Here is a 43,277-nt window from a genome sequence, read left to right on the forward strand (position 1 = left end):
CAGTCTCAATCGGACTACTACTGCTATTCTTCATACCGGTCACCGTCATGCTGAAAATAACAGAGGGGATCGCAACCAGTTCAGTTGTGCTCCTTCATGTCTATTCCGTAGAAAAATACTCATTAGGGCTTGTTGCCAATGAACTAAGCATCATTTCGATTGGGATAGGGGTTGCTCTTTTCATGAACACTTACATGCCAAGCGTGGAGAAGGAGCTTACCAGATTTCAACTGAAAATTGAAGAGAATTTCTACAAAGTCTTTTCCGAGCTTGCCTATTATTTAAAGCATGGAGATAACGGGTGGGATGGGAAGGAAATACCGGAGACTGCACATCTCCTGCGGGAAGCAAAAAGCTTGGCGTTCCGTGATGTCGAGAACCACTTCAAGCGGGAAGAAAACCATTTCTATTACTACTTCAAAATGCGTGAAAAGCAATTGGATGTGATGGAGCGCATGCTACCGATCGTCTCTACCATTGAATACGATGTAGAGCAGGCCAAGATGATTGCCGAGTTTATCGAAGACTTGGCAGATTCGATCCACTCCGGCAATACCGCTTACCGGTTTCTGCAGCGCCTGAGAGAAATGCATGAAGAGTTCCAAGCGATGCCCTTGCCGGAGACAAGAGAAGAGTTTGAAACGAGGGCCTCATTGGTCCACCTGACAAAAGAGTTGGAGCAATACCTCATATTAAAAAGTGATTTTGTCGGATTGAAGGCCTCTTCATGAATGGAATGAACACCTTTCAACCACACTACTATTAAAAAGGTAGGTGGATGAAAGGTGTTTATTTTTACGCTCATTTTCGCACTCGTCACTTCTCCCATATGGCCACTCGGACCAAATCCGCTGCCAGGCGACCCGTATATCATTGTAAACAAAAAGACCAACGAACTTGCCTATTTCCATGAGGAACAGCTAAAAGAGGTCCACTCCGTTGCCACAGGGAAATCCATCGAGCTTACACCTGAGGGAGAGTTCACCATCATCGTAAAAGCCAAAAATCCATACTATCGAAAAAAGGACATCCCAGGTGGGGACCCGCAGAATCCATTAGGAACCAGATGGATCGGTTTCGACGCAGAGGACTCCGACGGCCGGACATACGGTGTACATGGCACCAACAACCCCGATTCCATTGGCGGCTATGTTACCCAAGGATGTATAAGACTGCCGAACGAAATGGTGGAAGAATTGTTTGACCTTATCCCAATCGGGACGAAGATATGGATCGTTCATTCGGATAAAACGTTTGAGGAGTTGGGGAGGGAGAAGGGTGCATTAAGGTAAAGCACAGAGGTGTAAATTGTAATAAATAAACTTAGCAGGCGAATTCCCAATGGAATTCGCCTTGATGTTTTTGTCGAGAGGATATTAGGTTTTTTATATACATATTTGCTGAGTAATTCTACTTATATAATCTTTTTTCTAACGGATTTTTGTAACGAAATCTCTTTTGAAGAGTCTATTTTATTAAGGGGGAATTTTATTAAGTGGTTATATGCAATACTATCCATTATTCTGATCGTTCTAAGTTCCTGCTCCAACAACATATCCCAGAGTACTGAGATAAATAATAAAAAAGAAGTAAGAAATGCAGCCTGGGAGTTCCTCATAGAAAATGGGTGGGAGTACATGGTGAATGAAGAAGGCGATCTTGCAGAAATAAAAGAAACTGTAGGGGATCAATCCTATGAGCTATTGGACAAAAAGTATGATGGGAATAAGGTATTGTCTGTACAGTTTGAAGAAAGAGAAAATGCAACAATCAGTCCACCTATCATTATGGTAGATCCTGTTACAATTGAAGTAATAGGCTTCATACCAAGCGAATAATTAGAGAAGGAGTTGCCCGTGAAAAAAGTATTTTTGTTAATTAGTTTAGTGACTTTGTTTCTGATCGGCTGCACAGATCAGGTATCCGATAAAAAAGATTTGCAAATGCTTTCGAGAGTGGATGCTTTCCCCATCGTGGAAGGTACTAAAAGGGAAGAGTTCATAATCGTGGATGAGAAACAGCTGTCTTCCATCCGGGAAGTCTTTAGACAAGTCCAATGGTCGCCAGATGTCGAAGCAGAAATGGAGAGAATGGAAGACTTTCAGTTAACCCTCTTTTATAGGTATGATGAAAATATGCCGGAGAGACTGTTTGAATATAAAATCTGGTTCAATGAAGACGGAACTGCAACGATAATCAGTGATGTAGCTAGAGAGAATTTCGGAGGGCTTGCTAAGGATGGTGCGGGGGAATTTAAAGAGATATTATCTGTTGATTAGATGAGTTGGAGTCCACAAGACATAAATTCTAAAAATTATGTTACTTCTCTTTCTTTCTTAATATATACTAGGTAAACATACTACATAGAAAAACTAGATGGAGAGGGAAAACGAATGAAAGAGCATGTATACCTTTTAAAGCCGACCATAGAATCCGAAGCTGAGTACTTGTCCTATTACAAGGAATGGATGGAAAGCGAGGAAGAAGTCATTCCGTGGGTGGTCAGTAAAGACCCAACTGATTTTAAGCGTATGGTCCAAGATTTATTGGATGCCGAACAAGGAAAAAATCTCCCACAAGGATGGGTCCCGGATTCGACATATTGGCTAGTCAGAGAAGAAGACAATAAAATACTGGGTGTCACCAACATCCGTCATAGTCTTACGGAACACTTGATGAATGCTGGTGGCCATATCGGGTATGGCATTCGTCCTTCTGAGAGAAGAAAAGGGTATGCCAAAAAGATTTTGGAGCTTTCCTTGAAAAAGACAGATGAACTTGGAATAGATAAAGTACTGGTCGTTTGTGATGCCACAAATGAAGGGTCATCAAAAACGATCCTGCATAACGGCGGAGTGGAAGATGAACAATTCGTGGAAGAGTCAGGGAATGTGGTAAGGCGTTTCTGGATCGACAGAAGGGCTTTTCGAAAAGTGGAAGAATGATAGAAAACAAGAAAACCGAGCCGTCCTAAGGGAGGCTCGGTTTAATCATATCTATTAGAAGAACATGGATGCTCCGGCTAAAAGGGTCGTAATCAGCATAACACCAATCATTAAATAGACGACTACTTTCTGCATTTTGCGGCTCATTGAGTTTTCACTCCTCATTCATTTGTGCTTCTTCTATTGTACATGGAAACTTGTCTCTTCTCAAGATACGATAATTGAAGGATTTTTGCAGAAAAAGTCGAAATGATATAGAGTCATAGTTAGGACACACAACAAGGGGGATTGTGCATGATAAAGGATGTTAATCATATTGGGATTGCTGTTGCGTCCATCGAGACAGCGCTTCCATTTTATACAGAAACTTTGGGGCTCACATTTGAAGCGGTGGAGCATGTGGCAAGTCAGCGGGTTCGGGTGGCATTCATCAAAGCAGGTAATTGTAAAATAGAACTTTTGGAGCCAACCTCACCTGATAGCCCGGTAGCTAAATTTATCGAGAAACGTGGGGAAGGGATCCACCATGTGGCACTGAGTGTCGACAATATAGAAGAGCGAATCCAGGAAATGATCGAAAAAGGTATTCCGATGATCGATTCAACTTCCCGTAAAGGTGCAGGGGGAGCAAACATCGCTTTCATGCATCCAAAGGCAAGCAATGGGGTACTGGTGGAATTTTGTGAAAAGGCGGCGAAACAGCATGACAATTGATATTTATGAAAAGATAAATGAACTATACGACAAACGTCGCGAGGTGGAGCTTGGCGGTGGCGATGATCGAATCGATAAGCAGCATGAAAAAGGAAAGCTTACTGCAAGGGAGCGGATTGAGCTGTTGGTTGATGAAGGCTCCTTTGTTGAACTGAATCCATTCATTGAACACCGCTGCAATGATTTCGGCCTCCAAGGGAAAAAAGGTCCCGGAGATGGAGTCGTTACTGGATACGGAAAGGTGAATGGGAAGCCGATCTATCTATTCTCCCAGGACTTTACGGTATTCGGTGGGGCATTAGGGGAAATGCATGCTAAAAAAATTGCCAACGTCATGGACATGGCTGCAAAAAATGGCGCACCGATCGTCGGGTTAAATGATTCGGGTGGTGCAAGAATCCAGGAGGGCGTACTTTCCTTGGACGGCTATGGTCATATCTTTTATCGCAACTCCATCTATTCAGGAGTCATCCCGCAGATCTCGGTTATCATGGGACCATGTGCAGGTGGAGCGGTGTACTCGCCAGCAATAACGGATTTCGTATTCATGGTGGAAAAGACGAGCCAGATGTTCATTACGGGTCCAAAAGTAATTGAAACGGTGACAGGGGAGAAAATCAGCTCTGAAGGTCTAGGCGGAGCGAAAGTACATAATGCGATTAGCGGGAACGCCCATTTCTCCAGTTCTTCCGAAGAGGAAGTTTTGGCCCAGGTTCGAAAACTGCTCAGCTATCTTCCACAGAATAATGAAACAAAGCCGGAGCGTATCTCCTGTGAAGAAGGAGACGATTATCGTGCGGAGCTTGCGGATGCGATTCCGTTTGATGCGATCCGTCCTTATGATGTAAGAATCGTCATCAACCAAGTGGTGGATGAAGGCTCCTTTATGGAAGTGCATAAGGATTTTGCCAAAAATATTGTGGTCGGTTTGGCAAGGCTGAAGGGCGAAGTCGTTGGTCTTGTTTGCAACCAGCCGAAAGTGATGGCCGGAGGATTGGATATTGACTCCTCTGATAAAGCTGCTCGTTTTATCCGTTTCTGCGACAGCTTCAATATTCCGCTTATCACCTTTGAAGATGTAACAGGGTTCTTCCCGGGAGTGAAGCAGGAGCATGGTGGAATCATCCGTCACGGAGCGAAAATTCTTTATGCATACTCTGAAGCTACGGTACCGAAGCTTACAGTCATTTTACGGAAAGCATATGGTGGTGCTTACGTGGCATTGAACAGTAAATCAATCGGTGCAGACCTTGTCTTTGCCTGGCCGAATGCCGAGATTGCTGTAATGGGACCTCAAGGAGCGGCCAATATCATCTTCGCCCGAGAAATAAACGAAAGTGATAATCCGGAAGAGACAAGAGCACAGAAGATAGAAGAATACCGTGAAAAGTTTGCCAATCCTTATGTGGCAGCAAGCCAGGGGATGGTTGATGATGTCATTGACCCGAGGGAAACGAGAATCAAGCTTGTTCAATCACTGGAGATGCTGCGAAACAAAAAAGAATCCAGACCATATAAGAAACACGGAAATATTCCGCTATAAAAAGCTAGAGGAGATAGTAGGCCGTTCCTGCTATCTTCTTTCATGAGAAGAGGAAACCTATGATCGACCTGATAAAAGTGAAGAATGTAGAAGAAGCAATCCTACATAACTTGATGCAGTTTTATATTTATGAGTTTACACAGTATCAGAAAGCAATCACACTGGAAAATGACGGCCGCTACAAGCCTTTTGACCTTGAAAAATATTGGGATACTGACAGTCCATATCATGCTTTTTTCATCAAATATAAAGAAGAGTATGTAGGCTTTGCCCTGATTGAAGAAGGTCAGGATGGGAAACCAAGTTATATCGAGGAATTCTTTGTCGTGCGTAAATACCACGGGAAAGGTTTTGGGAGAATTGCCGCACAACGATTGTTTTCCATTTTTGAAGGGAAATGGAAAGTGGTGCAGATCCAGAACAACTACCCTGCCCAGGCCTTCTGGAGAAAAACGATTCAAGAGTTTACAAGCAATTCCTATGTGGAAAGCTATGATGATCATCGCCGCTCGGTCCAGGAGTTTGATACAAGGCAATTGACCTAGTCTGACCTGTTCCACGGGAAAAATATTTTCAAATAGGTTATAATAGGGATGGATTTAATAAGCAGTAGGAGGAACATACATATGATTAACAGAGATAGACTTGTGGAAGAATTCCTGGAGCTAGTTCAGGTTGATTCCGAGACGAAATTCGAAGCAGAAATCTGCAAAGTCCTTAAAGAAAAGTTTTCCGCGCTTGGCGTACATGTGGTGGAAGATGACACAATGAACGAAACTGGCCATGGTGCAGGTAACCTTATCTGTACGTTAGAAGGAACAAAAGAAGGAGTGGACACGATCTACTTCACTTCGCACATGGATACAGTGGTTCCTGGTAAAGGAATCAAGCCTTCCATTGAAGACAACTATATCGTAACAGATGGAACAACCATTCTTGGTGCAGACGATAAAGCAGGTCTAGCTGCAATGCTTGAAGCAATCAAAGTCCTGAAAGAAAACAATATCGAACATGGTAAAATCGAGTTCATCATTACAGCGGGCGAAGAATCAGGTCTTGTTGGGGCAAAAGCGCTTGATCCGAGCATGGTTACCGCTAAATTTGGTTTTGCATTGGACAGTGACGGAACAGTAGGAAACATTATTGTTGCAGCTCCAACCCAAGCAAAAGTTAAGGCGACAATTTACGGAAAAACTGCACATGCTGGTGTTGCTCCTGAAAAAGGCATATCCGCCATTACGATTGCTGCAAAATCGATTGCCAAGATGCCTCTTGGTCGTATTGACGAGGAAACGACTGCTAATATTGGACGCTTTGAAGGGGGCGGTCCAACAAATATCGTATGTGACCGTGTAAATATCTTAGCCGAAGCTCGTTCTCTTGTACCTGAAAAAATGGAAGCGCAAGTTGCAAAGATGAAAGAAGCATTCGAATCTGTGGCAGCTGACATGGGCGGCCGAGCTGAAGTGACGATTGAAGTAATGTATCCAGGCTTCAAATTTGCTGATGGAGATCATGTAGTGGAGGTGGCGAAACGTGCAGTTTCCGCTATCGGAAGAACTCCTGAATTACAAACTAGCGGCGGCGGAAGTGATGCAAATGTAATCGCTGGATTCGGTGTTCCGACAGTAAACTTGGCCATCGGTTATGAAGAAATTCACACTACCAATGAAAGAATGCCGATTGAAGAATTAGTGAAGACAACAGAACTTGTGGTAAGCATTATGAAGGAAGTTGCAAAATAATAGCCTTTTGGGAAAGCTTGGTGAAATTGCCAAGCTTTTTTTTCATGCTTCCATTATAATGAAAGAAAAGCCTATTAGGAGAAAAGTCATGGAATCTAAAAAACTGGTAATCTTTCAAGCTAATCAAGAAGAGTATGGTGTGTCAGTAGAATACGTGGTCTCGATTGAAAAATTGGATAAGTTTACTCCAATCCCTCAAATGCCCGCCTATATGAAAGGGTTAATGAAGGTTAGAGACGAACTGATCCCAGTATTGGATACAAGGCAGATTCTGTTTCGTGATCAAACGGAATTGACGGATAAGTCCAGAGTAATTGTTGTTCAAACTACGGATCTTTCTGTAGCCCTACTGGTGGAGGATGCAAAGGAAATACTCGATGTACAAAAGGAAACAATAAAACCTTTAAGTCTCATAGCAGCAAACGGATCTAATTATATAAGCGGGATGGTCAATTTGGATAAACGCTTAATTGCGGTGATTGAACCTGGAAAATTAGTAGACGGACTTCGTGAAATGGATGAAATCAAGGAAGAAATGGAAAAGCATCTGGCAGCTCAAGAGTAAGTAGCTTTTGCTTGAAGGAGATCTTACGTAAGTGAAGGTCTCTTTCTTTGTTTATCGATGGATATTTCTTATAATAAGAGTAACAAAAAATTAGGATGGTTTGGATGAAAAGAAGCGGTCGGATTATTTTTCATGTAGATATGAACAGCTTTTATGCTTCAGTAGAGATGGCATATGATCCTACTCTCAGGGGCAAACCTTTGGCAATTGCCGGAAATGTGGAGGAGCGAAAAGGCATAGTTGTCACCTGCAGCTATGAGGCAAGAGCATTTGGTGTGAAAACAACGATGCCACTTTGGGAAGCAAAACAAAAGTGTCCACAGTTAATTGTACGGAAGCCTAATTTTGAACGTTACCGGAAAAGCTCACAGGCGATGTTTGCACTTTTAAGAACCTATACGGATCTTGTTGAACCTGTTTCCATTGATGAGGGGTATATGGATGTGACGGACTGCACGCTATCCTTGACTCCCATTCAAATTGCTGAAGAAATTCAGCAAAGATTGAAGAAGGAGCTTTTATTGCCTTGCAGTATCGGAATAGCCCCAAATAAATTTTTGGCCAAAATGGCTTCTGATATGAAAAAGCCGATGGGAATAACAGTTTTGCGGAAAAGAGAGCTTTCCACAAAATTATGGCCTATGCCGGTAGGTGAGATGCATGGTGTTGGCGCAAAAACAGCTGAAAAGCTAAAGACCATTCAAATAACAACGATTGGTGAACTTACAGAGGGAAATGACTATCAGTTAAAGCACCTGCTTGGCATCAACGGTGAAAGATTGAAGAAACGGGCCAATGGGGAAGACAATCGACCCGTCGACCCAGATTCTGTTTCAGAGTTCAAAAGTATTGGTAACTCCACGACGTTACCTGCAGATACGGATGATGAACAAGTGATTGAGAAGGTGTTGGAGAATCTGGCTAATTCGGTTAGTGCTCGTATGAAGAGGAAGTCAGTGCTCAGTCATAATGTACAGCTGGTTATCAGATATGGGATAAATCATACGGTGACGAGAAGCAGGAAGCTGGCTAATCCCATTGAATCGGTGGAGCATATTATGGAAGCCGCACGATTTCTGCTGAAAAAACACTGGAACGGCGATCCTGTTCGATTGCTGGGAATTACGGCACAAGACATGGTGGAGAAGGACCAATCGGTGAAACAATTGGATTTGTTCACTTTTCAAGAGGATGCCAAGCATGAGCCTCTTCACAAAACTTTGCAAGAGTTGGAAGATAAATTCGGAAAAGGTATTATCAAAAGAGGAATTAAAAATAAAAATACGGTACAGTCAAGTTCAACAGCAAAACTTACTACGAGCTTCCAGAAAGATTTCCTTGAATAAATTTGTCCTGTATACCCTCATCAGGGTGTATAGGACTTTTTTAATTATCTTTGGGTTGTCCCATGAAAAATAGCTAATAATCTGTCCTACTCCTATATATATATTAGGGAAGGAGGATTTTTGCCATGAGAAAAATGCGTCGGACTTCACTTATTAAAAGAGGACCTCTGCCTTTACGATATGTGTTTCTTATCACTTTTGTTTTTTTTATCTTTCTGACCGTCTTCAGTATGATCATCATTAATAACAATCTGGAGCCGAATTTACAAAGTATCGCACATACAAAAGCAAGACAGATAGCTTCACAGGCAATAAATGATGCTATTTCAAAGAAAATAACGGACGGAATAGATATGGATCAGCTTATTATCGTGAAAGAATACTCGGAAGGTCAGCTGACATTCAGTTTTAATTCTCAAATCTCCAATCGTGTTACTTCGGAAGCAACTATGCGGGTGCAAAGGTATCTTGATTTGGTCGAAGAAGGGAACCTGGAGGATCTGGAATCATTTAAAAATGATATAAATATCAATTATGAAGAGTCAAAAAAACAGCATGGCATAGTATATGATGTTCCGCTCGGAATGGCGACGGGAGCAACTCTATTCTCGAACCTTGGACCGAAAATTCCTGTGAAATTTGAAATCATGGGAGATGTGATATCTGACGTGGAAACAAGGGTCATTGAAACTGGAATAAATAATACCCATTTGGAACTTTTTGTGAGAGTGAACGTGAAAATGAACGTAATCATTCCATTGATTGAACCTCCGATTGAGATAAGCAACGTAGTAAAAATAGGAGATATTTTTGTTACAGGAAAAGTTCCGCAATACTATCATCATGGTGGAGGAAACAGCAATGGTTCTTCCAATGGTGGCATGGTCCCTATTTTTGTCCCGACAGAAGAAGAGGATGCGGAAGGGCTGGAAGATACAGAGAACACGGAGGACAAAGAAGATACAAATGAATAACTACTGAAGAAATTTCAACCCACCTGAATGCCACAATCAAGCAACGTAAAGCGTTTGCTAAAGGTGGGTATGGTCATTTTTATGTTTTTCTCAATCAAGCTGAACCATTATGGTTTGGCTTTTTTAAATAGGAGATAACATCCTCTTTGCATACATTGACGATGGAGGAGATAATATCCAGGTCGTTGGTGACCTTCTGATCGATCATTTTTCTTGCGATTTCCAATGATAAATAGTAGGAAATGGTATCGGCTTTCTTATGATTCATGACTGGTTTCCTCATTTTCGTTCAGTACATTCTTCATCCCGGGAATCGCAATCAGACAGAGGGAGGTAAGAAGGCTAAGCATCAGCATTGGTGCATTGCTTGTCTTGTCTGTAATTACAAAATAGAAGAGGATGCCAAAGCCGGCAACTGCCAATAATTTTAGGAATAGGTAGAAGGAATTTTGGATGGTTTTCATTTTTATCACCTCATAAGTTATTAGAACGTTTGTTCTGTTTTTAATTATAAGGAACATTTGTTCGTATTGCAAGTATTTTTGCAAAAAAAATAACACCGTTAATTTACGGTGTTATTCAGCAGTAGTTCTTCAAGCTTAACCGATAATTCTGTCAGGTTGTGAACAGTCAGGTCAGCCACGCTATTTTCTTGTATATCGTATGGATCGATGCAAATGGTGGAGCATCCTAAAAGAGATGCAGGAAGTATTTCATTGACGTAGTTGTCACCGATGCTCAGCATTCTGTCGAATGGTACGTCCCATTTCTCGGAAATGCGTGTCAATGTTTCAGCTGTATGTATAGGCTTGTTTGCCTCAAAGATTTTATCATGGAAAAAAGAAGTGAAGCCTAATTTTTTGATAATGATGTCACTATCCGTCTGTGGGCTGTTGGTCATAAGAATCAGGGTATATTTTTCATGAAGCTTTTCCAATACGTCTGCAAATTCCTTCAAAGGCATCAGTTCAAAGTCATCAGTCATCATATGCTCACGGGTTTGAAGGAAGGCCTTATATGCATCTTCGCTTGATAAGCCATGGTGCTTTGCGATGGCAACCGGTACCCACCACAGATCGCCGATACTTAGCATGTCCAATAGATCGAATTGCAGCGGATCAGGGTAAAGTTCCTTTATCTCGTGAGAGGGTACAATCTCTCCGTCCCATTTCCAGCCTTGATTTACTTCACCATGGTGATGAGCAAGGACGAGGTCTTTTTTTGCATCATATACCCTGCCGATTTTCAGCGTGTGTTCTCCTTTGCCAACTGCCGTATAGTCTTTTTCAAACTGTTCCTGTGTTTCTAAAGGCAGCCTGTTTTTCAATAGCTCGGCATAATAACCAAAATGATGTGTGTCTTCGTATAAAGTTCCGTCTAGATCAAAAACAATGGTTGTAATTTGTTCCAAGTGATTCGCTCCTTTATCCGTTCTATTTTCATTGTACTACAAAGAGCGCCCGCTTCCATCCCCTTATGCTTTTTTTACAATTTGAGTATAATGGAGGAAGAAGGAGAGGTTGAAGGTGAAAATTACTTTTTTAGGAACCGGGTCTGGAGTTCCGGCCAAGCACCGTAACGTGTCATCCATGGCCCTACATATAGATGATAAGGAAAGTTCGCTCTGGCTGTTTGATTGCGGGGAAGCCACGCAGCATCAAATTTTACATACATCGTTAAAACCAAGAAAGATATCGAAAATTTTTATTACCCATTTGCATGGCGATCACATTTTTGGCTTGCCCGGTTTACTTAGCAGCAGATCATTCCAAGGTGGTGATACACCATTAACGCTTTACGGACCAAAGGGGATAAAGAATTATATAGATATTTCCTTGTCCGTAAGTATGACCCATGTGAAATATCCATTGAATGTTGTTGAGTTTGATGAGGAAGGGCTGATCCTCGAGGAAGAGGAGTACAAGGTTATTGGGAAGAAGTTGGTCCATGGCATTCCTTCGTATGGGTTCCGCATTGAGCAGAAGGAGCTGTCTGGGGCGTTATTGATGGATAAAGTAAAAGAGTCAGGAATACCTGCGGGACCGCATTATCAGCAGTTGAAAGAAGGAAAATCCATCGAATTAGCAGATGGCCGCGTCTTTCATGGGCCAGATTTTATCGGTCCACCTAAAAAAGGAAAAGTTGTCACGATTCTTGGAGACACTAGGTACAATGAAGTGTCGGTTGAGTTGGCAGTGGAAGCGGATGTGCTTGTTCATGAGGCGACTTTTGCCGCTGGCGATGAACAGTTGGCGCACGAATATTTCCATTCCACGACTGTCCAAGCGGCGAAAGTGGCACAGGATGCCGGAGTCGGGCAGCTTTTGCTGACTCATATCAGTGCAAGGTATCAGAAGGATGAAGTGCTGATGCTGGAAAAAGAGGCTCGTGATATCTTTCCTAGGGTGAAAGTTGTCGGGGATTTTGATGTGGTTGAAATAAAATAATGGTGAGAATGGGTGTCCTGGGTGATGGGACACCTATTTTTTGTGTGGACAGCTACTTTTTGGCGGAGAGCGGAGGCGGAAATAGGTTGGCAAAGCGGATATCAACGGAAATTTTCTTATATCAACTAGAAAATCGATATATCGACGAAAATGAACAGGATAAAGAATAAACGACACCAACCGACTTTTTCCCCACAACACCACCCGTTGCCAATTCCGCAACAAAAAATCAAAAAAAACCCTGACCGCACAATCCTACCGCGCAGCCAGAGCTCCAAACTTTAACACTTTAAAGTAGCGGGGGTCAGGCCCCCGCCAAAATCTTACCAACCACGATCATACTGCTTCGGTGCTTCAATCTCCACACCAAGCTCTTTCGCAGCAGTTCTTGGCCAATATGGGTCACGCAGGAGTTCGCGCGCCACGAAAATCAGATTGGCACGGCCGTTTCGCAGGATTTCCTCCGCTTGCAGGCCGCTTGTGATCAGGCCGACTGCACCAGTATCAATGCCGGCACCAGACTTGATTGTTTCGGCGAATCCTACCTGATAGCCAGGGTAAACATCAATCGGAGCAGGTACAACAGCACCGGAGCTCACATCCACTAAGTCGACGCCCTGCTCTTTCATCCAGGATGCATACATGACATAGTCTTCCGCTGTCAGGCCATCAGGATGATAGTCATTTGCACTGACTCTCACAAATAATGGGCCATTCCAAACTGTATTGACTGCCTCAATAATTTCACGAAGGAAACGATAGCGGTTTTCTGTACTCCCGCCATAAGCGTCTTCACGTTTATTGGTCAGAGGGGATAAAAATTCATTGATCAAATATCCATGAGCACCATGAAGCTCGATGATATCAAAGCCGGCTTCCTTCGCACGTGTTGCACCTGCCACAAATGCCTCCACTGTTTCTTTAATATCCTCCTGCGTCATTTCTACAGGTGTTTTCATTTTGTCGTTAAATGCCAAAGCGGATGGAGCGTAGATATCGCCTTCCACCATTGCTTTGCGGCCAGCATGTGCAAGCTGGATGGCAGTGGCAGAGCCGTGCGCTTTCAATTGTCTATTCAATTCTTTGAATCTAGCGACGTGATTGTCACTCCAGATTCCAAGATCCTGTGCGGAGATGCGTCCTTGCGGTTGTACCGCTGTGGCCTCGACCATGATGAGACCAACCTGGCCGACTGCACGTGACACATAATGCGTCATATGCCAGTCTTCCACTTGCCCATCCTCGTTGTGACTGGAATACATGCACATAGGGGACATCACAATGCGATTTTTTAAGGTGATGCCTTTTACTGTATATGGTGAAAAAAGAGCTGATTTCATGTGTCATTCCTCCTATTTATTTCGAGTACCTAAAATATTATATCAAATGTTTTTTCGACCTCCAAAAGATAGGTGTTCAATTGCAGGAATTAATAGTATGATAGGAGCAAAATACTACAAACTAGAGGAGGATGGGAGATGCGCTGGCAGTCGAAAGAGCAGTTGACAGATCTTTTGGTATCCCTTGTCCAACACGGAAGTGTGACGTTATCAGGTGAAGAGAAAAGGCTTGCTTCTTTTATTTATTATCAGTTGAACCATCTGGATTATTTTCAAGCGCAGCCTGGCAATCTGGAGCTGCATCGCATGGAGGACGGACGATCTTTTGTTACCGCTCTCGTAAAGGGTTCCTCTAAAAAGGATACCATCGTCCTGGTCAGCCATTTCGACGTAGTCGGGGTAGAGGACTATGGCGTGCTGAAGGAATTGGCATTCCAGCCGGTGGAGTTGACCAGGGAATTGGAGAATTATACGGAGGTACTTCCTATTGAAGCAAGAGAGCACTTGCAATCAGGTGATTGGCTCTTCGGACGCGGTGTGATGGATATGAAGGCGGGACTTGCCCTGCAGATGTCATTGCTCGAAAAGGCGGTTGCAGAAAAATGGGATGTCAATCTGCTGCTTTTGGCAGTGCCGGATGAAGAGGTCAACTCCCAGGGGATGCTGCAAGCGCTTCCTGCTCTAAGTGAGATTGCTCGGAAGAATGACATTACTTTCAAAGCATGTGTTAATTCCGAACCGATGTTTCAACAATATCCTGGTGATGACAATCTTTATCTATATTCCGGATCGATAGGAAAGCTCTTGCCAGGTTTCTTCTGCTATGGCAAGGAAACGCATGTCGGAGAGCCGCTCTCAGGACTGAATGCCAATCTGATGGTTTCTGAAATCAGTAGATTGATGGAGTGGAACGCAGACCTGTGCGAGCAGGTAGGCTCGGAAGTGACACCGCCACCGACAAGCCTGATTCAAAAAGATCTTAAAAATGAGTATTCTGTTCAAATCCCGCATACAGCGGTTACCTTATACAATGTACTTTTTATGAAGAAGTCATTGGAGGAGTGGGAGGATGACCTGCTGTCCATCGCCAAGCAGGCTGCGGCAAATATTGAACAATTTTCCCTCGATAAAGTGGAACTGTACAAGCAGTTTACTTCATTTAAGGAACTTTCCGTCAAAGTTGCCGTTTATACTTATCAGGAGCTGCTGCGAAATGCGAAAGAAATTCATGGGGATCACGAAGTTGACTTGAGAATTTCGTCGGTCATCACAGCTTGCTCCCATCTCGATGAGCGTGAACAGTCAATCAAAGTGGTGGAAGAGGTTGCTTCCCTATGCAAAGAGCTTGGGCCGATGATTGTCCTATTCTTTGCACCTCCATATTACCCAGCGGTTGTAACCGAGGATGACGAGATGATGGGAAATGCACGTGCTTTTATCTCAAAATGGAAAAAAGGTGCGAATATTGAATTCGTGGAACAGCGCTATTTCTCGGGATTGTGTGATTTGAGTTTCATCGGAAAAGGGGATTACACAGCGAAAAATCGTCTGCCGCATAACATACCGGTCTATGGTGCCACCTATACGCTGCCGTTCCAAGAGATGGAAGAGTTGCAGATGCCGGTTTTCAATTTGGGACCAGTCGGAAAAGATCCACATCAGTGGACAGAAAGACTGAACATCAAGTTTTCATTTGACGAGTTTCCGCCAATTTTGGCTGATTTTGTGAGAAGTTTATAATTGATGAAAAAGAATGAAATCACTCAGGTTTCATTCTTTTTCATGTACAAATTGGTTAATTATGTTAAAATAGTTCATAATATTCAATTTATTCGTATGCAGTCTGGGAGGACAATTCAATGGGGAAGACAATGGATTATCAAATTAGAAATTATCTAGAAAAGGATGCGGAAAAAATAGGTTCCATCAACTTCTTATCCATGCTCTATTATCGATTCAACAAAGACTTTAAACCGGAAAATATTTATTGTGCTGTAAATTCTGAAGGGGAAATCTATGCTTTTGGCCATGTGGTTCCAGATCAAACATGGTGCAAGATTGAAGATAGCGACAATGATCCCGATTTCATACATAAAATAAATCTGGAGCTCGAGATAAACGAGCATTTTGCAGGGGTAGAAGCCTGCCTAGAGGAACTATTGCAGCATCTGTTGAACAAAGCACAAGAAATGAGAGATTTATATCCTCATAAAAAAGTAGTAGTAAGCCACAATATCGACTCCGACGATTTTGAGGAAATGGATTTCTATCTCTCAAACGGGTTCGTCGTTTCTAGAAATCATATCATCATGAAAAGAGATTTGACTGAACCGATTCCTGATGCGCCACTTCCTGAAAATATCAGAATAAAAAACTGGAAAATGAAGACGGAGGCAGAAGAACAACAGTATCTAAAAGCGGAAGGGGACGGGGATGAAAATGGCGTTTCCTGGAGCCTCAATCATCTCAGATGGACGAAATCAGGATCCGAATGGGATACGTTTACCGCTTTTGAGGGAGACCAGGTTGTCGGCAGTTGCATGACTTGGGGATTGGGTGAAAATCGCGGGGCAACAGAGAACATTTTTGTTTTGCCAGATTGGCGAAGAAAAGGCGTAGCGAAGGCAGTCATAACAGAAGCTCTTAAGTTCCTTAAGGACAAAGGGAAAACGGAAGCGACTCTTGGTGTCTTTGGTGAAAATGAGAAGGCAATTCCGTTGTACCGATCATTGGGGTATAAAGTAATTGATGTAAAGATTGAATTAGGCTTAAGTATATAAAGAAAAGTAGCTCATCTAACTTTCCGGTCTATTTAATTGAGGTGCTATTAGTGACAATATTTGTCCCAGAATGGATAAAAACCGTATTTGATTTCGGATTATTGTTTTTAGTTATTTCTTCTTTCATTTTTATTGGTATTAAAATAGAGAATACTTTTAAAATCCCTTATAGTAGATGGTTAATCCCAATAGGAATTTTCATTGCGAGTTTTTTATCTTTGAATACCATTCATCAAACCTATAAATCTGTCGGACTAATGGAGAACGATATTATAATTAGCGGAGAGGGAGAAATTATCGAGATAGAAAATAGGAATGACTTGCTGATTACCATGGATGAGGAGCTATTTGTATTTAATGATAGTCCGTTAAATGAAACCATCCTGTATGAGTTTAGGACGCTGGGAAATGACTTAATAAAAGTGGAACTTAGTTATACTTCGAATGAAATTGATACAGATACACTTCAGAGGATGTTCAACAGGTTTGCAGGAATAGTGGATTACGATACTAACATACCTCCATTCCTCTCTTATTCCAGTTATTTTGATGAAGTTTGGAAAGAACAATGGGAAGAGGGATTAACAGCTTCATTTATGCAACTTAATAAAGAAGAATTGTCTGATGAGAACATCAAAGAATTGATACTGGAAAATGAAGAACTCGTGTTAAATGAAATCGAACGGAATGCATTTAAGATTCATTTAGTGGAGTGGGAGTAATATTTATTTAAAAAGCAGTGAATTCCTTTATGAATTCACTGCTTTCTTTTCCAAGCTCAATTCGATGTACTTTCCCTCAACTTCTCCGCAATCTCCTCTCCCATTTCCCTGGAGCGCTTGGTCGCCCCGTCGATGCAGGTTTCAAAAGCTTCGGATACTTTCAGGTCATTCAATAGGGAGATTCCGTGTTGCGTGGTGCCGCCAGGACTGGTCACCTCAGCACGCAGAACATCGGCATCCTTATTGGTCTCCTGCAGCATGTGGGCGGCACCGATCAGCGTCTGGCTTACGAGTTTCTTTGCGACATCTGTATCCAGTCCTTGTGCCAATGCTGCTTTTTCCATCGCCTCTGCAATATAATAGATGTAGGCTGGACCGCTTCCTGAAACGCCCGTGACTGCATGAAGCTGTTCTTCTTCTACAATCGTACATAATCCGATAGCTGAAAAGATGGAATGCACAAGTTCCAGATCCTCGTTTGTGGCGAATTTTCCTTTTGCAATGGCTGTGGCAGATAAACCGATTGCTGCGGATGTATTCGGCATGGAACGGATCACCCTCAAGTCCTGTTTGAAAAGCTGCTCGATCACTTCACTGGATATCCCGGCGAGAACGGAAACAATTAGCTGGTTGCTACTAACAAACGGCTGGATTGAAAGTATTCCATCCCGGGCATCCTTTGGTTTCATCGCTAGAAAGATGACATCCGCATCCTGTACAGCCAATTTTTTGTCCTCAGTCGTTTTTACTCCATATTTTGATGAGAGCAGTTCCAGACGGTTTTTATCCTGCTTGTTGGTCACCACTATATTTTTCCTATCACAAATTTCCTGTTTCACAAGTCCTGCAACAATGGCCTCAGCCATGGATCCGGCACCGATAAAAGCAATTTTCATTTCCTCCACGCTCCTTTTTAAATAGAAAAAGACCCATCTGTCCTAGTAAATAAGGACGGATAGGTCTTATCCGCGGTACCACCTTGATTGGTTGGTTAAACCCAGCTTTCATTCCCGTATCGTGGGGGACGATTAGGTTTGCCTAATTGTTCCTGGGTAGGTTCAAAAGAACAGGGGATGAGGAGGTCTTTCAGCCGGTGAACCTCCATCTCTTGCATCCTTCTTCTTTCTACTAGTCCCATTCGTCACGTTATCTTTTATAATTTTTTACATTATGCAACGGGATGGAAGGAAAGTCAAGGGGATATTTGTCACGATTCAAGAAAAAAAGAATGTTGCTATTTAAGAATAATTGAAGTGGAATATTTTTAAAATTTATGAAGATTAACCCTTTCTTTTTTTGCCGAAATAGTGCATTCTTTAAGTGAATAGGTATTCAGTGGTGGTTGTGTTCAATTATTTTGTTATAATTTTACCAAACCATCCTTACATAAAACGGACAAAACAAAAAGGGGATTTCTATGAATCAGCTTTCTTGTAAGCAAGAAATAAAACAGATTACCATACCGACTCCTTTTGCTGTTGGAGATGTACATACTTACATTATTATTACAGATAAAGTGACCCTGGTGGATGCTGGAGTAAGAACGATGGAAGCATGGGAGGTCTTTCAAAATGAGCTTAAAAAGCATGGCCTCAAGGTGTTGGACATCGATCAGGTACTGATTACACACCATCACCCAGATCATGTCGGCCTTCTTGATTATCTTCCTGCCAATATTCCCGTTTATGGACATGAAAGAGCTCATCCATGGATGACGCAGGATCAACGCTATTTCACTACACATGATGCATTTTATAGAGAGATGTTCGCCCAAATGGGAGTGGAGGAGCGTTTTTATTCCCTTCTCGGGGCCATGGATAAGCCACTTCGTTTTTCTTGTCAAAGGGGATTGACTTCCTTTGTCAAAGAAGGGGATAGGTTGGAGGGCCTTGCTGACTGGCGTATTTGCGAGACTCCCGGTCACGCGAGCAGTCATTTGGTTCTCTATGACGAAAAGAGCGGTACCATGATTGGTGGAGACCTGATTCTTGCACATATCTCCCCAAATCCTTTGGTCGAGCCGCCATACTTGGGAGAGAAGGACCGGAGAAAGTCGATGATCGATTACATATCGTCCATTAAAAAAATGTTAAAATTGCCGATAAAACGTGTGCTTCCTGGCCACGGGGAAACAGTACAAGACGTGCAGCAGCTTTTGGAGGAACGATTGCATCAGCAGGAAAAGCGCGCAGCCAAGGTAGAGGCTTTTGTAAAAGGAAATCCTGCAACCGCCTATGAGATCTGCCAGCACCTTTTCCCGAAAGTGTTTGAAAAACAGCTATTACTGACGTTGTCTGAAACGCTGGGGCAAGTGGATTATCTGATGGAGATGGAACGGATAGAGGTGGATGCCGCTTCCCTTCCGTATCGATATAAAGCGAAGGAAGGGGTGTCTTGATGGCGGAATGGAAGGGGAAATATATTGTTATTACCGGAGCGTCTGGTGGTATCGGTAAAGCCCTTGCCCTCGAGGTTGCCAAACGTGGAGCCACCCCGGTGCTTCTGGCGCGTTCGTTGAATAAGCTGGAGCAGGCTGCGAATGAAATTAAAATGAATACCGGAATTTCGGCGCCCTACTTCCGACTGGATGTACGGAGCAGGGAGGATGTGGAAACTGTTTTTGAAAAAATGCTTGAGCAAATCCCTGCCATCGATGTGTTGGTTAACAATGCAGGCTTTGGTATCTTTGATGAGGTGCATGCATTGTCACTCGACGATATGAGTGAAATGTTTGAAGTGAACGTATTCGGTTTGATTGCTTGCACGAAAAAGGTATTACCTAAGATGCTGAATCAAAACAGAGGCCATATCATTAACATTGCATCCCAGGCAGGGAAATTGGCCACACCAAAATCCAGTGTATACTCTGCAACCAAGCATGCAGTTCTTGGCTTCACTAACAGTTTGAGGATGGAACTCCATGATACTGGTATTCATGTCACAGCGGTCAATCCAGGTCCAATCCGCACCAACTTCTTTGACATTGCCGATACATCGGGGCACTACAAGAAGAAGGTCGATAAGTGGATGCTCGATCCTGACATGGTTGCAAAAAAGATTGCGGATGCCATGTTCACCAACAAGCGGGAAATCAATCTTCCTGGCTGGATGAGCATAGGGAGCAAGCTTTATCAACTGTTTCCTGGGCTTGTTGAGAAATTTGCCGGGAAGGCATTTCGCCAAAAATAGTCTTGTAACCTTTTTTCGGACAATTCGTCAAATAGGAAAAAGAGGTGAAAAAGATGAAGTTGAAATTTTTTGCAATGTTGAGTTGCTTCCTTCTATTGTTCGGATGCGGAACGGCTAATGACAATAACGGCAATCAAAACGGTTCAGGGTCAGACACTGCACCTCCAACAGATAACATGGAAGATGAAGAGGCAGTGGAGGATCTGACTGGCCATATCATTTCCATTTCAGATGAAGGCAACATCCGTATCCTGGTGACCGGTTCCCACGCGAACAGCTCAGGTGTGTCCGCAACGATGTACACCCTGGAAGAGAGTACAAAGGTCGAGGACACAGAGGGCAAGGGGTTGAAGGCTGCCGATTTGAAGGTGGGAATGAAGGTTACCGTCTGGAATACCGGAATTGTAGCGGAATCCTTCCCGGCCCAGTCCGGTGCTTTGAAAGTGGTAGTGGATGCAGGTCAGGATGGGAACGAGCAGGCGGCCATTGAAAAAGCGTTAGGGGAAGTCAAATCCGGTGATCCATGGCATGTGGAAGCGGTTGAAGAGATGGACGACAGCCAGTATAAGGTTACACTAAAAAATCTTTTTGAGGACAGTGAACCAGTCGAAGTGGAAGTTCAACTCTAAGAAATATAAAGCAGCTCGCATTTTTGTTTAATGCGAGCTGTTTTTCATGCTCTTTTCCCATAATGATTGAAAGCCGTACATGAGGACTGCTTTTATCAAGAATAGAAGGTATAGTTGGGAATTTTTCATTTTCTTCAGGGCAAAGATACCAATATTTTTGAACCAGAAATAAAATGGATAGACAAACAATGCATCCACTACTGCATTCAATAGGAAGAACAGTCCGAACCTTCCATAGGTCAAACGTAAGATCCACAACGACCCTGCGAAAAAAGGCCCTACGATAAAAGCAAATTCATTAATGAAATACGGCGGTATTTTCTTATAGATCTCCCACCATTTAAGCTTTTCCGCTAGGATACTCTCCAAGGAAATCACAATAGACATAAAAATGGTTGCTGGCAAAAATCGCTTAAAGTGCTTCCACCCAAGAAAAGGAAGTGTGAGCAAAGAAATAATCACCATGACCCATAGCAATAGAACAGGACGCTTCTTCAACTGTCATCCTCCTTTTCAAGATTGGTTGCATATTAGGATGTGTGATTTAAAGGAAATTATGACCTATAGGTTTTTCAACTGTAATCTTTTTCAGGATTTGAAGGATGGTATGTAAAGGTAAAGGGGGATGAAGTTTGCGTAATAGAAGTGCTGTAGTATTATTTTAAAATTGAAAGAGAATAACCTTTTGGTCGCAATTTTAGTGTTATGCGGGTATTTCGTTAATTGAAATCTTTATCACTCGTTCCGTATCATTTGCAAACTCAATATCGACTTTTACACCAAATTCTTTTTGATCTTCTTTTAACCAGAGACGGAAAGTTTCAACTGAGGTCTGCTCCCCTTTCTTTCTGCCCACATGAAGGTAGTCAATGATATCTGCATTTGGATACTTCTCCTTAGTTTTTTGCATGGCAATTTTCCCCCACTTAGCGTAAGGGGGAACTTCTAATTTGGTATTGGCATAAGCGATCTCTTCCGTATAAATTGATGGACCAATTCCTGCACAAATAAAGAAAATCATCAGAAATGCTATAAGCGCTCTCAAATTATTCTCTCCTCCTTTTCTATTTGATTTCACGAACAAAATAAGGAATGCTCCTCATTTTATGGTTTCTTTGTCTGAACATGGAGCGTGTGGGGGCGGTGAGTACTTTTCATATATAACCTGAAATCCATACATCGAAATTGACTTAACCAAAAATAGGAGAGATAACTGAAACTTGGAGAATCTCACAAGAGTTACATATCCAATCTTTTTGAACCAATCGAGCATAAAGTAGGTGAAAATAGCATCTATCACAATATTCACCTTCGTATATAGCTTGAAATTTCCAAAGGTGTATTTCAATATCCAGAGTGATCCAACAAAGAAAGGACCTAAAATCAGCGGCATTTCCCCCAAGACATTCGGTCTTATTGCAAAAGGGAACCACCACCATTTTTTCCTTTCGGCTACAATCCCCTCTGCAGTTAGATATAAACACATGAATATGGTTCCCGGAAGAAACCGTTTAAATGATGACTTTCCGATAAACGGGGCAGTGAGCCAAGGTAAAATGGTCAGTAATAGTATTAAAAATTTTGAATTCCTCATCTGGAAACACCCTTTATGATTCATGATACGTATATTTTTCCTAATCTTTAGCAAGTTATGTGCAGGTATTTTTATTAAAATACGATAAATCATTTCTACTACCCAAATTCCTGTCGTACATATAAAGTATAGGAAATGGAGGGGGAGGAGATTTTGCAAAACTATACGATTTCGGTATGGGAAGAGCATTTTTTTTGGTTGGGAATCTTACAAGACCATGCTTATTTTATTAGGGACCATCTTTCACCCACAGAAGTGGAATATGTGAAAACAGCTCAGCAGTATATCAATTGGTTCGGTGAGCTCAATAATATGTTGGGGAATATTCCTAAGTCCGCTAACCACTCAGATGAGAACATGGTTTACTTCTCTCAGAGGGTCTGGCCGGTAGCGAAGGGTTATTTTGATTTTGAGGGAAAGTTGCAAGCTCTTAGAATAGATAACCAAGTGAATCTTAATTTATCTCCTACCTATTTAAATGGTACGTTGGCAGAGAACCAAGAGTATCTACGGATCTTAAGCCATTTGGTTCAGGGAAAAGAGCCCGAGCCTCTTCCATTGGTAAATCTGATGGATTTGTGGCTCGAAGATCAATTGGGTCATGCATTGCTTTTCGAGGATTTGCTTGACCCTATCGAAATTGCTACTAGACGGCAAACAGAGGCCTATATTGGAATTTATCAGGGCTTTATGGTACAAAATCGAATTTTAAAAGGATATCTGCGGTTCAAAGAGCCCGGTTTTGCAAGGCAGAGGGAATTCGCCAACGAGGTCGGACAGACGACCCTTGAAATGAGCCGGTATATTTCCACCATGGTGCATAAATTCAAAGGAAATAAGCTGCTTAACGATTCCACACTAAGATTTCTGGAGCATCATTTTCCAGAAACCTGTTATTTTATCAAAAAGCTCAGCTATTTTGCGCCAGAATTACAGGATGAAGCGGGTAAATGCTCATTGAAAAGGATTTCCTATTAAAAATTGCTATGAAATGGCGCTTCCGCTATAGGAAGTGCTTTTTTATTTTTTGATTGTAGCTGAGTTCGTGCGAAACTACGGGGAGTTGATGCCAAACAGCTGAAAGTTCGTGCCAAAGTCATCAGAGTTCGTGCCAAATAAGGCAAAGTTGATGCCGAACTATTTTGCACGACACCGTTTCACTCAATTGCCACCAGAAAATAGCCACAAATAAAAAGGGATTTTTTCCTTGTTTAAGGAATATAGTCTGTAAGCATTATTTGGGAGGGATAAGCATGGAGATGTTGTTCAAGTACAACTGGATGGTTCGGGAAGAGTGGTACCGCTGGTGTGAAGAAGTGGAGGAAGCTGAGCTGTTGAAGGAGCGGACTGGTGGAGTGGGTAGTATTCTGCATACCCTTTTTCATATTGCTGATGTGGAATGGAGTTGGATCAGGATCTTACAGGGGAAACCCGACTTTATCGAAAAGTTTGAGAGCTACAACAGTTTGCAGCAGGTACTTGAATTGGATGCTTCCTTTCGCCAGGAAGTGCAGCAGTTTGTGGAGAAATGGGACAACAATATGGAACACAAGCTATTACACCTTCCTGAGCGGGATGGCAGAGTGGCTGAATATACTTGGGGAGAAGTGATGCGCCATACCTTGGCACATGAAATACATCACATCGGCCAGCTTTCTGTATGGTCAAGGGTCAAGGGAATTGGGCCGCAAACCGGTTTCTGCAAACGTTATTGGGAGAGGTCTTTTTATTCACCATTGAAGAGAGGTGTTCAACATGCAAAAATGGTACGGTTCAGCAGGTGTCTGCATCAATGAACATAAGGAGATTCTGATGGTCCTGCAGGGAAAGCCTGACGAAGAGAAGGTATGGACGGTGCCATCTGGCGGATTGGAGAAACAGGAAAGCTTTGAAGAATGCTGTGTGAGAGAGATCCGGGAAGAAACGGGGTATGAAGTGGAAGTGGTGACCCCATTAAAAGTGAAGCAAGGAACTACATACGGTATCGACGTGGAGGTCCAATATTTTGAAGTGAGAGTGGTCGGAGGAACGCAGCAGATTCAGGACCCAGACAATCTTATCCATGAAATTGCCTGGAAAAGTGCAGAGGAATTGACGGGATTGAAGCTTTCTTTTCCGGAGGATAGGGATTATTTGCTTGATTTAATGGGATGCATGAAACTTAGTAATGTCTGAAAAATTCTATATAAAAAGGTGAAGACATGAACGAATTGAAGATAAGAAGTATGATGAAACGCCTTAAGAGCGAGGATCCCGGAAAGCGTTTTGAAGCACTTGGCACTTTGTATGAATGTAAGGTGGAAAAGGATCTGGAAATCAGGGTCGACCTGTTAAAGGAATTGGTGGTACTGGCTGCCGGCACTTTTCCTGAGTCTGTTGATGGGTGGGACAATCCTTCCTATTATCTGATTGATTTCGTGTGCGATTATCCCATGCCTGAGGTGATGGAACAATTATTGAAGTACTTTGACCGTCTGCCCTCGGATGCAAAAGTGAGGGTGATGGAATTATTTTTAGCGACCGAGGATGAGGAACTATTTTATGAAATGGAAGAAAAGCTTGTTGCATTGATAAAAAACGAGGATGTCCAGCTTCCTGTTGATCAGCTCACCCGATATCCAGTCTTTGTGCGGGATGTAGTGGAGCGCACTTTTGAAAAGATTCATTCTCCTCATTATAAATTTTCGATGTATGAATTTATCTCTGCCATCAATGAATCCGATCTGGAATGGGGCTACAGGAAAGAAGAAGTGCTTCCATTGCTTCATGCAGACTATGAAAAACTGAGGGATGAGTACCTTTCCTACGACAAGGATTATCATGCCAAATTTGTTTACACCACTTGGAAGGAAAGCTATTTTACCTTCCGTTACCATATGAGCATGCTGATCGGTCTGATGAATTATTATTACTCTAAAGAAGCGGAAGTGTATTTAAAGGAAGCGCTGGATTACAAGGACCCTGTCATCCGCGCAAGGGTGCTTCATGTATGTATCGAAAAGAATATGGAAGTCGAAAAGGACCTTTTGGATGAACTTGCGAGCAATCTTGAAAGTGCGGAAGGCCTTTATTGGGATCTGAAATCAAGCAACAAGGAACACCTTTATCCGATCAAGGAAAAGAAGCAGCCCCTATTGGCAAAAGCGAAACTCTTCACTTATCTTGTCTATCTGAGGGATGAAGAAGGTAGGTTGATGAACAAATTTCCGGAAGAGATTCAAATGCAGGATACGATAGAAACTGAAAATCAATACAAACAGCCGGTGCGATATTATCTGATGAGCTTCAAGGAGTCCGGCGCCGACTATGTGGCTTGGGTCGGCGGCTATTCTCTAGAGGACGGGGATGATACTGCGCATGTCTGGGAAGGGACATATACGGATTTCGTGGAGCTCGATTCCAAATCCCTGGAGGGGCATAAGCAGGATTTCTTTTCAAGACGGGAAGAGATGAGTCAGAAATACCATGAAGAAATCCATTATGAAAGTGCCCCGAAATTGTCAAAAGGCTTGTGGTTCTTCTACGCCATTCTCATTTCGCATTGGGTGAGAGTGTTGTTAAATGGGGTAGATGATGAGGTGTACATTTCTATCGGATTTACTGGGCTTGGCCTGCTTCTGACAGCCTATGAAATGTGGAAAATCAAGCGCAGCAAGATTTCCATCGTGGGACAGGAGCTGATTGTGAATAAAGGAAAAGACTCGAAAGTGATCCGCATTCAGGATATAAAAAAGGTGAAATACAACAAGAAGCAAATCGAGATCTTCAATAAAGAAAATGCGCTGCAGCTTCAAGTTCCATTGAAGTGGGTTAACTATGACCACTTTTCCTATGTATTGAGAGAGCAGACGCAACATTTGCGTGAGAGGCCTTTTATAGAAGAGTAAAAGAAAAACTACCATTTTTGCATCAGAAAACGCAGGGTTTTTTAAAACCCTGCGTTTACATTATTTGTTCAATAACAAGTAATAGTATTTGGGAATAGGCTATGTAAATCCAACTTCCATTATTTTTTATCCCTTTGACTTTCCAAGCAAATTTAACCCTACTGCACCCATTACAAGAGTAGAGACAATTATTGTCACCACAAATGTAAGGTGAGCCGTGTCGTTTGTTCCGATAGATACACTATGTAACCACCATAGCTCGATTATGACTATCAGTGCCCATAACATATACACTGCTGCTAATCTTTCTCTCTCCAAAATTCTCTCCCCTTTATGTAATATTCTCTCGGTCACATTTCTGAGATTATCAACCGAATTCCATCTATTTAAATAATACCATAATTATTCCATTTTATTGTCTGAATATCTTGACTATTTCGTTCGGAAATACAATTTATGCTGGAATAGTAAGCCGTTTTTAAGGTGGTTCTCTTTATCCTTAATGTTAAATCCAATTTTCCTTATTTTTTTCCCTAACTCTTCAAAAAATGTTATAATTTTCATAATTATTCCATTAAAGAAAGGGTGGGCAAATGGGCTCTCGAATCATGCACCTCATCATTGCCAATAGAATCGCTGAAAATTTCCCCGCTCTGAACAGGCCTGGTTTCCTTTTAGGGGGAATTGCAGCGGATGCCGTCTCTCCCAAGGACCTTTCCCACTTCTACGGCGGAGATGTTCAGGACTATTCCAGGATGATCGATTACAACGGATTTCTGGATAAATATCGTACGTTGCCGCAAAAGGATTATATTCTTGGCTACTATACGCATCTGATCGCGGATGACCTATGGCTGAAGGGATTTTATCTGCCATGGCTGAAAAACAGGATGGAACATGATCCGGATATCCTCAGGCTTTATCATGAGGACTTTCGCCTGCTGAATGCGAAGCTGTTGGATTATTACGGACTGGATGTTGAAGTGTTGAAGGAAATGGAACAACACTGTGCCGCAATGGTTGATTTAGAGGAAGTGACCATTAAAGACGTGCTCGATTTCCTCCCTTATGTAAAAAGGGATATGCACTATCCATCCGTTGACCTTCAAGCAACATTGAAGGTTTTCACCCTTGAGCAGATAGTCGGGTATGTGGAAACGTCGGTGGATAAAGGAATCATACATATTAACAAGGCATTCGGGAGTGTGGGGAACAATGAACAATCCTTGGAACAAAGTAATATATAAAATCTGGGCGCCTGTGTATGATAAGCTCTTCAACTCGGGCTCTTTCCTGCAGGCACGCAGGGAAATCTTTCAGGAGCTGCCTTTTGAAAAGTGTCAAAAGATTTTGTTTGTTGGTGTGGGTACCGGAGCGGATCTGGAACTGATTCCCCATGCAAGTCTGGATATCACGGCTATTGACTTTTCTCCAGATATGTTAGAGAAGGCGAAATCTAAGTTCAAAAATTCCCGCATCGAATTTTTGGAGATGGATGCGCAGAACATGACATTTCCCGGTCATTCCTTTGATTATGTTGTTGCGAGCCTCATTCTCTCTGTTGTTCCTGATGCGGAAAAATGCTTTCAAGAGATGGAGCGGGTTTTAAAGCAGAACGGCAGCCTGATTGTGTTTGACAAGTTTGCCCCCAAACATAGAAAGCTCGCTTTTGGCAAACGAGTCATCAGGCCGTTCGTTCAACTGCTTGGAACGGATATCGGGTTGAATTTTGAAAAATTGTATGAAAAGTTTAACAGGAGCTTGAAGATTGTAGATGACAAACCTGTGATGATGAACGGGATGTACCGGAAAATACTGATGAAAAAAGAGGTTTGAAGGGAGGGTTTCGCATGTTTCATGTGAATGTGGAAGGCGCGGTATTCCGGGGTGGCAAGTGGCTGGTGATAGAGCGGAGTAAAAAAGAGGGCCACGCAGGAGGATTGTTATCACTTGTCGGCGGTACGGTCGATCCGGAAGGCTTCTCTGCCAATATTCTGGAGAGAACCGTCCAAAGGGAAATGTTTGAAGAGGTTGGGGTAAAGGTGAAGGACGAGATGATCTATGTGAGAAACACTTCCTTCATACTGGACGATGGCAGCGAGGTAATCGATATCGTGTATCTTTGCGAGCTGTTGGAGGGGGAAGAGGCATTTGTCAAAAGTCCGGATGAGGTGGAGGCGGTATACTGGCTCACCTCAGAGGAAATCATCGGGCACCCAGATGCCCCTGTCTGGTTGATCGATAGCATAAAGGCAGCTGAGGCTGTCATAAAAGTCAAAGCTTGAGAGTCCGGTCTCAAGCTTTTTTCATTGGCTCAAATATTCATACACCACATCATTGACGACTTCAAACACATCAGAAGAAGCGTCATCCATCCGTAAAATCTCCGTAATTTCAGTTGTCATCCTTATATAATCCTCTTCACTCAGGGGCACCGATTCTAGGTCATGCTGGTACTGAATGAAACAATTTCTGATCATCTTGCGCAATAATTTATTTTCCACGTTTTCACCCCGTTATTCCTTTAGTATAAAGGATTTGTGCTTAAAATAAGAGCCTGTCGTCGAAAAATGTCGGAAAAGTACTGGAATTTACCATTGAAACCGAACGTATATTCGCTTATTATTGGGTATATACTACTAATACGAACGTATATTCTGTTTTAGAGAGGTGTGACCCTAAAATGGATTACAGCCAGATGCCAAACAACAAGATTCTTTGCGTAGATATGAAGAGCTTCTATGCCAGCTGCTCGGCTGTCATGATGGGGCTCGATCCGCTCTCCTGCTATTTGGCGGTAGTCGGAGATACAGAGAGACAGGGGAGTGTCGTCCTGGCCGCTTCCCCGATGCTGAAAAAGGAATTCGGAATCAAAACAGGCTCACGAAGATTCGAGATACCCAATGATCCACGTATTCATGTGGTCAATCCTCAGATGGCGACTTATCTTCGCATCTCCACCGAAATAACCCGTCTTTTCAACCGCTATGCACCAAAGGATGCGATCCACACGTACAGTGTCGATGAGAGCTTTCTGCAGGTGGACGGAGTGGAAGGCCTTTGGGGGGACGCCACCATCATTGCACAGAAAATAAAAGAAGACATGGAGCGGGAATTTCAGCTGCCATGTGCCATCGGGATCGGACCGAATATGCTGATGTCCAAACTCTGCCTGGATCTTGAAGCGAAAAAGAAGGGCATTGCCGAATGGACCTATGACGATGTAAAAACGAAGCTATGGCCCCTTTCGCCATTGCGTGAAATGTGGGGAATCGGCTCAAGGGTGGAAAAAACACTCAACCGCATGGGGATTTTCAACGTCGGGCAGCTTGCAAACTACCCGCTCGAGCTGCTGGAGAAGAAATTCGGGATCATGGGTAATCAGCTTTATCATCATGCATGGGGCGTCGATCTGTCAGAGCTCGGCGCACCCATCATCCAAGGGCAGATCAGCTTCGGGAAAAGCCAGATCCTGATGCGCGACTACACCGACCCAGAGGAAGTGAAGCATGTCCTTCTGGAAATTTGCGAGGAGGTGGCAAGAAGGACGCGTCATCACCGGAAAGCCGGTCGGACGATCAGCCTTGGCATCGGCTACAGCCGCGACGAACTTGGTGGAGGCTTCTATCGTTCCCGGACGATGGAGCGGGCAACCAATATCACGATGGACCTTTACAACACCTGCTTGGAATTATTCGAAGAGAATTACGAGCATAAGACGGTAAGGAAAATAGCCGTCTCCATCTCCAACATCGTCGACGACAGCGAGATGCAGCTCAGCCTGTTCGAACTGGAGCGGCCAAAGAAAAGACAGCTCGGCTACGTGATGGATCGCATACGTGGAAAGCATGGATCGAATGCACTGCTCCGGGCGGTTTCCTATACAAATGCAGGAACGGCGAAGCATCGCAGCAGACTGGTTGGCGGACATAAAGCATAAAGGAGGTGCACCGAGTATGGCAATACGTGATCGAGGAACCATCAAATGGACGTCCATGATGCTGCCGGAGCATGTGAAGCTGTTGCGGGACTGGACGAAGGAAGATCTATATGAAACAAAACCGGAACTCGACGAACAGCGGCTCGAAGAAATGAATGAGCTGTTTTGCGAAGCGATGGAAACGGGTAAGGAAGTAACCATCACCTATTATGAAAAGAGAAGATACCATCTGTTCGTAGGAGCGGTACATCATCTGGATGCCCATCAGCGCCGTTTGCATGTAGTGGATAAGTTTGGTGAGGCGAGCTATCTGATCCTGGACAATATTTTGGATATCTCCTAAAAAAGAACATCCTTCCCGATGAAGGGGAAGGATGCCAATGAAGGACGGTCAGACTGCACGAGGATGCGTCTGACTTATTCCTTTTTTATATCTGTTCGAAATAGCCAAGCTCCAAAATCGCTGCAAACACGTCGTCACCCTCATCGTAAGTGACTTCGACCTCTTGGCCGGGCTGAAGCGCAAGAGCAAGCACACCAAGCAGGCTTTTCGCATCCACTACCCAATGCTCCTTTTTGAATAGTACCGTGCCAGGATAAGAGCTTGTTGTATTGACAAGGCTGCTGGCGGATTCCGCAAAAATAGGTTTTAACACTTTAAGTTTCAATTATATCTTCCCCTTTGGACTGTAATACTTATTAGTATAAAGAAAAAGTTGGAAACAACAAGAGAAAAATATTGATATCGATTGGGAGTGAGAACATGAAAATAGATGTGACAGAAAAGACACCACAAAAAATCCTCACTCCGACAAGCGGATTTCTCGAGGGCTATACCCATTCATTGAATCCATATATCGGCTGTGCCTTCGGGTGCTCCTATTGCTACGTCAGGCAGAGTCCGGTCGGATTGTTCCGGAAACAGGAGTGGGGAACCTGGGTGGATGTAAAAAAAGGGGTGGCAGAAAAGCTGAAGAAGGAGTTGCTGCTGCTTCGGAAAAAAGGAAAGCAGGTAATCATCTTCATGTCATCGAGCACAGATCCATATCAGCCAATCGAGCACAGGGAGCAAATTACGCGAACCTTACTTGAAGTGATGACGGAAATCCCACCTGACTTTCTGTTCGTACAGACAAGAAGTCCCATGGTGACAAGGGATATTGATTTGTTGGAAAAGCTTGGGGACAAAGTGATGGTCAGCATTACCGTGGAGACCGATCTCGAGGAGGTGCGGAAACGCTTTTCCCCCGCAGCACCGCCCATTCCCGCCAGGTTGAAGGCGTTAAAGGAATTGCGTGAGGCCGGCATCCCGGTACAGGCAGCCGTAGCCCCGGCCTTGCCTTTTTCGGATAAGTTCCCACAAAAGCTTAAAGGCCTGGTGGACCGCATTTGTGTTGATGATTTTACTGGTGATGGAAGCGGAGGAGAGCGGACAAATCGGTTGAAAATCGATGAGCGGTTTGACGGATCGGAGAAGGAAGAGTGGTATAAGGGAAATGTTCAGAGGCGCGTCTGGGACAAACTGAATGAGGTGTTTCCACCCGGGAAGCTGATCCTTAGTCCAGAAGGGTTCATGCCACCAAAAAAGAGTATGGAACCGTAAAGGCCCATACTCTTTTATGTACATGATAGGCTGAACCGTATCAGTCGTTCAATACTTGCTCAGCCCTCACACAGGACTCGAAATTCCCTTTATGGGAAGCGTCACAATACGGAAGCTTTTTGGAAAGCCCGCAGCGGCAAAGCGTGAATGCAGGCTTGTCCGGGAATTTGTTGCCTTCTGCATCAATCAGCTCCACATCCCCGGTTACACGGAATCCTCCGTTATCCAGTACTTTAATCGTCACTTTTGACATTGGTAAAACCCTCCTTCATATTCAGATATTAGTATCGTACCTACAATTACCCAATTTGACAACAAGAACTTGTACCCCTACCACCCTTTCCAAATGCCTTCTGGTTATACAATCGGGTAAAATATGGTACAATCAGGCTAACATTGAAACAGTTGGAGGCATGAAACGTGAAAGTGACGTTTACTGAAAGAGCAGCAGAACGAGTAAAAGCAAAGCTTGAAAACCAGGAAGGCAAATGGTTGAAGCTTAAATATGATACAGATGGATGTGGATGTGTTGTCAGCGGAGTCTCCGCATTATGGATCACACCGGAGAAAGAGGACGACGATGTCGCATTGGAGACCAATATCGGGCCGTTGTTGATGGAAAAGTCAAAGCTGCTTTTCTTCGATGAGGATATGACAGTCGATTTCGTAGACAGTGCGAATACATACATGCTGAAGTGTCCAAGCCAGATTTTGAACCCACGCATGTCACTACTCGTAGTGGAGGGAACGAAATGAGTGTCGAAGGCAAAATCAACTCCTTGAAGAATGCCGCCCAATCCAAGACATGGGCATCCTTCCTGAATAATAATCACCCATACAGCCTGCTGCACTGGTCGATTGGCGGCATCAATCATGAAGATAAGGATGTATGGCTTCTGCAGGACGAAGTGACATTTGAAGTGCAGGAATTTGCAAGCTTGGATGTTGCCGTCGAGTGGATAACGGCAAATATGGATGGCATTACGGATGTACTGGGTTAATTAATAGGAAACTGTAGAACGAGCCAGAGATCTATTCTTTGGCTTTCTTGTTTGGTATCCGTATCCAACCTAGAACTTCGTGCACATACAGCCACACTAGGGTATACTTTTTACATATAAAGTAAATTAAAGTCAAGAGGGTTGATAGACATGTTGGATAATTATATAGCGAAGGTGCGGGAAAGATGCCTTGAGTATAAGTTAGATCCAAATGTAATTCCTGCCTTTACAAGGATGTCCAATGAGGAGCTTGCCAGAATACAAGGTGAATATAAAGAAAGATTACATATAATAAGATTGTTTATGGATAAATTTTTAGGAAAAAGCAAGGGAATTCCCTTATTGGTTGCAGTGACAGATGATAAAGGGAATATTATTGAATATATGGGAGATGAAAGTCTCGAGGATACGGTGGTCAATCAAATTGGACTGCAAAAGGGGGTCCAATTTACGGAAGAGAAGGCAGGGGTAAATTCCATTTTGGCCGCACTGGAGCTTCAGATGCCGGTACAGGTGATAGGGGAAGATCACTACTATCATTTTCTCCATCTGACAGCCTGCTACAGTGTCCCGCTGTTTCTTCAGAAAAAAGTAATAGGCACCATTTCCATGATGACATTCCTGCATATAGCGAACCCGATGATCATGGCTTCATTGGAAACCGTGGTAGATTCCATTGAACGGGAATTGGACCTGCGCGAACAGAACCGCTATCTTGATGAAATGAACCAGATGATCCTGGAACAATCCAAAACCGGCTACATCGTCCTCGATGAAAGTGGAAATATAGTAAAAGTAAATCCAAAAGCGAAAACCATCCTGGACAAGATACCTCATCAAAACTACTCTTCCATCAGGGATATGGAGCAGCTTGGAGAGGTTCATGAAAGATATGAAAAAAATGGTGAAGAAATACAAGATTACAAGATTATTCTCCAGAATGAAACAGAAAATAGAACCTGCCTTGTTAACTTTTTCCCATTCCAGGAAGGAACTCTGATACAACTCCATGATATCACGGAATATAAAAAGACGGAGTCCTATATTCAAAATGCAGAAAAGCTCTCCATCATCGGGCATTTGGCAGCGGGTGTGGCGCATGAGATAAAAAATCCGCTCACCACATTGAAGGGTTTCATTCAGCTTGTTCAGGAAAATAGATACAGTGACACCTATCCAGCCATCATGTTAAAAGAGATTGAGAGAATTGACCAGATTACAAACGAATTTCTCGTTCTGTCGAGACCGACAGTACAGGCGAAGGATTGGTATGATGTCCGTGAGCTTGTAAAAGAAATCGGGGTGCTCTTATCAAGCTTTGCCATCAGCAAAAATATTGAAATCACTCATAAATTTAAAGAAATTAAGCCTATCTATTGTGATGGAAATCAGCTCAAGCAGGTATTTATCAACCTGGTGAAAAACAGCGTGGAAGCAGTGAGACACAATGGAAAGCTAGACATATCGGTCGAATCACTTAATCCAGAGAGTGTGTTGATCCGTTTTATGGATGATGGGGACGGATTCCCCGAGCATATCCTGCAGAGGGTGGGACAGCCTTTCCTTACTACAAAAGAAGATGGCAATGGACTAGGGATCATGGTCTGTAAGCGGATAGTGGAGACTATTCATAATGGGAAAATGAGTATTAGAAATAATGAAAGCGGCGGAGCGGTTGTGGATATCATTCTACCGCAAACATGAAGGTGTCCCAGATGGATGGGGCATCTTTTTTGGATTAGTAAACTTGTCATTCAAATGTGACTATGCCACTATAGAAAATAGAGTTTTACTGAAAAGCAGAATGGAGAGATAGAAACATGTCAAAATTGCCAAATTGCCCGAATTGCGGGTCTGAATATACATATGAGGATGGAAATATGCTGGTCTGCCCGGAATGTGCCCATGAGTGGACGCTGGAAGCAGATACAAGCGAAGAGGAAAAAGTGGTAAGGGACGCCAACGGCAATGTCCTCCAGGACGGGGATTCCGTTACAGTGATCAAGGACCTGAAAGTAAAAGGAAGTTCTTCTGTATTGAAGATCGGAACAAAAGTAAAAAGCATCCGCCTCGTTGAAGGAGATCATGACATCGACTGCAAAATCGACGGCTTCGGCGCAATGAAGCTGAAATCGGAGTTTGTGAAGAAGGTATAGGCGGGATTGGGTAGTAAGAAAATAGCAGGTCTAATTGCAGAATAGGAATTAGACCTGCTATTTATTTTGTTGAATGAAGGTTTTTTCTTAATCTTCATTCCTTTGTAATTTGAAGCTGGTTGGTTCTTAATAATCTATTTCTTATTCAGCAAACGGGCCAGATTGTGGAATAACGACTTTAAAGAAAATTGGATATTTACATTAAAATATATAAGAAAGATTCTTAGGCTTTACTTTAACGTTCAGATGAGAAGAAATAGTATCTCTCATTTTACAATTTGGATAGTTGGCTAATGATATTCAATAATTTTAGAATTTTATATTCTAAAATTATTGAATATTTTATTTCTGAAATATAGAATGGTAATATGGAAAATTAATTATGGAGGTGACCCATGAACGTACTAAATATTGGTGGTAAAAATAGAGATACATACCAAGTCCACCTAGATTATTCTTTATTATGGGAAAGTGCTTTAGGTATAGCAGCAATTACAAATTCTCGTCTTTTTGAAACGTTAGAGAAGAAAAGGGAATTTGAACGGCAACTGGAAACGATGCCAAAAGAATTGTCAGTGGAGCTTAACTATGTAGAGAAAAACAATACTTGGAAGTGTTTGCTTCAACTATTACATAGTAACAAAAGTGCTTCCCATGATTTGAATGTATTCATTGCATATATTAAATGTCTTTCTGAAGAAGAGATGAGGTTTATTTGCTTCCCATACATTGGGAAGAATACTCAAGAAATTAGAAAACGTGTAGCTCAAGGGAACGTAGAATCTATACAAGTGTTAAAGGAATTAACAAGCGAGAGCATCTTCTTTCCTGACTACATCGAATTCATAAGCAAAGTTGATGTTACGGATCTTAAAAATCATCTTATAGGTGTCATTTCAAGATGGTATGAAATGGTTATCCTTCCCGTTTCAAAAGAATTAGAAGTTATCTTGAAAAGTGATTTTGAAAACAAAGACGTGATGAAGAAAAAAATGAATGCTGAAGAATTTGTTGGTTGGGCAACAGGAGGGATCAATTACATTCCTGAACCCAATGTACAAAAGGTATTACTCATCCCACAGCTAACTTATCGACCGTGGAATATCGAATCTTATATAGAAGAAACGAAGGTTTTTTATTACCCTGTTTCTAATGAGAGTATTAGTCCTGACGATAAATACCTACCAAATTATTTTTTAATCCAAAAACACAAAGCACTTGGAGATGAGGTTAGGTTAAGAATGATTAAGCTGTTATATGAGCGTGATTACACGTTACAAGAGATTACTGAAAAGCTTGAATTAGGAAAATCAACGGTCCATCATCATCTGAAAATCCTAAGAGCTGCCACGTTGGTTGAAATCAAGTCATCCAAATACAGGTTAAGAGACACATCTATAAATTCATTACCCAAAGAGTTAGAACTTTATTTGAATAAATAATGTTACGTATTCTATGGGAAAAGCGGTGACTTATGAAGAAGAATGTATTAAAAAACCGTGGGTTTGTATCATTGTGGTTAGGAACAGCAATATCAGAACTAGCAGGGGCATTTGGAACGTATTGTAATTCCATCTTGATATATGATATGACAGGCTCAAAATTAGCTCTGGGCAGTATGTGGTTGCTCTACTTTATTCCTTCAATCATTCTCCAGCTCGTGAGCGGCCCGTTTATCGATAAATGGAGTAGAAAGTGGATCATGATTGCCTCACAGTGGACAAGGGCGGTCATATTTTTAGTTCCTCTTCTATCGCTAACGAGTGGAAACTTAGAGCCATGGCATATCTATGCTGTTCAGATTATCATTGGATTACTGGCTCCATTATATGTGCCAGCGAGTCAGGCCATCACCCCTACCATAGTTTCAGGAGAGCAATTAAGCACAGCAAATGCATATATAGATGGTACTTCACGACTCATGATGTTTTTAGCTCCTGTATCAGGCGGAATTGTTATTGAGTACATCGGAATTAAGTTAACATTGTTATTTGTTATTGCTTCGTTGACTTTAAGTGGATCCTTTCTATTATGGTTAAAAGAACATCGAACTAAAAAAGATATTCGATCTACATGGTTAGAGCAATTTACGGATGGTATAAAGTTTTTCTTTAAAGGTCGAAGAATCGTCTGGTTAGGCATATTCCTGGGCTTTGTTCAATTTGGTGTTGGAGTTACAATGGTTATTAACTTACCATTTATTATTGATGAGTTAGATGGTAACTACAATGACTATGGATTATTTATGGCTGGGTTTCCTTTGGGGTATGTAATAGGATCACTTTTCGTAGGTAAGGTTAAATATAAAAGCAGAAGAAAAATCATGTTAGGAGCTCTGGTCATAGGGGGCTTAACATATGTATCTCTAGGGATCATTAGTAACATATATTTGGCTATCTTTGTTGAGATTATTGCGGGTATTGCCATGTCATTCTTCAATGTGCATAATACAACGATAAACCAACAAACCGTTCCGAATCATCTGATGGGAAAAGTTTTTTCCGTTCGATTAGTGATTATAAGAGGAGTGATGCCTCTTGGTGTACTTGTTGGAGGCGTGGTTAGTGAACTTTGGGGAATAAGACCTTTATTCATTTTAATCGGTGTATTAATATCTTCTGCAGCTATTCTTGGAATTGCATTTCCTTATTTTAAATTTATCGATGTTCCAGTTTCATCTAATGAAAATGTTGGTTCCTAAACTTTTTAAAGTCCATACTAGTATTCAACGATAGGGCGCTTTCCTGGAACAAAGGATAAGCGCTCGTTTTTATGTTGGCTAAGGAAATTTTTTATTGAAGGAATTTTTAGATTATGAAATAATTGGAATTAAGCAATATGCAGTTTAATGCAAGAAGGATTGCAGGAAATAATATATAAAAAATAAAAATTCTTATAATAACAAACTAAGAGAGGAGATAATACCTAATTTGAACATTCTAACTCTGATTTTAAGTTACTTAATAGGCTCAATTTCATTTGCTTTAATAATCGGTAAAGTGTTTTATAAGAAAGATATTCGTAATTATGGTAGTGGAAATCTTGGTGCAACTAATGCTTATAGAGTTTTAGGCATTAAAGCAGGAGTAATTGTTGCAATTGCTGATATATTAAAAGGTACGCTTGCTTGTTCACTTCCACTAATACTTAGCTCCACGGTTAATCCAATTGTATGTGGTTTATTAGCCATAGTAGGTCACATATTTTCTGTATTTGCTAGTTTTAAAGGTGGAAAAGCTGTTGCGACAGCAACTGGAGTTTTCTTATTTTTGACTCCATTAGGTGTTCTTGTTGGTTTTGTTGTGTTTGTGTTATCTTTGTTAATTACTAAGTATGTATCACTGAGTTCGATGTTGGCCAGTATATCATTATTCATATATAGTCTAAAATTTGAAAGTGAAATTATCATTGCACTATCACTATTAATATGTATATCAATAATCGTTCTTCATCGACAAAACATAAATAGAATTCTAAATGGAACAGAGAACAAAATAGTCGAAAGATATTGAGTGTTAAGGTAAAAGGTATCTTGGGAACTGCTAATCTACACCTTTTTCTTTATTCCGTTAAATTGGAGCAAGAAATGAACAAAGGTGGACTGTATCAGCAGTCCATTTTTTTTGGTCTTATTGACGTTTGGGAAAGGTGTATTAAAAAGGAATAATTCGAGAGGTGCTTTATGAAAAAGATTATACTTATCGGGTCTGGTGGATCGGGGAAATCCACACTGGCAAGGCAATTAGGTGAGAAGTTAGAAATAAAAGTATATCATCTTGATGCCTTATTTTGGAAACCTAACTGGGTAGGTGTTCCAAAGGAGGAGCAAAGTAAAATTCAAAATGATTTAGTGAAAGGGAAAAAATGGATTATTGATGGAAACTATGGTGGCACAATGGATATTAGGCTAAATGCAGCAGATACAATAATTTTTCTTGATATTCACAGAACAATTTGTGTATACCGAGCTTTTAAAAGAATGTTGCAATACCGAAATAAAATAAGACCAGATATGGGAAAAGGTTGCGAAGAAAGATTTGACTTAGATTTTTTAAAATGGATATGGGACTATCCAAAAACTAAAAGACCGGGAATTCTAAAAATGCTAGAACAATCGTCTAAAGATAAAAAAGTTTTGATTATAAAATCTCCAAAAGAAGTTCAAGAGTTCTTAAATAAAGTATGATAACTTTGATTTACAATCTTCAACTATCGGGCGCCTTTCTTGAATAAAGGCGTCTAATTTTGGGCCATGTTATAGAATAAGGTTTTGAGTAACCTATATTACAATATGTTTTAATAATCCAAGTAATAAAAGGTTTTATTGATTTTTTATATTGGAGTGGATACTATGACATCTTTTTTTAAACAAAATGTATTGTTGGAAGTAGATAATATTAATGAAATGGAATTGGCACTAACTGCTTTTAACTCAAAAAGAGCACTTTCTCTCGTTGATAAAAACCTTAAAGTCAAAAAAGTGGGTGATTGTACAATACTTATTGACTCAAAATCACCAAGTTCAATATATTACAATCGTATTAAGGGATTTGGGATAAATGATATTGATAAAATAGATGAAATTTTAGATATTTACGATTCTGAACAAATAACTCCCTGTTTTGATATGATTCCAAATAATATAAATATAGAAGTAGCTCAAATATTAATGAATAAAGGGTTTTATTGTGCTGAACAACTTCTATTTTTAGAGATAGAGCCTCATTTTGATAATTATGAAAATGGAGAAATCGAGCTGGTAAAAGTAACTGGGGAAAATGTAGTAGAATTCCTTCGTCTCATAGCACTTTCGAATGAAATGGAATTAGAGAAAGAACTAGTCAAAAGAAAAGCAGAATATTTTTTTCAGCCTAACTTTCAAAATTACATAGCATATATAGGTGAGGAAGCAATAGGAATGGGATCACTCTTTATTCGAGGAGAGAAAGGTTATATAGCAAATGATTTTACATTCCCTTCACATAGGGGAAAAGGAGTTCAAAAAGCATTGCTACATCATCGAATACAGGCTGCTAAAGAAATGGGATTAACAAAGATATATACAGATGTGGAGTTCGGTTCGGCAAGTCATAATAACATGTTGAAAATAGGGTTTCAGGCTATATTTTTAAATTCGTTTTGGATGAAAGCTGAATAGAAACAGTTTTACTAAAACAGCAAATATGAATACCACTAACATAATTTTTATTTATTCAAGAAACGGGCGCTATCATAGAACAAGGATTAGTGCTCATTTTTCATTTTATGGCCAGATAGTTGAAAAGTCATGATGAGCCAGCGAGCTTTAGAGAAATTCGTTTATTTTATGAAATATAAAGCGAAACTTTATGAATTAAATACCGTATAGTGTATAAGTGATCTTATTTAGCTTCATTAAATTAAATGTCCAATAAAATACAGGAGGTTTTGGATGAGAAAATTTATTAAGTATTTTTTCTGGACAGTACTTATCGGGTTTATTTACTATCTTGGTTTAAGGTATCAATTTCATTTAAAGGAAGATGCACAGAGGAACTATAATATACTACCCGTAGTTATATACGAAACTTTATTTCCTATCTTGTTAGGAATATTACTTCGCTTACCACGATTGATAAAAGAAATAAAAGAGGATAAAGAATGGTCAGTAAATTGGGTAAAGTTAATAACAGTCGGACTTCCTACACTTTATATTGCATTTGTTCCTCTTCTTTTTTTTACTATCCTTGGAAAGTACCTTCCGTTTATGTTAGAAATAGTACATCTAGATGTTTCAACAATATCTGGATTAATATTTGGATATGTGCTACTGGACAGTGTAAAAAAAGAGTAAAATTGGAAGCTCCATACTTACACTAAAGAAGGTAATAGTAGCTTTAGTTATGTTTAAACATATGGGAAGGATAAATGAAAAGATATTATTCTGCTTAAATGGCGCTTATCTGTAAAGGGGTAAGTGTCTTTTTAATTATCGAAAAAAAGATTGAGTTTATTAACTCGTTTTGAAATAATTGGTATTAAGCAATAGGGCAGCATTCCTGTTATGAAGAAAAAATAAAGAGTAATACCCTTTTTATTAAAGTTGGAGAGTGATTAAAAAAGATGAACTTTTATAAAACAACTGGAATTGTATTTATTGTTATGTCAGGACTTATGTATACACTTGAACGTGGATTTTCCTTGATTTCAACCAGTATAATTAAGGCTGGTTTTTTCTCTGGGACAAATACTGGTAAAATCCCTGGGGTAGAGGCAAGTGGTTTCTCTAGCAATTTATATGTGCCTCTTTTTCTTATTATTGGTGTGTCAATAGTAATATACGGTATTAAAAAGAAATAGCTTATTCCATAATAAAGGAGCGGACAAGATGATAGAAATTTTTTTACATAACCCACTATTAGTAATTATTATGTTAATGATTTCAATAATAATTTTTTTAGTATTCAAAAACAAAGCTAAAAGGACTAGCAATAAGGAAATAGGGGAATTGAAAAGTCGTGTAGAAGAATTAGAAAGAAAGTCCAATAACCACTAGGTGAGAATTCGTATCTTCCGCAAATAGGGCGCGTTTCTGGAGTAAGAAGAGGGGAAATAATATGTTTCGAAAAGATTGTTGTTGTAGAATTTATTTAAGTATACAAGGAGTGACCAAATGTGAAGGAGTTAATTGAAGAGTATGGTCAAGGATATGAGATGTTACGAAAATCTGAAGGTCTCACTGAAGAGGAGCTTCGATTTAAACCTGCACCTGATAAATGGAGTATTCATCAAATCTTAATTCATTTAGCGGAGTCCGAATTAGTTTCTACACAAAGGATAAAAAAAAGCAAGTGAAAGCACCCCTTTATAGGTTAGTGGGGTACTTTCATAAACTAGTATTTTTAAACACTAAGGTAGTCGTTTAGTTCATTATATTTTTCATCAATATCAAAATTGACTTCTTTCTCATGGAACCTAAAATTATCCGCTTGGTAGGTTGTAATATAAAGAACCTTGTAATGAACATCTCTTTTAATTTCTTGGATATAACCTTTTGAAAAAGAGTTAATACCATCACTAGACATTCCAGCGTCCCGTTCGGTGAGACCTACTATAAATTGAAAAACTCCTAATGTTCTATTAAATGCTTTCTGACCTGTAGTATAATTTATAGGTATTTCTATAACTTCAACTTCTGTTTCATATGTAATGCCATAGTTTTTAATGTTTTTTAATCTTATATTTGTATCACCGATAGTTATGAAATCTTTATTTTTATGTACTAGCATTACATTAGTTGCTAATAAACCTTTTTTACTTTCTCCAGGTTCATACCTAACGATTGATCCTTCTAGTATTTCATCATATCCTTTAATGTTAGATACATGAAAGAATCTACTGTCTCCATTCTCATCCTTAATAAATCCAAAACCTTTATCTTGGAAAAACTTCGTAACTCTTCCTTTCATTACAAAACCCCTCTATCTTTATATTCCAACATATGTGTTCTTATTATATACCTACAAACTTTCTAAAGGAACTGTTAAGAAAGGCACTATAATAAAATACTTTAAGAAAGAAAGGGGGATAGGTGTGACTTATTTCGAAATGTAAAACTGTCTAAACCCCTATATAGATCCCCTTACTCGCGTTGATTAGGGCTAGTACCAGCGAAGCTGTCACTACCTGTAATAAGGAATTAATTTAAATCTACACCATTTCTGATTGTACTTCTTCAATTGGAATTCGCTCCATCAGGCAAGGAAATGGGCTGCCAAGCTAGTGTAAAAGATGTTCTGCATGATGTCAGCCAAATAAAAGCGAATCTAGTAGTGTCAAACGGAGAGGAACAAATCGTTCGCACGAAACTACAAGGTGAAGCCCAAACCGCATTTGCAGCAATTGGAACAACTGCTCCACCTAGGGTATTGGAAAAGTAGACGTGTCACACTAATCTTTGTAGTGTTATGTTAGTGGGGAATAGCCTGAAATGCCAGTCATTTCAGGCTTTATCGTAATGCTCCGTGTCAAACTTGAGTTATGCAGTTAAAGGGCAGGATAGTTGAAGAAAGAAATGACATAAACAAAGAGGAATATTAAACTTAGGCTTGCTCAGCTCAAATCTTTTCCTGCCAGATAGGGGGTAAGAATGGCAACTATTATTTACACAGTAATATT

At 41.1% G+C, this 43,277-nt stretch carries 53 protein-coding genes and 3 pseudogenes (1 of these 56 only partly in view); 43 read left to right on the forward strand and 13 right to left on the reverse strand.

Annotation, left to right across the window (positions count from 1 at the left end):
• The 5 genes from ACQCT5_RS20245 to ACQCT5_RS20265 form a co-directional block, all read left to right on the forward strand.
• Positions 1 to 731, forward strand: partial view of an aromatic acid exporter family protein gene (locus tag ACQCT5_RS20245; RefSeq protein ID WP_499644622.1) — the 3' portion only. 235 nt of this gene lie to the left of the window's left edge; 731 of the gene's 966 nt are visible here — the last part of the coding sequence; its start codon lies beyond the left edge, outside the window; the stop codon is at positions 729 to 731.
• A 54-nt stretch (positions 732 to 785) separates the two neighbouring features.
• Positions 786 to 1,292, forward strand: coding sequence for a L,D-transpeptidase (locus ACQCT5_RS20250; RefSeq protein WP_499644624.1), 507 nt, complete (start codon positions 786 to 788; stop codon positions 1,290 to 1,292).
• Positions 1,293 to 1,637: 345 nt separating this feature from the next.
• On the forward strand, positions 1,638 to 1,838 hold the full coding sequence (locus tag ACQCT5_RS20255; RefSeq protein WP_499644627.1) for a hypothetical protein: 201 nt from the start codon (positions 1,638 to 1,640) through the stop codon (positions 1,836 to 1,838).
• Positions 1,839 to 1,856: 18 nt separating this feature from the next.
• The gene (locus tag ACQCT5_RS20260; RefSeq protein WP_499644629.1) at positions 1,857 to 2,279 is read left to right on the forward strand and encodes a hypothetical protein; all 423 of its coding nucleotides are present in this window, start codon (positions 1,857 to 1,859) and stop codon (positions 2,277 to 2,279) included.
• A 114-nt stretch (positions 2,280 to 2,393) separates the two neighbouring features.
• The gene (locus tag ACQCT5_RS20265) at positions 2,394 to 2,945 is read left to right on the forward strand and encodes a GNAT family N-acetyltransferase (protein ID WP_499644631.1); all 552 of its coding nucleotides are present in this window, start codon (positions 2,394 to 2,396) and stop codon (positions 2,943 to 2,945) included.
• A 54-nt stretch (positions 2,946 to 2,999) separates the two neighbouring features.
• Here ACQCT5_RS20265 and prli42 read toward each other — a convergent pair whose 3' ends face one another.
• Positions 3,000 to 3,092, reverse strand: a complete 93-nt coding sequence (prli42, locus tag ACQCT5_RS20270; protein WP_499644633.1) for a stressosome-associated protein Prli42 — start codon at positions 3,090 to 3,092, stop codon at positions 3,000 to 3,002.
• A gap of 147 nt (positions 3,093 to 3,239) precedes the next feature.
• On the opposite strand from prli42, the gene mce reads away from it, so the two are divergent.
• The 7 genes from mce (at position 3,240) to yunB (ending at position 9,832) form a co-directional block, all read left to right on the forward strand.
• Positions 3,240 to 3,659, forward strand: a complete 420-nt coding sequence (gene mce, locus ACQCT5_RS20275) for a methylmalonyl-CoA epimerase (RefSeq protein ID WP_499644635.1) — start codon at positions 3,240 to 3,242, stop codon at positions 3,657 to 3,659.
• The gene (locus ACQCT5_RS20280) at positions 3,655 to 5,202 is read left to right on the forward strand and encodes an acyl-CoA carboxylase subunit beta (RefSeq protein ID WP_499644716.1); all 1,548 of its coding nucleotides are present in this window, start codon (positions 3,655 to 3,657) and stop codon (positions 5,200 to 5,202) included. The genes mce and ACQCT5_RS20280 overlap by 5 nt, the downstream gene beginning before the upstream one ends.
• Positions 5,203 to 5,261: 59 nt before the next feature.
• Entirely contained in the window at positions 5,262 to 5,747 is a 486-nt protein-coding gene (locus ACQCT5_RS20285) for a GNAT family N-acetyltransferase (protein ID WP_499644637.1), read from the forward strand.
• A gap of 81 nt (positions 5,748 to 5,828) precedes the next feature.
• Positions 5,829 to 6,947, forward strand: coding sequence for a tripeptidase T (locus tag ACQCT5_RS20290; protein ID WP_499644639.1), 1,119 nt, complete (start codon positions 5,829 to 5,831; stop codon positions 6,945 to 6,947).
• 88 nt (positions 6,948 to 7,035) lie between these two features.
• Positions 7,036 to 7,512: a chemotaxis protein CheW gene (locus tag ACQCT5_RS20295; RefSeq protein WP_499644641.1), complete on the forward strand. Its 477-nt coding sequence runs from the start codon at positions 7,036 to 7,038 to the stop codon at positions 7,510 to 7,512.
• 104 nt (positions 7,513 to 7,616) lie between these two features.
• Positions 7,617 to 8,858 (forward strand): DNA polymerase IV, encoded by a 1,242-nt coding sequence (locus ACQCT5_RS20300; RefSeq protein WP_499644643.1) that lies wholly within the window; start codon positions 7,617 to 7,619, stop codon positions 8,856 to 8,858.
• A gap of 125 nt (positions 8,859 to 8,983) precedes the next feature.
• On the forward strand, positions 8,984 to 9,832 hold the full coding sequence (gene yunB, locus ACQCT5_RS20305; RefSeq protein ID WP_499644645.1) for a sporulation protein YunB: 849 nt from the start codon (positions 8,984 to 8,986) through the stop codon (positions 9,830 to 9,832).
• A 94-nt stretch (positions 9,833 to 9,926) separates the two neighbouring features.
• On the opposite strand, the gene ACQCT5_RS20310 is transcribed toward yunB, so the two are convergent.
• The 3 genes from ACQCT5_RS20310 to ACQCT5_RS20320 all read right to left on the reverse strand — a co-directional run bounded on the left by ACQCT5_RS20310 (position 9,927) and on the right by ACQCT5_RS20320 (position 11,243).
• Complete coding sequence (locus tag ACQCT5_RS20310; RefSeq protein ID WP_499644647.1) at positions 9,927 to 10,100, reverse strand: hypothetical protein; 174 nt, start codon at positions 10,098 to 10,100, stop codon at positions 9,927 to 9,929.
• Entirely contained in the window at positions 10,090 to 10,296 is a 207-nt protein-coding gene (locus ACQCT5_RS20315; protein ID WP_499644649.1) for a hypothetical protein, read from the reverse strand. Before ACQCT5_RS20315 ends, ACQCT5_RS20310 begins: the two co-directional genes overlap by 11 nt.
• A 98-nt stretch (positions 10,297 to 10,394) precedes the next feature.
• Positions 10,395 to 11,243, reverse strand: coding sequence for an HAD family hydrolase (locus tag ACQCT5_RS20320; protein WP_499644651.1), 849 nt, complete (start codon positions 11,241 to 11,243; stop codon positions 10,395 to 10,397).
• Between the two features lie 115 nt (positions 11,244 to 11,358).
• On the opposite strand from ACQCT5_RS20320, the gene rnz reads away from it, so the two are divergent.
• Complete coding sequence (gene rnz / locus ACQCT5_RS20325; protein WP_499644653.1) at positions 11,359 to 12,279, forward strand: ribonuclease Z; 921 nt, start codon at positions 11,359 to 11,361, stop codon at positions 12,277 to 12,279.
• Positions 12,279 to 12,449, forward strand: coding sequence for a hypothetical protein (locus ACQCT5_RS20330; RefSeq protein WP_499644655.1), 171 nt, complete (start codon positions 12,279 to 12,281; stop codon positions 12,447 to 12,449). The genes rnz and ACQCT5_RS20330 overlap by 1 nt, the downstream gene beginning before the upstream one ends.
• Positions 12,450 to 12,602: 153 nt before the next feature.
• Here ACQCT5_RS20330 and namA read toward each other — a convergent pair whose 3' ends face one another.
• Positions 12,603 to 13,619, reverse strand: coding sequence for an NADPH dehydrogenase NamA (gene namA / locus ACQCT5_RS20335; protein ID WP_499644657.1), 1,017 nt, complete (start codon positions 13,617 to 13,619; stop codon positions 12,603 to 12,605).
• Between the two features lie 138 nt (positions 13,620 to 13,757).
• Here namA and ACQCT5_RS20340 point away from each other — a divergent pair, with 138 nt between their 5' ends.
• The 3 genes from ACQCT5_RS20340 (at position 13,758) to ACQCT5_RS20350 (ending at position 17,121) form a co-directional block, all read left to right on the forward strand.
• Positions 13,758 to 15,359: a M20/M25/M40 family metallo-hydrolase gene (locus ACQCT5_RS20340; protein WP_499644659.1), complete on the forward strand. Its 1,602-nt coding sequence runs from the start codon at positions 13,758 to 13,760 to the stop codon at positions 15,357 to 15,359.
• Positions 15,360 to 15,478: 119 nt separating this feature from the next.
• Positions 15,479 to 16,399: a GNAT family N-acetyltransferase gene (locus ACQCT5_RS20345; protein ID WP_499644661.1), complete on the forward strand. Its 921-nt coding sequence runs from the start codon at positions 15,479 to 15,481 to the stop codon at positions 16,397 to 16,399.
• A 50-nt stretch (positions 16,400 to 16,449) separates the two neighbouring features.
• Complete coding sequence (locus ACQCT5_RS20350) at positions 16,450 to 17,121, forward strand: hypothetical protein (RefSeq protein ID WP_499644663.1); 672 nt, start codon at positions 16,450 to 16,452, stop codon at positions 17,119 to 17,121.
• A 56-nt stretch (positions 17,122 to 17,177) separates the two neighbouring features.
• Here ACQCT5_RS20350 and proC read toward each other — a convergent pair whose 3' ends face one another.
• Positions 17,178 to 18,017 carry a pyrroline-5-carboxylate reductase gene (proC, locus tag ACQCT5_RS20355; RefSeq protein WP_499644665.1) on the reverse strand — a complete coding sequence of 280 codons (840 nt, stop codon included), beginning with the start codon at positions 18,015 to 18,017 and terminating at the stop codon, positions 17,178 to 17,180.
• Positions 18,018 to 18,538: 521 nt separating this feature from the next.
• Between proC and ACQCT5_RS20360 the strand changes: the two genes are divergently transcribed.
• The 3 genes from ACQCT5_RS20360 to ACQCT5_RS20370 are packed head-to-tail and all read left to right on the forward strand — an operon-like array spanning position 18,539 to position 20,939.
• Entirely contained in the window at positions 18,539 to 19,519 is a 981-nt protein-coding gene (locus ACQCT5_RS20360) for an MBL fold metallo-hydrolase (RefSeq protein ID WP_499644667.1), read from the forward strand.
• Positions 19,516 to 20,310, forward strand: coding sequence for an SDR family NAD(P)-dependent oxidoreductase (locus ACQCT5_RS20365; RefSeq protein ID WP_499644669.1), 795 nt, complete (start codon positions 19,516 to 19,518; stop codon positions 20,308 to 20,310). The genes ACQCT5_RS20360 and ACQCT5_RS20365 overlap by 4 nt, the downstream gene beginning before the upstream one ends.
• A 53-nt stretch (positions 20,311 to 20,363) precedes the next feature.
• Positions 20,364 to 20,939 carry a DUF3221 domain-containing protein gene (locus tag ACQCT5_RS20370; RefSeq protein ID WP_499644671.1) on the forward strand — a complete coding sequence of 192 codons (576 nt, stop codon included), beginning with the start codon at positions 20,364 to 20,366 and terminating at the stop codon, positions 20,937 to 20,939.
• Between the two features lie 27 nt (positions 20,940 to 20,966).
• Here ACQCT5_RS20370 and ACQCT5_RS20375 read toward each other — a convergent pair whose 3' ends face one another.
• From ACQCT5_RS20375 to ACQCT5_RS20385, 3 genes are all read right to left on the reverse strand, one after another.
• Positions 20,967 to 21,437 carry a hypothetical protein gene (locus tag ACQCT5_RS20375; RefSeq protein WP_499644673.1) on the reverse strand — a complete coding sequence of 157 codons (471 nt, stop codon included), beginning with the start codon at positions 21,435 to 21,437 and terminating at the stop codon, positions 20,967 to 20,969.
• 205 nt (positions 21,438 to 21,642) lie between these two features.
• Positions 21,643 to 21,960: a YqzG/YhdC family protein gene (locus tag ACQCT5_RS20380; protein ID WP_499644718.1), complete on the reverse strand. Its 318-nt coding sequence runs from the start codon at positions 21,958 to 21,960 to the stop codon at positions 21,643 to 21,645.
• 78 nt (positions 21,961 to 22,038) lie between these two features.
• On the reverse strand, positions 22,039 to 22,626 hold the full coding sequence (locus tag ACQCT5_RS20385; protein WP_499644675.1) for a hypothetical protein: 588 nt from the start codon (positions 22,624 to 22,626) through the stop codon (positions 22,039 to 22,041).
• Between the two features lie 60 nt (positions 22,627 to 22,686).
• Here ACQCT5_RS20385 and ACQCT5_RS20390 point away from each other — a divergent pair, with 60 nt between their 5' ends.
• The 7 genes and pseudogenes from ACQCT5_RS20390 (at position 22,687) to ACQCT5_RS20420 (ending at position 28,705) form a co-directional block, all read left to right on the forward strand.
• Positions 22,687 to 23,511: a DUF2935 domain-containing protein gene (locus ACQCT5_RS20390; protein ID WP_499644677.1), complete on the forward strand. Its 825-nt coding sequence runs from the start codon at positions 22,687 to 22,689 to the stop codon at positions 23,509 to 23,511.
• Positions 23,512 to 23,786: 275 nt separating this feature from the next.
• Positions 23,787 to 24,273: pseudogene (locus tag ACQCT5_RS20395) on the forward strand (DinB family protein).
• A gap of 15 nt (positions 24,274 to 24,288) precedes the next feature.
• Positions 24,289 to 24,708 carry an NUDIX hydrolase gene (locus ACQCT5_RS20400; protein WP_499644679.1) on the forward strand — a complete coding sequence of 140 codons (420 nt, stop codon included), beginning with the start codon at positions 24,289 to 24,291 and terminating at the stop codon, positions 24,706 to 24,708.
• Between the two features lie 26 nt (positions 24,709 to 24,734).
• Positions 24,735 to 26,420 (forward strand): hypothetical protein, encoded by a 1,686-nt coding sequence (locus ACQCT5_RS20405; protein ID WP_499644681.1) that lies wholly within the window; start codon positions 24,735 to 24,737, stop codon positions 26,418 to 26,420.
• 593 nt (positions 26,421 to 27,013) lie between these two features.
• The gene (locus tag ACQCT5_RS20410; protein WP_499644683.1) at positions 27,014 to 27,667 is read left to right on the forward strand and encodes a zinc dependent phospholipase C family protein; all 654 of its coding nucleotides are present in this window, start codon (positions 27,014 to 27,016) and stop codon (positions 27,665 to 27,667) included.
• The gene (locus ACQCT5_RS20415) at positions 27,636 to 28,256 is read left to right on the forward strand and encodes a class I SAM-dependent methyltransferase (protein WP_499644685.1); all 621 of its coding nucleotides are present in this window, start codon (positions 27,636 to 27,638) and stop codon (positions 28,254 to 28,256) included. Before ACQCT5_RS20410 ends, ACQCT5_RS20415 begins: the two co-directional genes overlap by 32 nt.
• 14 nt (positions 28,257 to 28,270) lie before the next feature.
• Positions 28,271 to 28,705: an NUDIX hydrolase gene (locus ACQCT5_RS20420; protein ID WP_499644687.1), complete on the forward strand. Its 435-nt coding sequence runs from the start codon at positions 28,271 to 28,273 to the stop codon at positions 28,703 to 28,705.
• A 21-nt stretch (positions 28,706 to 28,726) separates the two neighbouring features.
• On the opposite strand, the gene ACQCT5_RS20425 is transcribed toward ACQCT5_RS20420, so the two are convergent.
• Positions 28,727 to 28,924 carry a YqzH family protein gene (locus ACQCT5_RS20425; RefSeq protein ID WP_499644689.1) on the reverse strand — a complete coding sequence of 66 codons (198 nt, stop codon included), beginning with the start codon at positions 28,922 to 28,924 and terminating at the stop codon, positions 28,727 to 28,729.
• A 179-nt stretch (positions 28,925 to 29,103) separates the two neighbouring features.
• Here ACQCT5_RS20425 and ACQCT5_RS20430 point away from each other — a divergent pair, with 179 nt between their 5' ends.
• A complete protein-coding gene (locus ACQCT5_RS20430) occupies positions 29,104 to 30,360 on the forward strand; it encodes a Y-family DNA polymerase (protein WP_499644691.1) in 1,257 nt (418 codons plus the stop codon).
• Between the two features lie 16 nt (positions 30,361 to 30,376).
• Complete coding sequence (locus ACQCT5_RS20435) at positions 30,377 to 30,703, forward strand: YolD-like family protein (protein ID WP_204417691.1); 327 nt, start codon at positions 30,377 to 30,379, stop codon at positions 30,701 to 30,703.
• 85 nt (positions 30,704 to 30,788) lie between these two features.
• On the opposite strand, the gene ACQCT5_RS20440 is transcribed toward ACQCT5_RS20435, so the two are convergent.
• Positions 30,789 to 31,028, reverse strand: coding sequence for an HPr family phosphocarrier protein (locus tag ACQCT5_RS20440; protein WP_499644694.1), 240 nt, complete (start codon positions 31,026 to 31,028; stop codon positions 30,789 to 30,791).
• A gap of 95 nt (positions 31,029 to 31,123) precedes the next feature.
• Here ACQCT5_RS20440 and ACQCT5_RS20445 point away from each other — a divergent pair, with 95 nt between their 5' ends.
• Positions 31,124 to 31,963, forward strand: a complete 840-nt coding sequence (locus ACQCT5_RS20445) for an SPL family radical SAM protein (protein WP_499644695.1) — start codon at positions 31,124 to 31,126, stop codon at positions 31,961 to 31,963.
• A gap of 40 nt (positions 31,964 to 32,003) precedes the next feature.
• On the opposite strand, the gene ACQCT5_RS20450 is transcribed toward ACQCT5_RS20445, so the two are convergent.
• Positions 32,004 to 32,216: a CDGSH iron-sulfur domain-containing protein gene (locus ACQCT5_RS20450; protein WP_204417703.1), complete on the reverse strand. Its 213-nt coding sequence runs from the start codon at positions 32,214 to 32,216 to the stop codon at positions 32,004 to 32,006.
• A 167-nt stretch (positions 32,217 to 32,383) separates the two neighbouring features.
• Between ACQCT5_RS20450 and ACQCT5_RS20455 the strand changes: the two genes are divergently transcribed.
• The 12 genes and pseudogenes from ACQCT5_RS20455 to ACQCT5_RS20510 form a co-directional block, all read left to right on the forward strand.
• Positions 32,384 to 32,719 (forward strand): iron-sulfur cluster biosynthesis family protein, encoded by a 336-nt coding sequence (locus tag ACQCT5_RS20455; RefSeq protein WP_417899796.1) that lies wholly within the window; start codon positions 32,384 to 32,386, stop codon positions 32,717 to 32,719.
• Positions 32,716 to 32,964, forward strand: a complete 249-nt coding sequence (locus ACQCT5_RS20460; protein ID WP_499644698.1) for a DUF2552 family protein — start codon at positions 32,716 to 32,718, stop codon at positions 32,962 to 32,964. Before ACQCT5_RS20455 ends, ACQCT5_RS20460 begins: the two co-directional genes overlap by 4 nt.
• A 150-nt stretch (positions 32,965 to 33,114) precedes the next feature.
• Positions 33,115 to 34,668 (forward strand): ATP-binding protein, encoded by a 1,554-nt coding sequence (locus ACQCT5_RS20465; RefSeq protein WP_499644700.1) that lies wholly within the window; start codon positions 33,115 to 33,117, stop codon positions 34,666 to 34,668.
• A 116-nt stretch (positions 34,669 to 34,784) separates the two neighbouring features.
• On the forward strand, positions 34,785 to 35,120 hold the full coding sequence (locus tag ACQCT5_RS20470; protein WP_204417711.1) for a zinc ribbon domain-containing protein YjdM: 336 nt from the start codon (positions 34,785 to 34,787) through the stop codon (positions 35,118 to 35,120).
• Positions 35,121 to 35,515: 395 nt separating this feature from the next.
• Positions 35,516 to 36,562, forward strand: a complete 1,047-nt coding sequence (locus tag ACQCT5_RS20475) for an ArsR/SmtB family transcription factor (RefSeq protein WP_499644702.1) — start codon at positions 35,516 to 35,518, stop codon at positions 36,560 to 36,562.
• Between the two features lie 32 nt (positions 36,563 to 36,594).
• Positions 36,595 to 37,821 (forward strand): MFS transporter, encoded by a 1,227-nt coding sequence (locus ACQCT5_RS20480; RefSeq protein WP_499644704.1) that lies wholly within the window; start codon positions 36,595 to 36,597, stop codon positions 37,819 to 37,821.
• A 229-nt stretch (positions 37,822 to 38,050) separates the two neighbouring features.
• Positions 38,051 to 38,632: a glycerol-3-phosphate 1-O-acyltransferase PlsY gene (plsY, locus tag ACQCT5_RS20485; protein ID WP_499644706.1), complete on the forward strand. Its 582-nt coding sequence runs from the start codon at positions 38,051 to 38,053 to the stop codon at positions 38,630 to 38,632.
• Positions 38,633 to 38,802: 170 nt separating this feature from the next.
• Entirely contained in the window at positions 38,803 to 39,306 is a 504-nt protein-coding gene (locus ACQCT5_RS20490; protein WP_499644708.1) for a DNA topology modulation protein, read from the forward strand.
• A 165-nt stretch (positions 39,307 to 39,471) separates the two neighbouring features.
• On the forward strand, positions 39,472 to 40,278 hold the full coding sequence (locus ACQCT5_RS20495; RefSeq protein ID WP_151521627.1) for a GNAT family N-acetyltransferase: 807 nt from the start codon (positions 39,472 to 39,474) through the stop codon (positions 40,276 to 40,278).
• Positions 40,279 to 40,551: 273 nt separating this feature from the next.
• Complete coding sequence (locus ACQCT5_RS20500) at positions 40,552 to 40,953, forward strand: hypothetical protein (RefSeq protein ID WP_499644710.1); 402 nt, start codon at positions 40,552 to 40,554, stop codon at positions 40,951 to 40,953.
• 269 nt (positions 40,954 to 41,222) lie between these two features.
• Positions 41,223 to 41,459: a hypothetical protein gene (locus ACQCT5_RS20505; RefSeq protein ID WP_499644712.1), complete on the forward strand. Its 237-nt coding sequence runs from the start codon at positions 41,223 to 41,225 to the stop codon at positions 41,457 to 41,459.
• Positions 41,460 to 41,774: 315 nt separating this feature from the next.
• Positions 41,775 to 41,945 (forward strand): annotated as a pseudogene (locus ACQCT5_RS20510) (DinB family protein); the annotation flags it as partial.
• A gap of 56 nt (positions 41,946 to 42,001) precedes the next feature.
• On the opposite strand, the gene ACQCT5_RS20515 reads toward ACQCT5_RS20510, so the two are convergent.
• Positions 42,002 to 42,568 (reverse strand): cold-shock protein, encoded by a 567-nt coding sequence (locus ACQCT5_RS20515; protein ID WP_499644714.1) that lies wholly within the window; start codon positions 42,566 to 42,568, stop codon positions 42,002 to 42,004.
• A gap of 285 nt (positions 42,569 to 42,853) precedes the next feature.
• Between ACQCT5_RS20515 and ACQCT5_RS20520 the strand changes: the two are divergent.
• Positions 42,854 to 43,039 (forward strand): annotated as a pseudogene (locus tag ACQCT5_RS20520) (IS1634 family transposase); the annotation flags it as partial.
• Positions 43,040 to 43,277: the final 238 nt, after the last annotated feature.

The sequence above is a fragment of the Sutcliffiella halmapala genome, assembly GCF_050107295.1.
GTDB classification, from domain to species: Bacteria; Bacillota; Bacilli; order Bacillales; family Bacillaceae_I; genus Sutcliffiella_A; species Sutcliffiella_A halmapala_A.

Bases quoted from the DNA above. Each gene is read 5' to 3' on its own strand.
- ACQCT5_RS20285 (WP_499644637.1), top strand. From the start codon at position 5,262: ATGATCGACCTGATAAAAGTGAAGAATGTAGAAGAAGCAATCCTACAT.
- ACQCT5_RS20450 (WP_204417703.1), bottom strand. From the start codon at position 32,216: ATGTCAAAAGTGACGATTAAAGTACTGGATAACGGAGGATTCCGTGTA.
- mce (WP_499644635.1), top strand. From the start codon at position 3,240: ATGATAAAGGATGTTAATCATATTGGGATTGCTGTTGCGTCCATCGAG.
- ACQCT5_RS20360 (WP_499644667.1), top strand. From the start codon at position 18,539: ATGAATCAGCTTTCTTGTAAGCAAGAAATAAAACAGATTACCATACCG.
- ACQCT5_RS20405 (WP_499644681.1), top strand. From the start codon at position 24,735: ATGAACGAATTGAAGATAAGAAGTATGATGAAACGCCTTAAGAGCGAG.
- ACQCT5_RS20340 (WP_499644659.1), top strand. From the start codon at position 13,758: ATGCGCTGGCAGTCGAAAGAGCAGTTGACAGATCTTTTGGTATCCCTT.
- prli42 (WP_499644633.1), bottom strand. From the start codon at position 3,092: ATGAGCCGCAAAATGCAGAAAGTAGTCGTCTATTTAATGATTGGTGTT.
- ACQCT5_RS20370 (WP_499644671.1), top strand. From the start codon at position 20,364: ATGAAGTTGAAATTTTTTGCAATGTTGAGTTGCTTCCTTCTATTGTTC.
- ACQCT5_RS20290 (WP_499644639.1), top strand. From the start codon at position 5,829: ATGATTAACAGAGATAGACTTGTGGAAGAATTCCTGGAGCTAGTTCAG.
- ACQCT5_RS20430 (WP_499644691.1), top strand. From the start codon at position 29,104: ATGGATTACAGCCAGATGCCAAACAACAAGATTCTTTGCGTAGATATG.
- ACQCT5_RS20435 (WP_204417691.1), top strand. From the start codon at position 30,377: ATGGCAATACGTGATCGAGGAACCATCAAATGGACGTCCATGATGCTG.
- ACQCT5_RS20475 (WP_499644702.1), top strand. From the start codon at position 35,516: ATGAACGTACTAAATATTGGTGGTAAAAATAGAGATACATACCAAGTC.
- ACQCT5_RS20465 (WP_499644700.1), top strand. From the start codon at position 33,115: ATGTTGGATAATTATATAGCGAAGGTGCGGGAAAGATGCCTTGAGTAT.
- ACQCT5_RS20345 (WP_499644661.1), top strand. From the start codon at position 15,479: ATGGGGAAGACAATGGATTATCAAATTAGAAATTATCTAGAAAAGGAT.
- ACQCT5_RS20495 (WP_151521627.1), top strand. From the start codon at position 39,472: ATGACATCTTTTTTTAAACAAAATGTATTGTTGGAAGTAGATAATATT.
- ACQCT5_RS20415 (WP_499644685.1), top strand. From the start codon at position 27,636: ATGAACAATCCTTGGAACAAAGTAATATATAAAATCTGGGCGCCTGTG.
- ACQCT5_RS20295 (WP_499644641.1), top strand. From the start codon at position 7,036: ATGGAATCTAAAAAACTGGTAATCTTTCAAGCTAATCAAGAAGAGTAT.
- ACQCT5_RS20420 (WP_499644687.1), top strand. From the start codon at position 28,271: ATGTTTCATGTGAATGTGGAAGGCGCGGTATTCCGGGGTGGCAAGTGG.
- ACQCT5_RS20500 (WP_499644710.1), top strand. From the start codon at position 40,552: ATGAGAAAATTTATTAAGTATTTTTTCTGGACAGTACTTATCGGGTTT.
- ACQCT5_RS20515 (WP_499644714.1), bottom strand. From the start codon at position 42,568: ATGAAAGGAAGAGTTACGAAGTTTTTCCAAGATAAAGGTTTTGGATTT.
- ACQCT5_RS20410 (WP_499644683.1), top strand. From the start codon at position 27,014: ATGGGCTCTCGAATCATGCACCTCATCATTGCCAATAGAATCGCTGAA.
- ACQCT5_RS20265 (WP_499644631.1), top strand. From the start codon at position 2,394: ATGAAAGAGCATGTATACCTTTTAAAGCCGACCATAGAATCCGAAGCT.
- ACQCT5_RS20460 (WP_499644698.1), top strand. From the start codon at position 32,716: ATGAGTGTCGAAGGCAAAATCAACTCCTTGAAGAATGCCGCCCAATCC.
- ACQCT5_RS20380 (WP_499644718.1), bottom strand. From the start codon at position 21,960: ATGATTTTCTTTATTTGTGCAGGAATTGGTCCATCAATTTATACGGAA.
- ACQCT5_RS20445 (WP_499644695.1), top strand. From the start codon at position 31,124: ATGAAAATAGATGTGACAGAAAAGACACCACAAAAAATCCTCACTCCG.
- yunB (WP_499644645.1), top strand. From the start codon at position 8,984: ATGAGAAAAATGCGTCGGACTTCACTTATTAAAAGAGGACCTCTGCCT.
- ACQCT5_RS20490 (WP_499644708.1), top strand. From the start codon at position 38,803: ATGAAAAAGATTATACTTATCGGGTCTGGTGGATCGGGGAAATCCACA.
- ACQCT5_RS20330 (WP_499644655.1), top strand. From the start codon at position 12,279: ATGGTGAGAATGGGTGTCCTGGGTGATGGGACACCTATTTTTTGTGTG.
- ACQCT5_RS20505 (WP_499644712.1), top strand. From the start codon at position 41,223: ATGAACTTTTATAAAACAACTGGAATTGTATTTATTGTTATGTCAGGA.
- proC (WP_499644665.1), bottom strand. From the start codon at position 18,017: ATGAAAATTGCTTTTATCGGTGCCGGATCCATGGCTGAGGCCATTGTT.
- ACQCT5_RS20310 (WP_499644647.1), bottom strand. From the start codon at position 10,100: ATGAATCATAAGAAAGCCGATACCATTTCCTACTATTTATCATTGGAA.
- ACQCT5_RS20385 (WP_499644675.1), bottom strand. From the start codon at position 22,626: ATGATTTATCGTATTTTAATAAAAATACCTGCACATAACTTGCTAAAG.
- ACQCT5_RS20480 (WP_499644704.1), top strand. From the start codon at position 36,595: ATGAAGAAGAATGTATTAAAAAACCGTGGGTTTGTATCATTGTGGTTA.
- ACQCT5_RS20300 (WP_499644643.1), top strand. From the start codon at position 7,617: ATGAAAAGAAGCGGTCGGATTATTTTTCATGTAGATATGAACAGCTTT.
- ACQCT5_RS20400 (WP_499644679.1), top strand. From the start codon at position 24,289: ATGCAAAAATGGTACGGTTCAGCAGGTGTCTGCATCAATGAACATAAG.
- ACQCT5_RS20315 (WP_499644649.1), bottom strand. From the start codon at position 10,296: ATGAAAACCATCCAAAATTCCTTCTACCTATTCCTAAAATTATTGGCA.
- ACQCT5_RS20470 (WP_204417711.1), top strand. From the start codon at position 34,785: ATGTCAAAATTGCCAAATTGCCCGAATTGCGGGTCTGAATATACATAT.
- namA (WP_499644657.1), bottom strand. From the start codon at position 13,619: ATGAAATCAGCTCTTTTTTCACCATATACAGTAAAAGGCATCACCTTA.
- ACQCT5_RS20255 (WP_499644627.1), top strand. From the start codon at position 1,638: ATGGTGAATGAAGAAGGCGATCTTGCAGAAATAAAAGAAACTGTAGGG.